This is a genomic window from Methylobacterium sp. ME121 (genome assembly GCF_000974725.1).
GTDB classification, from domain to species: Bacteria; Pseudomonadota; Alphaproteobacteria; order Rhizobiales; family Beijerinckiaceae; genus Methylobacterium; species Methylobacterium radiotolerans.
Window position 1 is genome coordinate 1 of record NZ_BBUX01000005.1, and the last position, 57,544, is coordinate 57,544.

The 57,544-nt window shown below is 71.5% G+C and carries 46 protein-coding genes and 2 pseudogenes (1 of these 48 cut by a window edge); 16 read left to right on the top strand and 32 right to left on the bottom strand.

Annotation, left to right across the window (positions count from 1 at the left end; genetic code table 11):
* On the bottom strand, positions 1–1,801 hold a 1,801-nt coding region (locus ME121_RS05920; RefSeq protein WP_059408494.1), incomplete at its 3' end, for a di-heme-cytochrome C peroxidase.
* 359 nt (positions 1,802–2,160) lie between these two features.
* Here ME121_RS05920 and ME121_RS05925 point away from each other — a divergent pair.
* A complete protein-coding gene (locus ME121_RS05925) occupies positions 2,161–4,968 on the top strand; it encodes a patatin-like phospholipase domain-containing protein (protein ID WP_059408495.1) in 2,808 nt (935 codons plus the stop codon).
* 849 nt (positions 4,969–5,817) lie between these two features.
* On the opposite strand, the gene ME121_RS33310 is transcribed toward ME121_RS05925, so the two are convergent.
* Positions 5,818–6,036, bottom strand: a complete 219-nt coding sequence (locus ME121_RS33310; protein ID WP_076730001.1) for a hypothetical protein — start codon at positions 6,034–6,036, stop codon at positions 5,818–5,820.
* A gap of 574 nt (positions 6,037–6,610) precedes the next feature.
* On the opposite strand from ME121_RS33310, the gene ME121_RS05930 reads away from it, so the two are divergent.
* Positions 6,611–7,066, top strand: coding sequence for a YeeE/YedE family protein (locus ME121_RS05930; protein WP_059408557.1), 456 nt, complete (start codon positions 6,611–6,613; stop codon positions 7,064–7,066).
* On the top strand, positions 7,063–7,488 hold the full coding sequence (locus ME121_RS05935; protein ID WP_024827291.1) for a YeeE/YedE family protein: 426 nt from the start codon (positions 7,063–7,065) through the stop codon (positions 7,486–7,488). The genes ME121_RS05930 and ME121_RS05935 overlap by 4 nt, the downstream gene beginning before the upstream one ends.
* Here the strand turns inward: ME121_RS05935 and ME121_RS05940 are convergent.
* The 3 genes from ME121_RS05940 to ME121_RS05950 all read right to left on the bottom strand — a co-directional run bounded on the left by ME121_RS05940 (position 7,466) and on the right by ME121_RS05950 (position 10,765).
* The gene (locus ME121_RS05940) at positions 7,466–8,584 is read right to left on the bottom strand and encodes a metallophosphoesterase (protein WP_059408496.1); all 1,119 of its coding nucleotides are present in this window, start codon (positions 8,582–8,584) and stop codon (positions 7,466–7,468) included. The two genes, ME121_RS05935 and ME121_RS05940, sit on opposite strands and share 23 nt — an antisense overlap.
* A gap of 172 nt (positions 8,585–8,756) precedes the next feature.
* The gene (locus tag ME121_RS05945) at positions 8,757–9,398 is read right to left on the bottom strand and encodes an HAD-IA family hydrolase (RefSeq protein WP_012329703.1); all 642 of its coding nucleotides are present in this window, start codon (positions 9,396–9,398) and stop codon (positions 8,757–8,759) included.
* A 185-nt stretch (positions 9,399–9,583) separates the two neighbouring features.
* Entirely contained in the window at positions 9,584–10,765 is a 1,182-nt protein-coding gene (locus ME121_RS05950) for an alanine racemase (RefSeq protein ID WP_059408497.1), read from the bottom strand.
* A gap of 95 nt (positions 10,766–10,860) precedes the next feature.
* Here ME121_RS05950 and ME121_RS05955 point away from each other — a divergent pair, with 95 nt between their 5' ends.
* Positions 10,861–11,814 (top strand): LysR family transcriptional regulator, encoded by a 954-nt coding sequence (locus ME121_RS05955; protein ID WP_059408498.1) that lies wholly within the window; start codon positions 10,861–10,863, stop codon positions 11,812–11,814.
* Between the two features lie 803 nt (positions 11,815–12,617).
* Positions 12,618–13,640: a crotonase/enoyl-CoA hydratase family protein gene (locus ME121_RS05960; RefSeq protein ID WP_089230939.1), complete on the top strand. Its 1,023-nt coding sequence runs from the start codon at positions 12,618–12,620 to the stop codon at positions 13,638–13,640.
* On the opposite strand, the gene ME121_RS05965 is transcribed toward ME121_RS05960, so the two are convergent.
* From ME121_RS05965 to ME121_RS05995, 7 genes are all read right to left on the bottom strand, one after another.
* Entirely contained in the window at positions 13,629–15,959 is a 2,331-nt protein-coding gene (locus ME121_RS05965) for a putative bifunctional diguanylate cyclase/phosphodiesterase (protein ID WP_059408499.1), read from the bottom strand. The genes ME121_RS05960 and ME121_RS05965 overlap by 12 nt on opposite strands.
* A 1,191-nt stretch (positions 15,960–17,150) precedes the next feature.
* Positions 17,151–17,975, bottom strand: coding sequence for a GntR family transcriptional regulator (locus ME121_RS05970; protein WP_012329708.1), 825 nt, complete (start codon positions 17,973–17,975; stop codon positions 17,151–17,153).
* Positions 17,976–18,050: 75 nt separating this feature from the next.
* Positions 18,051–19,040, bottom strand: a complete 990-nt coding sequence (locus ME121_RS05975; RefSeq protein ID WP_012329709.1) for an Ldh family oxidoreductase — start codon at positions 19,038–19,040, stop codon at positions 18,051–18,053.
* 4 nt (positions 19,041–19,044) lie between these two features.
* Entirely contained in the window at positions 19,045–19,986 is a 942-nt protein-coding gene (locus ME121_RS05980; RefSeq protein ID WP_012329710.1) for an NAD(P)-dependent oxidoreductase, read from the bottom strand.
* Between the two features lie 12 nt (positions 19,987–19,998).
* The gene (locus ME121_RS05985; protein ID WP_012329711.1) at positions 19,999–21,363 is read right to left on the bottom strand and encodes a C4-dicarboxylate transporter DctA; all 1,365 of its coding nucleotides are present in this window, start codon (positions 21,361–21,363) and stop codon (positions 19,999–20,001) included.
* A 152-nt stretch (positions 21,364–21,515) separates the two neighbouring features.
* Entirely contained in the window at positions 21,516–22,796 is a 1,281-nt protein-coding gene (locus tag ME121_RS05990; RefSeq protein ID WP_012329712.1) for a UxaA family hydrolase, read from the bottom strand.
* A gap of 7 nt (positions 22,797–22,803) precedes the next feature.
* Complete coding sequence (locus ME121_RS05995; protein ID WP_059408500.1) at positions 22,804–23,121, bottom strand: UxaA family hydrolase; 318 nt, start codon at positions 23,119–23,121, stop codon at positions 22,804–22,806.
* 549 nt (positions 23,122–23,670) lie between these two features.
* On the opposite strand from ME121_RS05995, the gene ME121_RS06000 reads away from it, so the two are divergent.
* On the top strand, positions 23,671–24,417 hold the full coding sequence (locus ME121_RS06000; protein ID WP_012329714.1) for a sulfite exporter TauE/SafE family protein: 747 nt from the start codon (positions 23,671–23,673) through the stop codon (positions 24,415–24,417).
* Positions 24,418–24,435: 18 nt separating this feature from the next.
* Here the strand turns inward: ME121_RS06000 and ME121_RS06005 are convergent, their stop codons facing one another.
* From ME121_RS06005 to ME121_RS06055, 11 genes are all read right to left on the bottom strand, one after another.
* The gene (locus ME121_RS06005) at positions 24,436–25,440 is read right to left on the bottom strand and encodes an ABC transporter substrate-binding protein (RefSeq protein WP_059408501.1); all 1,005 of its coding nucleotides are present in this window, start codon (positions 25,438–25,440) and stop codon (positions 24,436–24,438) included.
* 295 nt (positions 25,441–25,735) lie between these two features.
* On the bottom strand, positions 25,736–27,361 hold the full coding sequence (locus ME121_RS06010; protein ID WP_059408502.1) for a thiamine pyrophosphate-binding protein: 1,626 nt from the start codon (positions 27,359–27,361) through the stop codon (positions 25,736–25,738).
* Positions 27,362–27,373: 12 nt separating this feature from the next.
* The gene (locus tag ME121_RS06015) at positions 27,374–29,098 is read right to left on the bottom strand and encodes an L-aspartate oxidase (RefSeq protein WP_029359024.1); all 1,725 of its coding nucleotides are present in this window, start codon (positions 29,096–29,098) and stop codon (positions 27,374–27,376) included.
* Positions 29,095–29,706 (bottom strand): fumarate hydratase C-terminal domain-containing protein, encoded by a 612-nt coding sequence (locus ME121_RS06020; RefSeq protein ID WP_053621271.1) that lies wholly within the window; start codon positions 29,704–29,706, stop codon positions 29,095–29,097. The genes ME121_RS06015 and ME121_RS06020 overlap by 4 nt, the downstream gene beginning before the upstream one ends.
* 10 nt (positions 29,707–29,716) lie before the next feature.
* Positions 29,717–30,589, bottom strand: coding sequence for a fumarate hydratase (locus tag ME121_RS06025; protein ID WP_029359022.1), 873 nt, complete (start codon positions 30,587–30,589; stop codon positions 29,717–29,719).
* 35 nt (positions 30,590–30,624) lie between these two features.
* Positions 30,625–31,002, bottom strand: coding sequence for a succinate dehydrogenase, cytochrome b556 subunit (locus tag ME121_RS06030; RefSeq protein ID WP_043073812.1), 378 nt, complete (start codon positions 31,000–31,002; stop codon positions 30,625–30,627).
* On the bottom strand, positions 30,999–31,328 hold the full coding sequence (locus ME121_RS06035; protein WP_012329721.1) for a succinate dehydrogenase/fumarate reductase transmembrane subunit: 330 nt from the start codon (positions 31,326–31,328) through the stop codon (positions 30,999–31,001). The genes ME121_RS06030 and ME121_RS06035 overlap by 4 nt, the downstream gene beginning before the upstream one ends.
* A complete protein-coding gene (locus ME121_RS06040) occupies positions 31,325–32,077 on the bottom strand; it encodes a succinate dehydrogenase/fumarate reductase iron-sulfur subunit (protein ID WP_089231041.1) in 753 nt (250 codons plus the stop codon). Before ME121_RS06040 ends, ME121_RS06035 begins: the two co-directional genes overlap by 4 nt.
* Entirely contained in the window at positions 32,074–33,099 is a 1,026-nt protein-coding gene (locus tag ME121_RS06045) for an ABC transporter substrate-binding protein (RefSeq protein ID WP_043073811.1), read from the bottom strand. Before ME121_RS06045 ends, ME121_RS06040 begins: the two co-directional genes overlap by 4 nt.
* 602 nt (positions 33,100–33,701) lie before the next feature.
* A complete protein-coding gene (locus ME121_RS06050) occupies positions 33,702–34,031 on the bottom strand; it encodes a DUF3862 domain-containing protein (RefSeq protein WP_053621301.1) in 330 nt (109 codons plus the stop codon).
* 7 nt (positions 34,032–34,038) lie between these two features.
* Positions 34,039–35,256 carry an efflux RND transporter periplasmic adaptor subunit gene (locus tag ME121_RS06055; RefSeq protein ID WP_012329725.1) on the bottom strand — a complete coding sequence of 406 codons (1,218 nt, stop codon included), beginning with the start codon at positions 35,254–35,256 and terminating at the stop codon, positions 34,039–34,041.
* A gap of 115 nt (positions 35,257–35,371) precedes the next feature.
* Here ME121_RS06055 and ME121_RS06060 point away from each other — a divergent pair, with 115 nt between their 5' ends.
* The 3 genes and pseudogenes from ME121_RS06060 (at position 35,372) to ME121_RS06065 (ending at position 39,658) form a co-directional block, all read left to right on the top strand.
* Entirely contained in the window at positions 35,372–38,536 is a 3,165-nt protein-coding gene (locus ME121_RS06060; protein WP_059408503.1) for an efflux RND transporter permease subunit, read from the top strand.
* 92 nt (positions 38,537–38,628) lie between these two features.
* A pseudogene (locus ME121_RS33315) lies at positions 38,629–39,192 on the top strand (DUF2254 family protein); the annotation flags it as partial.
* Positions 39,193–39,316: 124 nt separating this feature from the next.
* Positions 39,317–39,658, top strand: coding sequence for a hypothetical protein (locus tag ME121_RS06065; protein WP_059408504.1), 342 nt, complete (start codon positions 39,317–39,319; stop codon positions 39,656–39,658).
* Positions 39,659–39,755: 97 nt separating this feature from the next.
* Here ME121_RS06065 and ME121_RS06070 read toward each other — a convergent pair whose 3' ends face one another.
* Positions 39,756–40,679 (bottom strand): CDP-diacylglycerol diphosphatase, encoded by a 924-nt coding sequence (locus tag ME121_RS06070; RefSeq protein ID WP_059408505.1) that lies wholly within the window; start codon positions 40,677–40,679, stop codon positions 39,756–39,758.
* Between the two features lie 443 nt (positions 40,680–41,122).
* Between ME121_RS06070 and ME121_RS06075 the strand changes: the two genes are divergently transcribed.
* Positions 41,123–42,820: a dihydroxy-acid dehydratase gene (locus ME121_RS06075; RefSeq protein WP_024827268.1), complete on the top strand. Its 1,698-nt coding sequence runs from the start codon at positions 41,123–41,125 to the stop codon at positions 42,818–42,820.
* Positions 42,821–42,967: 147 nt separating this feature from the next.
* Here the strand turns inward: ME121_RS06075 and ME121_RS06080 are convergent, their stop codons facing one another.
* The 5 genes from ME121_RS06080 to ME121_RS06100 form a co-directional block, all read right to left on the bottom strand.
* Positions 42,968–44,428: an MATE family efflux transporter gene (locus ME121_RS06080; RefSeq protein ID WP_059408506.1), complete on the bottom strand. Its 1,461-nt coding sequence runs from the start codon at positions 44,426–44,428 to the stop codon at positions 42,968–42,970.
* Positions 44,429–44,539: 111 nt separating this feature from the next.
* A complete protein-coding gene (locus ME121_RS06085) occupies positions 44,540–45,034 on the bottom strand; it encodes a PaaI family thioesterase (protein ID WP_245337763.1) in 495 nt (164 codons plus the stop codon).
* A gap of 347 nt (positions 45,035–45,381) precedes the next feature.
* On the bottom strand, positions 45,382–45,924 hold the full coding sequence (locus ME121_RS06090; protein ID WP_053621274.1) for a TetR/AcrR family transcriptional regulator: 543 nt from the start codon (positions 45,922–45,924) through the stop codon (positions 45,382–45,384).
* Positions 45,925–46,171: 247 nt separating this feature from the next.
* Positions 46,172–49,285 (bottom strand): efflux RND transporter permease subunit, encoded by a 3,114-nt coding sequence (locus tag ME121_RS06095; protein WP_029359010.1) that lies wholly within the window; start codon positions 49,283–49,285, stop codon positions 46,172–46,174.
* The gene (locus ME121_RS06100; protein ID WP_024827263.1) at positions 49,282–50,367 is read right to left on the bottom strand and encodes an efflux RND transporter periplasmic adaptor subunit; all 1,086 of its coding nucleotides are present in this window, start codon (positions 50,365–50,367) and stop codon (positions 49,282–49,284) included. Before ME121_RS06100 ends, ME121_RS06095 begins: the two co-directional genes overlap by 4 nt.
* 327 nt (positions 50,368–50,694) lie before the next feature.
* Here ME121_RS06100 and ME121_RS06105 point away from each other — a divergent pair, with 327 nt between their 5' ends.
* On the top strand, positions 50,695–51,105 hold the full coding sequence (locus ME121_RS06105; RefSeq protein ID WP_059408558.1) for a group III truncated hemoglobin: 411 nt from the start codon (positions 50,695–50,697) through the stop codon (positions 51,103–51,105).
* A 78-nt stretch (positions 51,106–51,183) separates the two neighbouring features.
* Here the strand turns inward: ME121_RS06105 and ME121_RS33320 are convergent.
* Positions 51,184–52,177 (bottom strand): annotated as a pseudogene (locus ME121_RS33320) (MFS transporter); the annotation flags it as partial.
* 459 nt (positions 52,178–52,636) lie between these two features.
* Between ME121_RS33320 and ME121_RS06110 the strand changes: the two are divergent.
* From ME121_RS06110 to ME121_RS33325, 3 genes are all read left to right on the top strand, one after another.
* Positions 52,637–53,299: a ribonuclease H family protein gene (locus ME121_RS06110; protein ID WP_024827260.1), complete on the top strand. Its 663-nt coding sequence runs from the start codon at positions 52,637–52,639 to the stop codon at positions 53,297–53,299.
* 438 nt (positions 53,300–53,737) lie between these two features.
* A complete protein-coding gene (locus tag ME121_RS06115) occupies positions 53,738–54,175 on the top strand; it encodes a cupin domain-containing protein (protein ID WP_059408507.1) in 438 nt (145 codons plus the stop codon).
* Positions 54,176–54,523: 348 nt separating this feature from the next.
* Positions 54,524–55,516 (top strand): phytanoyl-CoA dioxygenase family protein, encoded by a 993-nt coding sequence (locus ME121_RS33325; RefSeq protein ID WP_089231036.1) that lies wholly within the window; start codon positions 54,524–54,526, stop codon positions 55,514–55,516.
* A gap of 325 nt (positions 55,517–55,841) precedes the next feature.
* Here the strand turns inward: ME121_RS33325 and ME121_RS06120 are convergent, their stop codons facing one another.
* Together ME121_RS06120 and ME121_RS06125 are read right to left on the bottom strand one after the other, a co-directional pair.
* The gene (locus ME121_RS06120; RefSeq protein WP_179239935.1) at positions 55,842–56,075 is read right to left on the bottom strand and encodes a hypothetical protein; all 234 of its coding nucleotides are present in this window, start codon (positions 56,073–56,075) and stop codon (positions 55,842–55,844) included.
* 307 nt (positions 56,076–56,382) lie between these two features.
* Positions 56,383–56,676: a hypothetical protein gene (locus tag ME121_RS06125; RefSeq protein WP_012329739.1), complete on the bottom strand. Its 294-nt coding sequence runs from the start codon at positions 56,674–56,676 to the stop codon at positions 56,383–56,385.
* A gap of 412 nt (positions 56,677–57,088) precedes the next feature.
* On the opposite strand from ME121_RS06125, the gene ME121_RS06130 reads away from it, so the two are divergent.
* Positions 57,089–57,304, top strand: coding sequence for a hypothetical protein (locus ME121_RS06130; RefSeq protein WP_164891429.1), 216 nt, complete (start codon positions 57,089–57,091; stop codon positions 57,302–57,304).
* Between the two features lie 143 nt (positions 57,305–57,447).
* On the top strand, positions 57,448–57,544 hold the start of the coding sequence (locus ME121_RS06135; RefSeq protein WP_059408509.1) for a DUF2059 domain-containing protein. The gene runs 398 nt beyond the window's last position; 97 of the gene's 495 nt are visible here — the first part of the coding sequence; the start codon lies at positions 57,448–57,450; its stop codon lies off the right edge, out of view.

Below are 57,544 nucleotides of genomic sequence, written 5' to 3' on the forward strand. Positions count from 1 at the left end.
TTCGCAGGTACTCCAGGAGCTGCCGGCGCTGGGTCTCGTCGAGCTGCTCGGTCCCGTAGGCGGGCCCCTCGTGGCCGGTATTGGCATTGCCCGGCAACGCGGTGTCGAACAGGAACGGCCCGCTGTCGGACCGGAAGCCGATCCGGTCCTCGTCCAGCTCGCGGCTGCCGACCCGGAACGTCCTGGATCGCCGGCTGGACGGCAGCAGCAGTTCGTACAGGTTCGGCACCGAGCCGTTGTGCAGGTACGGGCCCGTCGCCCAGATCCCGTTGAGGGGCCGGGCCTTGTAGACCAGCAGATCGCGGTCCCTCCGCGCCCCGACAAACGCGGCGACGAGGCCCTTGCCGCCGGCGGTCGAGACATCGTCGAGCATCGCGTTGCGGGCTTCGAGGACGGCGGCGCCGCGCTTGTGCAGTCGCTCGAGGATGACGGCCTGGTCCGCCCCGACGCCCGACGGCTCCGGTCCGCGGTCGAGCGGCGCCAGGATCGCGCCGGCCACGAGCGCGGCCACGAGGTCGAGGCTGCTCGTCTCGGCGGCCAGCGGCGGCGTCGTCGCCAGGAACGGCATCCGGACCCCTTCGAGGATCCCGGTCCGCGCGCGCCGGGATACGGCGTTCGTCGCCATCTTCGGGTCGGTCCCGATCTCGGCCAGCGGCGTCAGGGTCACGGTCAGCGTGCGGTTCGCGCCGGTCGGGGCGATCGCGTGGCAGGACACGCAGTACCGGTCGTAATGGGCCTTGCCGGCCGCGGCGTCGCGGGTCTGCGCCTCGGTGCGCGGCGCGATCCGGTCGGGCCAGGCCGGCGCCGTGAGGGCGCCCAGCTGGTTCTCGATCCGCAGGAGATTGACCCGGTCCGCCGAGGTCTCGAACCACAGCGGCGGCAGGATCGGCTCACGGATGTCGGCACGGGCGAAGACGCCCAGGACCTCGCCGACGTTCCGGCCGAGGCGCTCGACGGCGAGCCCGTTCGCGGCCGAGCCGTTCCACTGCACCCGGTCGTGCCACGACGTATCCCACAGGAACGGGTAGCTGACGGGCGCGTCGGGCGGGGCGATGTTGTGCGGGTCGCGCAGATCGATGCCGGTCGCCCGGTTGAAGATCATGCCGAAGGCGTCCAGGCGGGCCGGCCCCCAGGGCACCGCGGTCCGGCTCGACGCGACGTAGCGGGAGAAATCCTCGGCCAACCGCGTCAGGCTGACCCGCAGCCGGCGGCGGTCGGCCTCGGACGGGCCCGCCCCCGGCGCCGACAGTTCCGCCGGGATGACGCGGCGGGCGAAGCGCTCGAAGCGCGCCCCGTCGTCGCGCGTTTGCGCGAGGGCGCGGCCCAGTTCCTCGATGAAGGCGAACATGTCGGCATCGGCCGGGCCGCCATCGATCAGGATCGACCGACCGCGCAGGTCGATCCGGTTCACGTGGCAGGCGGCGCAGGTCATGCCGATCCACTCGCCGCGATCGTCCACATCCTTCACGAAGCCGATGGGAAGCCCGCTGCGGTTCGATCCGCGCGTCCCGTCATACGGGTTCGGCAGGTAGCCGAAGCGCGCGAGCCCGTCCGCGACGAAGAGCCTGTCGTCGTCCGGGCGCTCCAGGGACATGAACCAGGCGTAGGGCATGATCTGCGAGCCCTGGCTCGCCCCGTAGAACCACGCGCGCTCCTGCGACGTCCAGGATTGATCGAGAAAGTGCGGGCCGCCGTCCGGCCTGTCCCCCGGCTCCCGGTCGGCGGCGCGCAACCCGGCCTGCGCCGGGACCAGGATCATCGCCGTGAGCGCGGCGGCGCGGGCGGCCCGGGAGCCGGTCACGATCGCACCTGGGACATGGCGGGAACCCTGCCTTCGCGAAGTGTCTGCCGATTCCAGTAAACGCCGATCGAAGCCCGCGCGTCCTTCAAATGGATGATGTTCGAATACAGTTTTTCTGTGAGGCTCGGAGCGACTGTAGTTTTCGCTTTCGGCAGTGCGGCGGTGGCGCGCCGCCATAATGCTGCATCGATAGAATCGTCTGTCGCATATAAATTATGAAATCGTTCATGACATCAATACTGATGGTGTAAAATTTTAGCATAAACTGTGCCGATGGCCGGCGGAGAGATGTTTGCGCGACCGCTGATCGGAACGGCTGAACCGCGAAGTCCGGCACCGCGCGGGCGATAGGAGGAGCGATGAGCGCCAGTCCCGCAGACATCCAGGCGGACGCCCCGTCCCATCACCTGCCCGCGGTGATGACGGGCCGGGACGCGTGGTTCCTCGATACCGAGCAGGCACTCGAAGAGGAGATGGATCACTTCTGCGGACCGCCGCAGCCCGGCGATCGCGCGCCCTGGCAGGCGCGGGCCGACCAGGCCCGGCTCGCCGCCCTGTGCCTGTCCGGGGGCGGGATCCGCAGCGCCACCTTCTGTCTCGGTGCCCTGCAGGCCCTGGCCAGCCGGCGGATGCTCGGCGAGTTCCACTACCTGTCGACGGTATCGGGAGGCGGCTTCGCGGGCGGCTGGCTGCAGACGTTCATACGCCAGTGCGGCAGCATCGCCGAGGCCGAGCGCCAGCTCGGCGGCTCGGGCAACGAGATCTTCGCCAAATTGCGGCGGTACACGAACTACCTGACGCCGGAAGTCGGGATCCTGTCGTCGGACACCTGGGCCGGCATCGTCCTCTACATCCGGAACACGATCCTCAACTGGTTGATCATCTTCCCGCTGCTGCTGTTCGTTCCCCTCGCGCTGCTCGCCTACAGGACGGCGCTCGAGGCTGCGCGCGGCAGCACGCTGTGGCTGCCCCTGGTGCTCGGCAGCGCGGCGCTGTTCGTCGCGACGTTCAGCGCCTGCATCCTCCTGCCGAGCCATCGGCCGCGGACCGGCGGCGTCACGGCGTACGCGTCCCCGGCGCGGGTCGCGGCCTGCATCGTCGCGCCGACCTGCGTCTGGGCCCTGGCGCTGCCGTTCACGCTCCGCGCGCTGTTCGAGCAGCCGCTGCCGGTCTCGGGCCTGTCCCTGTGCCGTCTGGGCCTCGCGTACTTCGCCGTGCAGGTCGCGGCCTATCTCAGCGGCCTGATCTGGCAGACCGCGAAGGGTCATCCCGGCCTCTGGCTGTACGAGCGGAACGTCGGTCCCTGGCTCGCCAGCAGCCTCGTCTCGGCCGCGCTGATCAGTCTCTGCACCGGCGCCTTCATCGACTGGCTGGTCGGCGGGGCTGCCAGCTTCGATGCCGAACGGGCAGAGGTCTCACAGACCCTGACCTACGCGGCCCCGCCGGCGCTGATCGTCATCCACCTGCTCCAGAGCGTCATCTTCATCGGGTTCCGGAAGAGCGCCGAGTGCGCCGACCTCGACCGCGAGTGGGTCGCGCGGGTCGACGGACAGCTTCTGCTGGCCGCGATGGGCTGGACGGGGCTGTGCCTGTGCTGCCTCGTCCTGTCCGCCGACGCCCTCGGCCGCCACGACGCGCAGATCCCCGCCCTGTTCAGCGCGCTTGCCGCCCTCGCCACCGGCCCGGCCGCCGCCTTCCTGGGCAAGCAGGTCTTCGTCCGCGCGCAGTCCCTGGCCGCCAAGGGGCGGATGGACGACCTCGTGATGATGGGCCTCAGCGCGATGGCCGCGGTCTTCGGGATCAGCCTGTTCGCCCTGATGGGCTGGTGGCTCGGCCGCCTCCTCGGCTCCGCGTACGACTGGTGGGGCGACTGCCTGCTGCCGGGTTGGGCGCTCGGCGGCGCGGAGGTCGGCTCCGGCTGCGGCATCAACCCCTACGGCATGATCGTGATCCTGGATGTCGCGGTGGCGGCGGTCCTGGCCGGGGCCGTCTGGCTGTTCGGCCGCGTCAACGTCAACCGCTTCTCCATGCACGGCGTCTACCGCAACCGCCTGACCCGGGGGTTCCTCGGCTCGGCGCGGGCGCGGCGCGACGCCGATCCCTTCACCGACTTCGACGAGGAGGACAGCCCGCGCATCGCCGAACTCGGGACGGAGAAGCGGCTGCTGCCCGTCGTCAACATGACGCTCAACCTGACCGATCTCCTCCACACCGAGTGGGCGGAGCGGAAGGCCGCCTCGTTCACCGCGACACCCTTCGCCTGCGGCTCGGCTGTCCTCGACCGCGCGGACAGGGCGCGCGACCTGCCCGCCACCGGCGGTCCGCGCGGGGCCTACATCCGCACATCGCAGTATGCCGGGATGGAGACGCGGGGCGATCGTGTCAGCGCGGGCAGAGGGCCGCTGCTGGGCGGGCTGCTGACGATCTCCGGGGCCGCGGTCAGCCCGAACTGGGGCTATCACTCGTCGCGCCCGATCGCGTTCCTGATGACCCTGTTCAACGTCCGGCTCGGCGCCTGGCTGCCCAACCCCGCGGTGGCGCGCCGGGACGACTTGAAGCTCGCCAAGCCGAGGAATTCCGTGCTCGCGCTCCTGAGCGAGCTCGGCGGCCGCAGCACCGATGTCCGGCAGGCGATCTACCTCTCGGACGGCGGCCATTTCGACAATCTCGGCGTCTACGAGATGCTGCGGCGGCGCTGCGCGCGGATCGTGGTGATCGACGCGGGCCAGGACGAACACTGCACCTTCTTCGACCTCGGCAGCGTGATCCGGAAGGCCGAGGTGGACGGGTTGGCGAAGGTCCAGATGGGCGAGATGCGCATTCTCGCCCGCTCGACGATCGAGCGCGAGGGCAAGCGCGCCGGCGCGCTGGGCTACGCGCGCGGTACGATCGCGTATCCGGGCGCCCGCGACGCGGCATCGCTGATCTACATCAAGCCGAGCTTCCTGGACGACATCCCCGCCGAAGTCCGCGCCTACGGCGCCACCAGCCCGGCCTTCCCGCACGAGAGCACGGCCAACCAGTGGTTCTCGGAGAGCCAGTTCGAGAGTTACCGCGCCCTGGGCTTCCATCAGGTCAGCAAGATGTTCGGCTCGAAGCTCACGACCTTGTCGGACTGGTCCGTGTATCTCGACAGCGAGATCGGGCGGCGCCCCCCGGACTGCTAGCGCCGGCGATCGTGCCGGACACGGCCGCCTTCCGATCGCAAGGGGGCGGCCGACCGCGGCAGCCGCGCGGACGCGGAGATCCGGGAAGACCCGCGCCGGGGCGCGGCCCGTCGCGCTGTCCGCACCTCGGCACCGGATTCGTGACGGAGGCGATGATCCGTCTCCCCTCGCGCGGCCAAGGCTCGGGACAGCCGGTGCCGATCTCGCCGCGCTCAGGACGTCGGCGCGTCATACCGGCATCGAGGCTCGGCGAACGCGACCCTGTTCACGGCGTCGCGACCGCCGCGGCGCGGGTGGTGCCGAGAAGGCCTTCGCGCCCACGCCGCGATCCCTGTTGAGCCGGCCAGCGTCCGCCAAGAGACGCTGCGATCGAAGCTGAGTGGGGCCGGGATTATTTCGCTGGGGCGGCGGTTCGGTGAAGCGGAGGGGTCGGAAACTCTATTGCGCAATCGGATCGGGGCCTGAATTGGGAGATCTACGTAAACTTGCTCGCCTCAGAAGCGCGGAATCGATCAAATGATGGATGCGTTAATTAGAAGTCGCTGCTAGGACACGTCATCATGTTGGCGGAGGAGCGGATGCGCTACCGGGCCGTAAGCGTCTTGGATGTGTTGGCCGTGCCTCCCGATGAGAGCCCGACCGACGAGACTCTCATGCTCCGCGAGCACATCCGCCGAATCCTGCGCAAACTCTCCCGGGCGAGGGCCGAGCTCCAGTACAGCTGAAGTGGGCGTGGCCTGTCGGCGGCGGTGCCGATCTCCGCCCCGACGGCCGTCAGGATCGACTGCGTCGCTCCGCGTTCCCATCGCCGCGATGGGCGGCGCGCTCCGTTCCGAGCCTCTGTGCCGTCTACGAGGTGACCTCGGTGTCGTGGCGGCTCGGCGCGGGTTCGACGTCGCGACCGGACGGGGTGTAGGCGCACCAGCCGCATTGCCCGAGGTCGGCAGCCCGCGGCGCGTTCCACTGCGAGCACAGCGGGCACACCTTCAGCACGAGCTTGGCGCCGTGCGCGAAGGCCAGACCGCGGCCGCGGAACGTGACTCTACCCTGGGGAAGATCAGTGGACATCGGCGCCCTGACTGTAACACAGGTTAGTGATTGGAACCTGTCCAATCTGCGCAACTCCGTCAACCCCGGACGGTGCCGGGCGTCGTGATCCGGTTGTCGTGCTCTGCCCCGGTGGCGAAGTCGACCGAGACCTCCCGGTTGATCGTCGAAGACTTCGAGCGGCGTTGGCAGCCCGGCATCCGTGCGGCGGCAGCCGGGTCGTGGCGCGATCGGATCAGGTCACGCGTCCGGCTCGCACAGGTCTCGCATCGCACCTTTCGATAGCGAGGACGGTTCCGGTCAGATCGCACCGAGGGCGACGTGTCGGCCGAGGATCGGGCGGCGCCTGCGCGTCCGGCAACCGACCCTGTCGGAGAAGCTCGGCGAGCGGCGCACCGTCGATATCGTCGCCAGCTGGCGCGAGCACAGGGTGGCCTTCTACAGCTTGACCGATCCGCGCCTCCGGGCGCTTCTCGACGCGGTCGAGGATATCCTCGCGATCAACCGCCGACCGCGGCGGCTCCTGGCGCGCGCCCGACGCGCCGGATCGGGCGCTCGGCCAGGCCGCGAAGTTCGGGCAGATCGGAGACGGACCGTGACCGCTTTCCTCGCTCCGCTCGCGGGGGGCGCCCTGATCGGCGCCTCGGCGGCGCTGCTGCTTCTGGCCAACGGCCGCATCGCCGGGATCAGCGGCATCCTCGGCGGCCTGCTCGGCCGCCTGTTCGACCGCCTGTTCGGCAGCCCCCTGGGGCCGGCGGCCCGCGACTGGGCCTGGCGCGCGGCCTTCCTCGTCGGGCTCCTCGCCGGTCCCGCCCTGTACCGGCTGGCGGCGGGTCACTGGCCGGATGTCCGCGCGGGCGCGTCGTGGCCGATGCTGATCGCCGCCGGTCTCCTCGTCGGCTACGGGACCCGCCTGGGCTCGGGCTGCACCAGCGGTCACGGGGTCTGCGGACTCGCCCGGCTCTCGCCGCGCTCCCTGGCGGCGGTCGCGACCTTCATGGCGGCGGCCATCGTCACCGTCTTCCTCGTCCGGCACGGCGTGGCGCGATGAGCGCGCCCCGCCTCCTCGCCGCCCTGGTGAGCGGCCTGCTGTTCGGCGTCGGCCTCGCCCTCTCGGGCATGATGGACCCCGAGCGGGTCCTGGGCTTCCTCGACGTCGCGGGCGCCTGGGATCCGAGCCTCGCCTTCGTGCTGGCCGGGGCCGTCGGGGTCTCGGCGCTGGGCTACGCGATCAAGGCGCGGATGGCGCAGCCCGCCCTGGCGCCGCGCTTCGAAGTGCCGACGAACCGGAGCGTGGATGCCCGGCTGCTCGCCGGAGCCGCGCTGTTCGGCGTCGGCTGGGGGCTCGCCGGCTTCTGTCCCGGCCCGGCCCTGGCCGGCCTGACCCTCGGCCTGCCGGAGGTCGCGCTGTTCGTGGCGGCGATGCTCGCCGGGATGCTGCTCCACCGCGTCAGGTGGCCCTCCGCAGGGTGACCCGCGTCAGCTCCGACGGACGCCCCAGCCGGAGGGCGAAGCCGGGCCAGAGCCCGGTGCCGTTGCTGACGTAGAGCCGCATCGTCCCGACCCGGTACGCGCCCGAGACGAACCCGGCATTGCCGCGCGCCACCAGCCGGTCCAGGCCGCGGATCATGCCGCCGTGGGTATGGCCGGAGAGCTGGAGCGCCACGCCGCGCGCCGCGGCCCGGGCGGCGTTCGCCGGCTGGTGGTCCAGCAGAACGATCGGCGCGCCCTCGGGCGCGTCCGCCAGGGCCGTGTCGAGGTCGGGGCCCGGATGCCCCGTGGCGGGCGCGGAGCGGTCGGTGACGCCGGCCAGCACCAGCGCGGCGCCGCCGCGCCTCAGGACCGTGTGGGCGTTGGCGAGGACGCGGATCCCCAACCCGGCGAGGTGGCGCATCCAGGCGTCGTGGTCGAAGAAGTACTCGTGGTTGCCGGGCACGGCCCAGACTCCGTCGCGCGCGCGCAGGTCCTGCAACGGCCTGACGTCGCTCCGCCGGGCCTCCAGCGACCCGTCGATGAAGTCGCCGGTCACCACGATCAGGTCGGCCCGGAGGGCGTTGGCGCGCGCGACGACGGCCCCCGCCCAGGCGGCCGGGAACAGGCGGCTGATATGCAGGTCGGTCAGGTGCAGGATCGTGTAGCCGTCGAGGCCGGGGGGCAGGTCCGCGATCGCGACCGGGACGTCCTTCAGCGGCGGCACGCGCGCGGCCCGCCACACGGCGACGGCCGAGAGGCACGCGGCCGCCGCGGCCAGCGCGGCGCGCCAAGCGGTCGGGATCGCCCAGCCGCCTCCGGGCAGCGCCAGGGAGATCAGGGCGACGAGGTCGAGGGCGAGCTGCATCACCGCCGCCAGCGCGATCGCGCCGAACGCCCAGTTGAACAGGATCACGACCGGGCGCGGGAATTCCGGCGCGAAGACCGACCCGGAGGAGAGGCGGCTCCACAGGTGGTACTGGGAGGCGACGAGGAGGAGCGCGGCGAGGCCGAGCCTGAGCGCGAGCGGCGCCGGCAGGGGCCACACCACCCGCGCGATGACGTAGGCCGCGGGCAGGCTGGGGATGAGGCGGATCATGGGCGGCTACATGGACCGGGCGGCGGCCGAAAGGCAAAGCTTGCGCCCGGTTCGACCCGGTCGCTCGGTGCGCGGCGACCGGAAGGACCGCCGTCGGCGGCTCTGAAGGCGCCCTCCGCCGACCCGTTGCCCGCCCCGGGACCGCACCCGCTGCGCCCGGCGAGCGCCGGCGTCAGCGCGCGCTCGGCTCGAACCAGCCGCGCAGCGGTTCCAGGGTGGTCTCGTGCGCCAGCGGGGGCGGCGCGCCGTCCGGGGCCGCCATGCCCGCGCGGTCGTGCCAGTACGTCGCCAGCCCCACCCGCGCCGTCCCCACCAGGTCGAAGGCCGAGCCGGCGACGAACAGGCAGCGCGCGGGCTCGACCCCGAGGGCCTGCAGTCCCAGCCGGTAGGGACGCGGATCGGGCTTGTAGAATCCGGCGCGCTCCGCCGTGACGACCGCGTCGAGCTCGACCCCCACGCAACCGGCGGCGATGCGCCCCAGACGTTCGGAGCAGTTGGTCACGACGCCGAGCCGCACGGAGCGCGCCGCGAGCGCCTGCAGGGTCTCCGTCACGCCGGGCCAGGGCCGGAGTTCGCCGTAGCGGTCCTCGAGGTCCGCGGCGAGGCGGCGCGGCATGCCCACCGCCTCGGCGGCCTCGGCCACGAGATCCTCGTACGGCCGGTACGCCCCCGTCCGGTAGGTGATCCGCAGGTACTCGGCCCGCCACCGGCGGCCGGCCTCCTCGCTGCCGGCGACCGAGTTCCACAGGGACCAGCTGTCGAGCAGGGCCGTCAGGAGATCGAACAGGACGGCGTCGAACCGGTGGGATGTCATGGTGGGGTCTCCTTCCGTGTCGCGCGCCGCAGCGGGCGGTGCCGTCCGTCGCGCGGCCGCGGGCCGCGCCGCAGCGTCCCGGCGCGTCAGTCCGCGCCTCACCGCATCCGGACCGGCTCCCGTCGCGTCCGGCGTCGCCGGGCGGTCGAGGTGCGCGCCATCCGTGCCGTCACGGTCGGCACCGCCTACCAGCCATTGATGCGCGGCCAGACGGCGGCGACCCGCCCGTCGGCGTCGAGGACGTGGTAGCGGTCGTACTGCGCGCCCGTCGCGCAGGCGTGGTTCGGCAGGACGCGCACGCGGTCGCCGATGGCCAGCTCGGGGAGGGCGGCGCGGGAGCCCGGGCGCAGGGCGAGGATGCCGTGCTCCTGGTTGGCGTCGGCGACGATCAGGTCCGGATAGGGGCGGCCGGCGCGGTCGCAGACCACGCCGTAGCCCTGATCGACCGCCTGCCGGGCCGTGCCCCGGTCGCGCGACAGCGCCATCCAGCCGGCATCGGTGATGATCCAGCCCTTGTCGCGGCGGTGCCCGATCACGGTGGCGAGCACGCTCACCGCGATGTCGTCGACCGCGACGGAGCCGACGCCGGCCTGGAACAGGTCGCCGAACATGAACACGCCGGCCCGAACCTCGGTGACCCCGGCGAGGTCCCGGGCGTAGCGCGCGGTCGGGGTCGAGCCGACGCTCACCACCGGGCACGGCAGACCCGCCCCGCGCAGCAGGGTGGCCGCCGTCACCGCCGCCGCGCGCTCGGCCTCCGCGGCCGCGGCGAGATCCTCGGGATCGCTGAGGCCGTAGCTGTCGCCGGCATGGAGCAGCACGCCGCGCAGGTCCGCCCCCGCGCCGAGCGCGCGCCCGATCGCCACCAGCAGCGCCGCGTCCGCGGGCTTCACGCCGGAGCGATGGCCGTCGGCGTCGACCTCGATCAGGACCGGCAGACGGTCGCCGGTCCGCGCGGCCCAGGCGGCGACCGCGTCCGCCTGCTCGATCGAGTCGAGCACCACGGCGAGGTCCGCGCCCCAGCGTCGCCGGATCGCGCCGACGCGGTCGAGCTTCTGCGGGGCGATGCCGACGCCGTAGATCATGTCCCGCACCCCGCCCTCGGCGAAGTACTCGGCCTCGCGCAGGGTCGAGACCATCGCCGGGCCGGCCGGACCGGCCATCGCCAGGCGGGCGACGTCGATCGACTTCGCCGTCTTCAGGTGCGGCCGGAGGGTGACGCCCAGCCGGTCCAGGTGCGCCCGCATCCCCGCGAGGTTCGCGCGCAGCCGCGCCTCGTCGAGGAGCAGGCACGGCGTCTGGAGGGGGCTCGAGGCTTCGTCGATCTCCGCTGACCGCAACGGCGCCTCGGCTCGATTGTCCGGCATGTCCGCGCCTCCCTGTCTCACTGCCGGGTTACAGACCATGCCGGGCCGGAAGACACCATTAATCTGTTCGGCATTCTGGATTAAGGTGCGCCTTAATGCTCGACACCGACGATCTCCGGTTCTTCGCGGCGGTGGCGGCCAGCCCGTCTCTGGCCGCCGCGGCGCGCAGCCTGAACGTGTCCCCGCCCGCCGTGACGCAGCGGCTGCGCAGTCTCGAGAAGCGGCTGCGGGTCCATCTGGTGGACCGGTCCGGCCGCGGCCTCACGCTGACCGACGAGGGGGAGCTGCTGGCCGAGCGCGGCCGCGACCTCCTCGGCGCCTTCGACGATCTCGCCGACGCCCTGGCCGAGCGCGTCGGCGCGGTGACCGGACATCTGCGCGTCGTCGCCCCGCTCGGCTTCGGGCGCCGGCACGTGGCCCCGGTCGTGACGGCGTTCCGGCTCCGGCATCCGGGCGTGCGGATCGACCTGCTGCTCTCGGACCGCCTGGGTCGCATCCCGTCCGAGACCTGGGACCTCGCGATCCATGTCGGTGAGATCAGGGAGGCGACCCCGAGCCTGACCGTGCGCGCCCTCGCGCCGAACGATCGGATCCTCTGCGCGGCGCCCGCCTACCTGGCCCGGCACCCGGCCCCGCGCGTGCCGGTCGACCTGCGGGATCACACCTGCATCGCGCTGCGCGAGAACGACGAGGACGTGACGCTCTGGCGCTTCCGGACGGCGGACGGCGCCGAGGCGCGCGTCAGGGTGGACGCGGGCCTGGTCAGCAATGACGGCGACGTGGTGCGCGGTTGGGCCCTCGCGGGCCTCGGCGTGATCGTCCGCTCGGAATGGGACGTCGCCGACGACCTGCGCGCCGGGCGGCTGACGCGCCTGCTCGAAGGCTACGCCCTGCCGTCGGCGCCGGTCGTCGCCCTGCTCGGCTCGCAACGGCGGTCGCGCGCGGCCCGGACGGAGCGGTTCCTCGAGGCGCTCCGACGCGCGTTCGACCCGCTGCCGTGGCGCACGGCCCGGGGGCCGGACGGGCCCGCCCAGGACCCCGTCCGCTGAGGCCTGCCCGGACGCCGAAGGACTGTCCCCCGGCCGGCACAGGCCTCCCGGCGTCCCGGCTGGGCTCCTTCCGAGGCGCGGGTCGCGCCCGCGCAGCCATCCGTCCAATCGGCCAGACGAGGCGGGCGTCCGACCCAGGAGAAGCCGTTCCTGAGGCCGTGGATCACGATGTCTCCGCCGGGCGGCGCGCCGGCCGCGGATGCCGCGGCGCGGCCGGCTGCGTCCGGATAGGGGATCCGCCGCGAGGCGGGCGATGCTGTTCGGGTTCTTGCCCGCGATGCGGTCGTGACCCTCGGTCTTCTGCCGTCGCGTTCCGCCGCCTTCCGTCGCTTTCGGGCCGATCGACGCGAAGCCCAGGGAGACGCGGCAGACCGCCAGCACGCGCCCGCCGCCGAGGAGCGTCAGCCGCCGTCGCGCCGCGCCGTGCGCCTCGGCCAACGGCGCGGCATTCGGCCCTGTTTCCGGGTGGGGCGGGTCGCGATGCGGCCGCCGCAGCGCGGTGGGGCAGGACGGTCATAGGGCTAGGGCGCGCGGCGGAGGTCTACGGGCCCGATGGGACGGCCCCCGCGCGTCGCTCGGGCAGGGCCGCCGGCGGCGAGAGCGACGTGGAGGCGACCCGCGCCGCACGATCACCTGGGCGTCGACGGGCCGCCACATCCCAATAGCCCCGGCTTGCAAGCAAAAGCGGCTAATCGGCCAGAAATTAACCAAAGCTTAATTATCTGAGGAGGGCCGCTCCGGCCGCCTAGCCCTGCGGTGCCGGCCGCGATACGGTTAAGGACCACTTAACGGATCCAAATGAAATGGCGTCTATTACAGGCCTCGCCAAAGATTTGGTGCCTTACACCGGTCCTGTGCCGCTGCGACGGCGGCCGACGCCCGCGCGGCGACCGAGCGAGACGCGGATCGCTCCGGCCGTATCGCCCGCCGATCCCGGCCTCTCCGAACTCGCTCAGATCGAAGTCGATTTCGAAGCCGGTAGCAACACCCTGTGGGCCTTCATGCGCCCGCACGGACGCCCCTGCCAGAATCCCGAGATGCTGGCCGATTTCAGCCGGCTGCAGGACGATATCGAGCGGGTCTTCGGCAACGGCGGTCCTGATCTGAACTATTTCGTCTTCGGGTCACGATTTCCCGGTGTGTTCAGTCTCGGCGGTGATCTGAACCTGTTCGCGAGCAAGATCCGCGCGGGCGACGAGGCCGCGCTGGTCGGCTACGGCAACGCGTGCGTCGATGTTCTTCACCGCAACATGAACGCGCTGAATCTGCCGATCATCACGATCGGCCTCGTTCAGGGCGACGCGCTGGGCGGGGGGTTCGAGGGCCTGCTCTCGTTCGACGTGATCATCGCCGAGAAGGGCACCAAGTTCGGCTTTCCGGAAATACTCTTCGGACTCTTCCCCGGTATGGGAGCGTACAGTTTCCTCGCCCGGCGACTGGGGACCATCAAGGCTCAGGAGATGATCCTCGATGGTAGAACCTACACCGCCGAAGAGATGCACGAACTGGGGATCGTTCACATCCTCGCCGAGCGCGGCCAGGGCGAGGCCGCCGTGCGCGCCTACATCGCCGGCAACCGTCGGCGGCGCAACGGGCAGCAGGCGATCTATCAAGCGGCCCGCGAGGTCGATCGCATATCCTTGGACGAGTTGAGAAAGATCGTCGCGGTCTGGGCGGCCGCCGCGATGAACCTCACCGACAGGGATCTGAGCATCATGGAGCGGCTCGTTCTGGCCCAGGACAAGCTCCGGGGAAAAGCCCAGGCCGCTCAGGCCGCTCAGGCCCGCACGGTGCCCGCCCGGGCGCTGTCGGCGTCAGCTCGCTAGCCTCGTCAGGGGCCCCGCGGCCGCGAGCATGGTCCGGATCTGCGGCGCGGCGACCGGACGGCTGAAGACGTAGCCCTGGATCAGATCACAGCCCTCCGTGCGGAGGATGGAGAGTTGCGTCTCGGTCTCGACGCCCTCGACGACGATGGCCATCCCGATGCTTCGTCCCATGCCGACGATCGCCCGGATGATCGCGGTCGACTCGGCCTTCCGGTCCAGATCCGACACGAACGACCGGTCGATCTTCAACTTGTCGAAGGCGAAATTTCTCAGGGAGCTCAGGGACGAGTAACCCGTCCCGAAGTCGTCGATCGACAGGCGGATCCCGAGCTGGCGGAGCTTGTTGATGGTCTCGACGATCTTGTGCGTCGCGCCCAGCGTCACGCTCTCCGTGATCTCGAGTTCCAGGCGATGCGCCGGGAGGCCGGAGCGATTCAGCGCGCCGATGACGTGGAAGGCCAGCTGCGGATCGCCGAACTGACGCGGCGACATGTTGACCGCGACGCTCACGGTCGACGGCCACTTCCGGGCCTCGCGGCAGGCCTCGTTCAGCACCCAGTTGCCGAGCTGGACGATGAGCCCCGTGTCCTCGGCCACCGGGATGAAGTCCGACGGCGGGATGTATCCCGAGACGGGGTGGTGCCACCGAAGCAAGGCCTCGCAGCTCACGATCGCCCCGGTGCTCGAGTCGACGATCGGCTGATAGTGCAGCTCCAGCTCCCCGTTGGTCAGAGCGGCCCGGAGATCCGACTCGAGGGCGTGCCGCGCGCGCGTGGCCGCTTCCATCTCATGCTGGAAGATCTTGAACCCGCTCCTGCCGGCCCCCTTGATGGCGTAGAGGGCGATATCGGCGCATTTCAGGAGTCTGTCCTCGTCGTTGGCGTGGAACGGGGCGATCGCGATGCCGATCGAGGCGCCGATGGTGACGTGAGTGCCGTCGATATCGAAAGGCCGCTCCAGTTCTTGCAGGACGCGCCGCGCGAGATCCTCCGCGACAGCCGGCGACGTGACGGATTGCTGGACGATGACGAACTCGTCGCCGCCGAGGCGGGCGACCGATCCGGATAGCGCCCCGATCCCGCGCAGCCGGTCCGCGACCATCTGCAACAATCGGTCGCCGGCCGGGTGCCCCAGCGTGTCGTTGATGACTTTGAAGTGATCGAGGTCGAGCAGATGGACCGCGAAATCTCCCTTCCTGCGGGCGCTGGCCTTCAGCGCCTCGGAGACCTTGGCCTTGAAGCTGCTTCGGTTCAGCAGGCCGGTCAGATCGTCGTAACTCGCCATCTGCTGGATGCGGGCCTCGTTTCGACGCCGCTCGGTGATGTCCTCGAAGATGATGACGTAGCCCTTCTCGGCGGTCCGCCGCTGCATCAACGAGACCACGCGATCGTCGGGGAGGATCAAGACCAGATTCCCCGATCGCAACGCATTCGACGCCGCCGCAAACGTCGACAGCGTCGAGCCGCGACCCGCAGACCTCTCATCGACGATGGCGCGGCTCAATTTGTACAGCGATCTGGCCGTGGAGTTGGTATGGATCCGGCTTGAGGGAATGCCTGATATCGAGAGGAACTGGTCGTTCCAGACCTGAAGGCGGCCGCGCGCGTCGAACATGCACAGCCCGTGCGACATGTTGCGCAACGCGATGTCGAAGAGATTGGCCTGGGCCTGGAATTTCGCGGCGAGCGCCTCCTTCTCGCGCGTCGTGACCAGGGCCGACACGATGATCTCGCGCGTGCTGAGCGTGATATCGATCATGCCGTAGGCGAACAGGAGCGAGAGGATGCCGAGCGAGGCCCGCTCGCCGTCGCCGGACACCAGCAGACCCGCCGACAGCGGCATCGCCGACAGGACAACCTGCGCGATGGCCAGCAGGGGGCGGCCCGCGTTGCGGCCCGAGATGCCCGCGGCGTAACCGATGGTGAACGTGGGGGTGATGACCTGGAGCGCGAGGTTGGACGACCGGGTCGTGATGAGAAACGACAGGATACCGAGCGACGCGGCGTAGGCGAACGCGCCGACGGAGAAGTATGTCTCCCAGATTTCGTGCCGATCGTACTTTTCCGGGCCCTTCGTCAGGTAAACCCGAGCGAGCAGGACGCGGGTGAGCCCGATCAGGCCGACCGCGAACGCGGTCAGGGTGATCGCCCGATCATCGGACCAGAACGCCGCGGCCGTGGCGACGATCGTGCCGGACGCGGCGCCGACCGCGAGAGAGGCGAAGGGTTGATACAGCCCGTCGACGAGCGACCGCTTCACGTCGCGCGAGAGCAGGGCGTCTTCAGCCAGTGCGGCCCGCAGTTTGGAGTACAGTCCCAAAGCGGCGTCTCGCTACTTCGCTCTCGTTGCGGCTGTCGTCACTGAGGCAGTCCAATCCGAAATTATCTCCGCAGATTAGCGGCCTCGAATTTCAAAGATATTGAAGGGCGTGGTTAACGGCGCTCGTCGGGCGTGTCTATGCATCTAACATTCATATAATGGCCGCGAATATTTTATAATTATGGCCATTCGCGGAGTCGAATAGCGATGCCGTCCCGGGCCATCCGGCACAGATACGGAGGGAGCGGACGCGGAGGGTTCACACATGTCCCGTCGGGCGTCGCGTCGGTGACGACCCGTATCCAGAGACGTCGTCTTGCGCGGCCGTATTCGATCGGAAGACGTCGGCCTGCTCGTCAGATGTCGGAACGATCGGGCGCTCTTGCCCCGGTCCCAGGGCGGCCCCGCCCGTCCCGTTTCTCACTCGACGTCTTCATGCCGTCCTGACGATGTCGTCGTGTCAGGGACTTTCACCTCCCGGGCGCAACGCGCGCGCTCGTGACATCGCTGCCGGGCGCGGTGGACCGCCGCGTTGCAGGCGAGCAGCCTCGCAGGGGCGGGCACGGGGCGACAGCCTCTGCGACGCGCGAGCCGGACCGGTCCGGTAGGGCGGTTCTGGCGGTCATCGCGCGGCCTCCTGCCCGGTCTCGGCGCTCAGTGGGCCGCACCGAGATGGGCCGCGTTGGCCCTGGCCTGCTCCCCCGCGACCGGCGCCCGGTAGACCTTCATCATCTTGGATTCCCTTGGAACAGCTTGGCGATTGGCGACCTCGGCGTCCCAGAACGCCTGCCCCTTCTGGGGCGGCTGCCTGGCGACGTAGTCGGCCGAGCGGCAGGTCAGGCAGTTCTCCCGCGCGGGCTGCGAGCCGGCCGCGAGCGCGGCATCCGGGGCCGGCCGGAACTGCGCCGTCGGTATCTGGCGCGGTGGCGAGCGCGAAGGCGGCGGCGACCGCCGGGCGAAGCGGGCGGGTGCTGGACATGCCGATCGCCCCTCTAGGCCGCCCGCACGCGGGTCGTCTCGACGACGTTGCGCCTGTAGCCGGCGGGGTTCCGGCGCGGCTCCCGCTCAGCCGCGTGAAATCCCGTCTCGCGCGATCGGTCATCGCGCGCTCCCGCTCGGGCTGCCGCGGCGGCGGTCCGGTTCGGCCCGCCCGCCTTCGGCCGCGGGGCGACGCTCCCGACGGGATCCCGATCAGCGAAGGACGGAGAGGTAGTGGATGTCCTGCGTCAGGCAGGTCGAGAGACGCCACTCGACCGGCCGCTCCTCGAGATCGATGGCGACGCGGTCGATCTCGAGGGCGGGGGTGCCGGCGGCCACCTGGAGCAGCTCCGCCTCGCGGGGCGCGATCGCCACGGCCTTCAGGCGCTCGTTGGCGGTGGCGATCGTGATGCCGTAGCGGGTGGCGTACAGGCTGTAGAGGGTGTTCGGCAGCTCGATCTGGGCGATGCCCGGGAACAGACCGGCGGGCACGCTGATCGTCTCGACCACGCAGAGCTTGGCGTCGACGGCGCGCACGCGCTCGATCCGGACCACGCGGGCGGACCGCACGAGGTCGAGGCGCCCGCGCTCGTCGGCGCTGGCGGCCGCCTCCGCGATCCCGGTCACCCGGCTCGACGGCATGCCGGCGCCGTCGCCGTCCGGCCGCAGCTTCAGGAAGCGGAAGACGCTCTGCTTGTCGTCGTGATCGGCCACGAAGGTCCCGCGGCCCTGGCGGCGCACCAGCAGGCTGTCGGCTGTGAGCGCGTCGAGGGCCTTGCGCACCGTCCCCTGGCTGACGCCCAGCTCGGCGGCGAGCTGCCCCTCGCTCGGCAGGACCTGGCCCGGCTGCCAGACCGCGTCGGCCAGGCGCTTCAGCAGCGTGTCGTAGACCTGCCGGTAGAGCGGGCGGAAGCCGACCGTGCGGGCGCCTCCCGAATCTGTGCGCCCCGAACCTGCCTGCCCTTCGCCTGACCGTTCCATCGCGTGACGACGCAGAGCCCCATCCGTGGGTAGAGCGTCGAAGGTTGTGTCCAGCACCTCTCCCTCCTCTCGCTTACGTCGGCCAGACGACGGGAGCAATCACCGCTTCCTCGTCCGCACAGGCGATCCGCGTCACAGCGCCCGGATCTCGGCGACGAGGGCTTCGGCCACGTCGAGGCCGGCCTCGGCGGCCCGGCGGCGCAGCCCGAGCCGGCGGCTGCCGGGGAGCCGGGCGCCGTCCTGCGCCGCGATCGTGCCGGCCAGCGCCGCGAAGCGCTCAGGCGCGTCCGGGCTGAGCGCGGCCGCGTCGAGGACGAGGATCAGCTGCCCGGTCCCCGGCGGGTCGCCCGCGGCGTCGAGGAACGAGGAGGCCTCGCCGGCGAAGCGCGCGCCGACGAGGCCGGCGGCGAGCAGTTCCACCATCAGGGCGAGCGCCGTGCCCTTGGCGTCGCCCAGCGGCACCATGGTGCCGTCGAGGGCGGCCCCCGCATCCGTGGTCGGGCGCCCGTCGGCGTCGAGGGCCCAGCCCTCGGGGATCGGCTCCCCGCGCCTGGCCGCCCCGACGATGTTGGCGCGGGCCACCTTCGACAGGGCGAGGTCGACCACGATCGGCGCGCCGCCCGGCAGCGGGCAGGCGAAGGCCAGCGGGTTGGTGCCGAACACCGCCTGGCGCCCACCCCACGGCGCCATCGCGGCGGGCGTGTTGGCGAAGAGCAGCGCGACGCAGCCCTGCTCGGCCAGGCGCTCCACCGGCCGCCCCGCGGCGCCGCAATGGTGCGAGCGGCGGATGCCCGCCGCCGCCACGCCCTGCTGGCGGGCGAGACCCGGCAGCGCCTCCAGGGCGAGATCGATCGCCGGGTAGGCGAAGCCGTGGGCGGCGTCGATCGCGAGCAGGCCCGGCCGCGGGCGCGACGCAAGCGGGACCGCGTCGCCCACGACCTTCCCGGCCCGGACCTGCGCGGCGTAGGGCGCGACCCGCGACAGGCCGTGGCCCTTGAGCCCGTCCGCCTCGGCGCCGACCAGGGCACGGGCGACGCTCCGGGCCGCGGCCTCGGCCGTGCCGCATCGGACGAGGGCGTCGGCGGCGAGGGCCCCGGCCTCCGACAGGGTGAGGTTCGGCATCGGCTCAGCGCTCCGTGAGGTGGCGGCGGACGGCCTGGGCCGTGACGGCGGAGACGCGCACGTTCGATTCCTGCGTCACCCCGGCGATGTGCGGCGTGAGGATCAGGTTCGGCACGTCCGCGAAGACGGCGCCCGCCGCCGCGTCGAGGGGCTCCCGGTCGAACACGTCCAGCGCCGCGCCGCCGAGATGGCCGGAGCGCAGGGCTCGCGCCACGGCGGCCTCGTCCACCACGCCGCCCCTCGCCGCGTTGATCAGGATCGCGCCCTTCGGCATCCGCGCCAGCGCCGCCGCGTCGATCAGGCCGCGGGTCCGATCGGTGAGCGGCACGTGCAGCGAGAGCACGTCGCTCTGGGCGATCAGCGCGTCGAGCGCCCGGCTCTGCACGGGACCGGTGGCCGGGTTCCAGGCCGGGTCGTCCGCGGCCACGAACGGGTCGTGGGCGGCGACCGCCATGCCGAGCGCCGCCGCCCGCCGGGCGGTCTCGCGGGCGATGGCGCCGAAGCCCACGAGGCCGAGGCGCTGGCCGGCGATCTCGCGGCCCATCAGGGCGTTGCGCGGCCACGCGCCGGCGGCGACGGCGGCGCTCGCCCCGTAGGCGCCGCGCAGGAGCAGCAGCGCGGAGGCGATGACGTACTCGGCGACCGCGCCGTCGTTGGCGCCGGTGGCCGGGTAGACCGCGATGCCGCGCGCCCGGCAGGCGGGGAGGTCGATGTTGTCGAGGCCGACGCCGAGGCGGCCGACGACCGTGAGGTCGCGGGCGGCGTCGAGCAGGGCGCCGCGGACCTGCGTCCGGTTGCGCACGATCAGGGCGTCGGCCCGGGCGGCGGCGGCGGCGAGGTCCTCCGGCCGGTCGACGAGGCCGGGATCGTACACCACGTCGAGGCCGGCGAGCTCGGCCGCGATCGCGGCCTCGTCCATGAACTCGCTGATGATGACCTTGGGCATGGTGAATCCTTCTCAGGTCGCCGGCACGGCAGCGGGGAGGGGGCGGCGGAAGGCCGCCGCCGGCTCGCGGGCGGGGATCGCGTCCGCGGCCTCGCCGTCGTCGTCGAGGAGGTCGAGGTTCGGGGTGATGCGGCCGTCGAGCACCGCCCGGGCGTGGGCGAGGTCGATCTTGCCCTCCCAGCGGGCGATCACGAGGGTCGCCACCATGTTGCCGACCGCGTTGGTCACGCAGCGCAGCTCGTTCAGGATGCGGTCCACCCCGATGATCAGCGCGATGCCCGCCACCGGCAGGAGCTGCGAGGCCTGGAGCGTCGCCGCGAGCACGAACAGGATGGCGCCGGCCACGCCCGCCACGCCCTTCGAGGTCACCAGCGCGATGGCGAGGATGCCGAGCTCCTGCTCCCAGGTCAGCGGCACGTTGAGGGCCTGGGCGATGAAGCCGATCGCCATGGTCAGGTAGATGCACGAGCCGTCCATGTTGAAGGACAGGCCGGCCGGCATCACGAGGCCGGTGACGCTCTTGTCGACCCCGAGCCCGTTGAGCTTGGCCATGATCCGCGGCAGCACCGATTCCGAGCTCGTGGTGCCGAGCAGGATGAACAGCTCCTCGCGGCTGTACCGGAACAGCTTCCACAGGCTCAGGCCGACGTAGAAGCGCATCACGCCGCCGAGGAAGACCGCGATGAACACGATGAAGGTCAGGTAGAGCGAGACGATCAGCATCCCGTACTGGGCGAGAATGCCGAGCCCGAACTTGCCGATGGTGAAGGCCATCGCGCCGAAGGCGCCGACGGGGGCGAAGTGCATGATCAGGCCGACGACCTTCATCAGCACGTCGCCGAAGGCGTGGACCACCTTGAGCGGGAACTCGCCGCGCCGGCCCAGCATCGCGAGCCCCATGCCGACGAGCACCGAGAAGAACATCACCTGGATCAGGTCGCCCTTGGCGAAGGCGTCGACCGCGCTGTGCGGGATGATGTTGGCGACGATCTCCATCGGCGACTGCGCGTGGGCCTTGCTGGCGATGCCGGCCACGAGCTTGGCGTCGAGGCTGTCGACCGTGGCGTTCACGCCATCGCCCGGCCGCAGCAGGTTGACGAACAGGAGGCCCGCGGCGAGCGCCACCGTCGTGGCGACCTCGAAGTACAGGATGGTCTTCAGGCCCATCCGGCCGACGCTCTTCATGTCGCCGACATGCGCGATGCCGACCACGACCGTGCAGAAGATGACGGGGGCGACGATCATCTTGATCAGGTTGATGAACATGTCGCCGAGGATCTTGCAGCCCACCGCGAAGTCGGGCGCGACCACGCCGACGCCGATGCCCAGCGCGATGCCGAGCAGAACCTGGCCGTAGATCGACCGGAGCAGCCTCATGCGTTCCTCCACTGTGACGGGACGGAGGCCGCCGCGGTTTCGCCCGCAGTCGTGCGCTCCCTCGTGGTCCTGAACCCCGTGGCGTCGGGGCGGCACCCGCGGACCGGTTCGCGGTCCGCGGGCGCGGGACGTGTGCGTCGGCGACTCGCGCGTCAGGCGCTGCGGTAGAGCTTCGTCATCACGAATTCCCGGTGGCCGAGGGACTCGGCCGCCGTGAGCCGGCCGTTGGCGGTGCGCACCACCATGTCGATGAGCGCGTCGCCGGCCTGCGGGATCGTCATCTCGCGGGTGAGCACGCCCGACACGTCGACGTCGATGTGCTCGCCCATGGTCCGCACGGTGCGGGGATTGCCGGTGATCTTGATCACCGGGACGATCGGGTTGCCGATCACGTTGCCCTGGCCGGTCGGGAAGGTGTGGACCACGTAGCCGGCCGCCGCCATCAGGGTCACGCACTCGGCCGCCGCCGAGGACGTGTCCATGAAGTAGAGGCCGGGCCCCTTGGTGGGCGCCTCCGCGGGCTGCAGCGCGTCGATGAACCGGCATTCGTGGCCGATCTTCTCCAGGTTTCCGAGCGCCTTCTCCTCGATCGTCGTCAGGCCGCCCGCGATGTTGCCCTTGGTCGGCTGCGAGTCGGACAGGTCGTCGGTCTTGTGGGCTTCGATCACGTCGTCCTGGTAGGCCTTCCACATGGCGTACCACTTGTCGGAGACTTCGGGACTGATCGCCCGCTCGCGGCACAGGTGCTCGGCGCCGGTGATCTCGGAGGTCTCGCCGAACACCCCGTAGATCCCGTGCGGGATCAGCTTGTCGTACATGTTGCCGACGGTGGGGCAGGAGGCGAGGCCGGTGGTGGTGTCGGACTCGCCGCACTTGGTCGAGACCCAGAGGTCGGCGATCGGGCATTCCTCGCGCTGGAGCTCGGTGGCCCACTGCACGAAGCGCTTGGCCTGGTAGCTCGCCTTGGCGACGATCGCGATGTCGCCGTGGCCCTCGATGCCGAAGCCGACGACCGGCTTGCCGGTCCTGGCGATGCCCTCGACCACGCGGTTGGTCCACTGGTCCTCGATGCCGATCACCACGACGGCGGCGACGTTCGGGTTCGAGCCGATCCCGATCAGGGTGCGGAAGTGGAGATCCAGATCCTCGCCGAACTGGAGCCGGCCGTAGGCGTGGGGCAGCGCCATCGTGCCCTTCACGTTGTTGGCGACCGCCTCGCAGGCGGCGTTGGACAGATCGTCCAGCGGCAGGAGCACGACGTGGTTGCGCACGCCGACCCGGCCGTTCTCCCGGCGCCAGCCCATGAAGGTGGCGGCCGTGTAGTTCTCCGAGGCCCGCTCGGTCGCGAGCGCCTTCGTGGCGAACTGATCGGGGGCACCGCCGACGAAGGGGGTGGCGATCTCGTGTTCGAGCTGAGCGGCTTCCTTGAACATCGTCACCTCACCAGCGCTTCGTCTTGACGTTGTGGACGTGGACGTGCTCGCCCTTGGCGACGTCCTTGATGACCTTGCCGATGTCCTGACCGTACTTGATGGCCGTGTCGCCCGCCTTCAGGTCGGTGAGCGCCACCTTGTGGCCGATCGGGATGTCGTGGCGGACGGCGACCTCGAAGGTGCTGTCGTTCTCGGTGACCACCCCGAAAGCGTCGGTGTCCGCGCTCAGGCCCTCGATCACCGCGACGGCGACGTTGTCCTGGGGGGAGTGGGCGAGAAGATGCGGCTTGCGGTGCCCCGCGCCGGACGCGGCGTGGCTGCTCATGCGGTCCTCCTGACGGTGGTCGTCGGCTTCTCGGCGGCGACTAGTCTTATATAAGACCTATGATATTGCCGTCGTCAACGGCCGATTGAGGGGCGGAGGTGATTTCGCGGGCTCGGGGGACGGCACCGCAGGTCGCCCGCCTCGCTCAGGCTTCCGGGCCCGCACGCGTCTGCCGGACATCAGGCGCCCGCGAGACAGGCGTAAGTCCGTCTTCCCTTGCTGGGCGAAGCGAGGGAGAAGGGGGGCTGGATCGCGCGCGAGGGTGCCTCCTGTCCCGCCCCACCTCCGGCTCCTCCCCAGTAAGGGGGAGGAGAGCGCGTGGCGGCCGGGTGGGGTGACGAACGAAGGAAAGGCCGCGCAGGAGGGGGGCGCGCGCGATATATCCGGGTGGCCCGTCCGATCCGGCGCGCGAGTCGCGCGCCTTGCCCCAGGCGGCAACTCTTATATAAGATATATGCAGATGAAACCCGCCTCCGGCGGGAGACGGGCCGGGAGGACGAGGATGGCGGGTGCGCGCGCGGATGGCCTCGGCCCGGCCGGGCACGCCCGATGAACGAGACGCTCCTGCTCATCCTGTGCGTCGGCTGCGCCGGCGTGATCTCGGGCCTGACGGGCTTCGCCTTCGCGCTGATCGCCTCGGGCACCCTGCTGTCGATCCGCACACCCGTCGAGGCGACCGCCCTGGTGCTCGTCTGCAGCATCCTCTCGCAGGTGATCTCGATCCTGCGCCTGCGGACCTGGCCGCCGCGGGGCACCGCCTTCGCGATGATCCTGCCGGGCCTCGTCGGCGCGCCGATCGGCATCCACCTGCTGCACGACCTCGATCCGCGCTGCATCAAGGTCGCGATCGGCGCCTTCCTGGTCCTGTACAGCGGCGGGGTCGCCCTGCTGCGCGCCGATTACCGGGTCGGCTTCGGCAATCGCTGGAGCGACGGCGCGATCGGCTTCCTGGGCGGCGTGCTGGGCGGCATCGCCGGCCTGTCCGGGGCGCTGCCGACGGCCTGGAGCCTCGTGCGCGGCTGGGATCCGCGCACCCAGCGGGCGGTCTACCAGTCCTTCACCCTGGTGATGCAGGTCTGGGCCCTGACGATCCTGGTCACTCTCGACCCGATCCCGCCCGAGCTCGTCGGCGACCTCGCCCTGGCGCTGCCGGTGGTGCTGGTGAGCGTGCTGGCCGGGCTCGCGCTGTTCGCGCGGATCGACCAGCGGCGCTTCCGCACCCTGGTCCTGGCGCTGCTCGCGGCGATCGGGCTGACCACCACGGCGCTGGCGCTCCCCGGCCTGCTGCAAGGCTGAGGCGGCCGCCGCGACGGGTCAGCTCCCGTCCCGGGCGTGGACGCCCGCGAGAAACAGGTCCTTCCAGCTCTCCGGCCGGCGGCGGATCGTGCCGGTGCGGGCCATGAAGGCGGCGACCTTGCCGACCGCCCGGGGCGTCGCCGTGAAGGAGACCTGCGGGTCGTTCAGGATCTCGGTGATCAACCCGGCATCGCTCCCGTCGCGGGCGAGCCGCACGTAGGCGCGCGCCGCCTCCGACGGGTCGGCCGCGATCGCGGCGAGCGCCTCGTCCAGGGCGGCGCCGAAGGCCGCGACGACCCGGGGGCTGGCGCTCGCGAAGGAGCCGGAGGTCCAGACAACGTTGAAGGTCGAGGGCTCGCCCAGCACGTCGAAGCTGTTCAGCACCGTGCGGATGCCGGGCTGGCGCAGTTCCAGCTCCTGGATCGGGGCGGCGGTGAAATGCGCCGTCACCTCGGTTCCTCCGAGGAGCGCCGCCATCCCGTCGGGATGCGACAGGGTGACGGTGAGCCGGTCGAGGTCGTTGCGGCGGGCCGCGCCGAGTTCCTTCTCGGCCGCCATCTGCAGGAACATCGCCTGGACCGAGACCTTCACGGCGGGGAGCGCGATCTTGTCCCGATCGGTGAAGTCTGCGAGCGTGCGCACCTTCGGGTTGCTGGTGTTCATCAGGAGCGGCATGCTGTTCATCGCCGCCACGCCCTTCACGGCCATGGCGGTGCCCTCCGTCTTCGACCAGAGCAGCACGAGGGGCGGCACGCCGCCGGCCGCGAACTGGATCTGCCCGGAGAGCAGCGCGTCGTTCATGGCGGCCCCGCCCGCGAGGGTGAGGTAGCGGGCCTGGAGCCCCGCCACGCCGCGGGCCATCGCCGCCTTCTGGAGCAGGCCCTGCTCCTCCATCAGCATCAGCGGCAGGTGGCCGAGGCTCGGCTGACGGGCGATCGCCACGGCGCCGGCCTCCTCGGCCCGCCCCGGGACGGGGCTCGCCAGGAGCGCCGCGGCCCCGGCCAGAACGTCGCGTCTGCGCATGATCCCCTCCCGAGCCGGCTACCACGCTCGAACACGTTCCTCGGGGACGAGCGCGACGCCCCCTCTCCCCGCGCGCGCCCCGCCGTCCGTGAGGGACGCGAAGGCGTAGCCCGAGCGGCGGGGAGGGGGCGATCCCGGGGGAGCCTCGTCCTGAATCGCCCCCTTCCCCTCGGCTGCTGCCTCGATGCGCCGACGACAGGGTCGTCACATCCCTCGCCCCGCAAGCGGGGCGCGGGGAATCTCAGCGGCCGTCGCCGGTGCAGCGGACGCGGTGTGAGTTCAAGGACCGACTCCCTCAGCCGGGGCGGCGGATCACCGGCGCCGGCACGCTCTCGATCATCACGTTGACGCAGGCCGGCAGGCCGCTGGCCTGGGCCGCCTCCAGCGCCGCCGGGAAGGCGGCCGCCTCGGTCACCAGCGCCCCGAAGCCGCCGAGCGCCTGGACCACCGTATCGTAGCGGGTCGGGAGCAGGTCGCAGTGGCGCGTCCGCTCGGGGCCGTAGCTGCGCAGCTGGATCTGGTGCTCGGCGTTCCAGCGCGCGTCGTTGCCCACCACGGCGATGAACGGGATCCGATAGCGCACGGCCGTGTCGAACTCGGCCATGTGGAAGCCGAAGGTGCCGTCGCCCAGGACCGCGACCACCGGGGCGCCGGGGCGCTCCAGGGCGGCGGCGAGCGCGAAGGGGATCGACGCGCCGATCGTGCCCGATACGCCGTTGATCAGCCGGCGCCCGGCGCGGACCAGGGCCTGGGGCCACTGCCCGATCTCGCCGCCGTCGCAGATCAGCGTGCCGTCGGGGTGGTCCTCCAGGAAAGCCGCGACCGCCCGGCACAGCTCCACCGGGTGCAGGCGCCCTTCGATCCCGCGCAGATCCGCCCAGGCGGGCGGCCGGTAGGCGAGGGCGGCCCGCGCGTCCCGATGCCAGGCCTCCCGGCGGGGGAGGGCGGTGGCGCGCGCGGTCATCGCCGCCACCACCGGCCGCGGATCGGCGAGGCCCGAGACGGCGAGGCGGTCGGCCGGGGCGCGGGCGAGGAGCGCCGGATCGGGATCGACGATGGCGAAGCGGCAATCGGGCGCGAGGGCGGGCGCCGCGCCGAAGCGCAGGGTGAAATCCAGCGGCTTGCCGAGGAGCACGAGGAGGTCGGCCCGCGCCAGCACCTCCGCGAAGGCGCCGAGCGCCGGGTCGTTGATCCCGCGCGGGCTCTCCATGCCGACGACCGGCAGACCGAGAGATTCCTCCAGCGCTGCCATCGCGGCCCGGCCGGAGCCGTCGCACAGGGCCGGACCGCAGGCGATCAGCGGCCGCTCCGCTCCGGCCAGCGCGGCGAGCAGGTCGGCCACGAGATCCGGTGCCGGCTCGGCGACCCGCAGGGCGGCCACCGCCCGGTCCGGGATCCGCACCGCGGCGGCGGGGACGGCCGTCTCCAGCAGGTCGACCGGCAGGCTCAGATGGACCGGACCGGGCCGCCCCTCCCGGGCGATCCGGAAGGCCCGGGCGAGGTCCGGCCCGAGGGAAGCCACCGAGCCGGCGGTCCAGGCGGCCTTGGTCATCGGCCGGGCGATGTCGGCCTGGGCGAGCTCCTGGAAGGCGCCGCGCCCGAGCTCGGAGAGCCCCGCATGGCCGGAGAGCAGCAGCACGGGGGAGTCCGCCGCGAGCGCCGTGGTGAGCGCCGCCGCGCCGTTGGTGTGGCCCTGCCCGCCGGTCACCAGGGCGACGCCGACCTCGCCGGTCAGCCGGCCCCAGGCATCGGCCATGTGGACGCAGGCCGCCTCGTGGCGGACGTGGACGAGGCTGATCCCGGTCTCGAGCAGCGCGTCGAAGACCGGCATGATGTGGTTGCCCGACAGGGTGAAGATCCGGGTGACGCCGAGCGCCTCCAGGGTCCGGGCCACGATGTCGGCGCCGCGCAGGGTCTGCATGGCGGGTTCTCCTCAGGCGGCGGCGTCGAGGAGCGAGCCGCCGGGCCGCACATGCGTGAAGTGCACCGGCTCCATCGCGAGGTCGAGCGCCCCGCCGCGCTGGCGGACCACGGTGTAGTGCGAGGTCGCGAGATCCGAGGCTTCCGGAAAGTCCTCGCGGAAATGGGCGCCGCGGCTGTCGGTGCGGGCGAGCGCCGCCCGGGCGATAGCCTGCGAGACCAGGACGAGGTTCTCGAGGTTCAGCCGGTCCATCCAGGTCAGCGCGTAGCGACGGTCGCCGTCCGGCGCGCCGGCCCGGGCGACCGCGTCGGAGAGCCCGTCGAGGGTGGCGAGCGCCCGGGTCAGGCCGGCCGCGTCCCGCAGGATGCCGACATCGGCCCACATCGTCTCGTAGAGCGCCTCGCGGATCTCCGGCAGCGACTCCGCCGGCCGGCCGAGCGGCCCGTAGGCGCGGGCCAGGCCCGCCTCGACGGCGGCGGGGTCTGGGTCGGCGAAAGAACCCTCGCGCCGCACGGCCCGCGCCATGGACTGGCCGGCCAGCCCCCCGAACACCGTGGAATTCGCAACGCCGTTGCCGCCCAGCCGGTTCGCCCCGTGGACGCCGCCGGTATCCTCGCCGGCCGCGAAGAGGCGCGGCAGCGCGGTGGTGCAGTCGACCGCGAACCGGACGCCGCCCATCATGTAGTGGGCCGTGGGGATGACCTCGACGAGGCCGCCCGCGAGGTCGAAGCCGCAATCGGCGCAGCGCTCGACCATGCCCTTGAACCGGCGGCGCACGTCCTCGGGCCCGAGATGGCTCATCTGGATGTGGACGCCCCCGCTCGGCGTGGAAAAACCCTCGCGGAGCCGCCGCATGATCGAGCGGCTGACCACGTCCCGGGTCGCGCGCTCGGCCCGCGGGTCGTAGGCCTCCATGAAGCGCTGGCCGGTGGAATCGAGGAGCCAGCCGCCGGCCCCGCGCAGGCCCTCCTCCAGCACCGTCCCGGTCATGCGGGTGCCGGCGCCGGCGAGCAGCCCGGTCGGGTGGAACTGCACCATCTCCATGTCGCGCAAGGGCAGCCCGGCGCGCAGCGCCATGGCGAGCCCGTCGCAGGACTTGTCGCCCGACGGCGTGTGGTACTTGTACATGGTCGGCCCGCCGCCGGTGGCGAGCAGCACGGCCTTCGCCCGCACCAGCTTCGGTTCGCCGGTGCGCATGTCGAGCATCAGCACGCCCGCCAGCCCCGATCCGTCCCGGGCCGGAATCAGTTCCAGGGCGCGGTGATCCTCCAGGCGGCGCACGTCCCGGCGCCAGACCTGCTCGGACAGGCGGTTGATGATCTCGATCCCGGTGAGGTCGCCCTTGTGCACCGTCCGGTCGAAGGTCTGGCCCGCGAAGGCCTTCTGGTGGACGCTGCCGTCCGGGTTGCGGTCGAAGAAGCAGCCGAGCTCGGTCTCCAGCTCGCGGATCCGCACCTGCGCCTCGGTGACGAGCGTCCAGGCGAGCGCCTGATCGTTCAGCCACTTGCCGCCCTCGATCGTGTCCATGAAGTGCCGCTCGACCGAGTCGCCCGGCGCCAGCGCCACGTTGTAGCCGCCCTGGACCATGCGGGTGCAGCCGCACTTGCCGAGCAGCCCCTTCACCGCGACGGTGACGTCGAGCTCGGGCGCGACCTTCTTGGCGTGGAGCGCGGCGAACAGTCCGGCCCCGCCGGAGCCGAGGATCAGGATGTCGGTCTCGACCTGCGCGGGGCTCATCGTGCGTCCTCGAGGGAGGCGATGACGGCGTCGCGCCGGGCGGCCACGTCGCGCTGCACGTCGGCGAAGAGCGAGCCGCCGTGGGAATCCATCCCGACCAGCAGCGGCCCGAAATCGCGGATCGCGAACTGCCACAGGCTCTCGGGGTGGAGGTCGTCGAGGTCGACGTCCACGATGGTCTCGATCCAGGTGGTCTCCAGCGCCGCCGCGCCGCCGACGATCGCCAGGTAGGCGCCGCCGCGCCGCGCGAAGGCGTCGAGGGTCGCCGGACCCATGCCGCCCTTGCCGACGATGAGGCGCACGCCCTCGCGCGCCATCAGGGCGTCGGTGAAGCGCTCCATGCGCATCGACGTGGTGGTGCCGATGCAGAACGGCGCGAAGCCGACCGGCGCCGCGTTGGAGACCGGGACGCGGTGGACGTTCGGCGCGGTGTGGATCACCGCGTGACCGTTCAGGTCGAGCCGGGTGCGGCGGTCCCGGTCGAACATGTGGATCAGGGTGGCGTCGCGGATGCCGAACAGCCAGCGCCGCAGGGTGACGGTGTCGCCGATCCGGAGCGCCCGGATCTCGGCCTCGCCGGCCGGCATGTCGAGGACGTGGTGGGCCACGGTCTGCTCCTCAATCGAACGCGATGCCGCCGGGCGTGAGCGTCGCGCGGGCGCGGCGGGCCGAGTGGCACTGGATGTTCACCGCGACCGGGTTCTGGGTGATGTGGGTCGCGGCGAGCTCGACATGGACGGCGAAGCTCGTCGACCGGCCGCCGAGCCCCTGCGGGCCGATGCCGAGCTCGTTCACCGCCCGCGACAGCTCGGCCTCGATCCGGGCGCCGTCCGGGTCGGCGCAGACCGAGCGCAGCGGCCGGGTCGCCGCCACCTTGGCGAGGTGCATGCACAGGTCCGAGGTGCCGCCGAGCCCGACGCCCACGATGGTCGGCGGGCAGACCCGGCCCCCGAGCTCGATCACCCGGTCGATGACGAAGCGCTTGGCCGCGCCGATCCCGTCCGAGGGCAGCAGCATCTGCAGGAACGAGCCGTTCTCGGAGCCGGAGCCCTTCGGGATCATCTCCACCGCGACGGTCTCGGGCCGGTCGTCGAAATCGACGTGGATGATCGGCACGCGGATGCCGCAGGAGGTCTGCGCGTTCCTGCGGGTGATCGGGTGGACCACCGAGGAGCGCAAGGAGAACTCCGTCGTGGCCCGCTCGCAGCCGCGCCGGATCGCGGCCTTCAGGGCGGCGCCGTCGACGCGCACGCCGGCGCCGATCACGACGTTGTAGATCGGGATGCCGGTATCCTGGCAGAGGATATTCTTCGTGCGCTCCGCGACCGCGACGTTCTCCACCATCGTGTCGAGGATGGCGCGGCCGGTGGCGCTGGTCTCGGCCCGCTGCAGGTCGGCGAAGCCCGCCTTGATGTCGGGCGGCAGGATCTTCAGGGCGCGGACGTAGAGGTCGCGGCAGACCTCCTCGAATTCGCGGATGTCGAGATCCATGGCGGGTCTCCGCTGACGAGGGCGATGGGCGACGGTCAGGCCCCGCTGAGGAGGAACAGGAGGCCGATCGCGAAGGCGGTCGCGAGACAGCCCGACACGACGAGGGCGTTGCGCTCGCGGAAGCGCAGCCACTCGATGGCGAGTACGCGCAGTCCCAGCGCCATGTGGACGGCGAGCGCGCAGACGAGGCCCCATTCGGCCGTGCGGACGAAGCCGTTATGGGTGAGGCCGAGGAAGCGCTCCAGCCGGTCGGCGCCCTGGAGCGCGGTGCCGAGCGCGATGAAGTGCATCGGCAGGAACAGCGCCAGGGCGATCCCCGACAGCCGGTGGATCAGCGCGGCGGCGAAGCCGGGCCTGCGCAGGGACGCGCGGGTGATGCCGGTCCGCCCGGCCGTGCTCGCGGCGGTCCTCATGCCACGTACACCGCGAGTGCCGCCCGCAGGCCCAGCCCGGCGAGCAGGGCCGAAAGGGCGATCATGGCGACGTCGAGGGAGCGGCCGCGCCAGCCGGCCCACTCGCGCAGGACGCTGCGCAGGCCGATCGGGGCGTGGATCGCGGCGGCCAGAACGAAGACCGCGTAGAACAGCAGGAAGGCGAGATTGCCCTGAGTCCGGCCCAGGATCTCGCCGGCCGTGAGCCCGCCGCGCACCGCGTAGACGATCGTGCCGAGGTGGACCGCGATCGTGACCGCGAGGATCGCCGCCGTGCCGCGCTGGGCGAGGTACAGGAGCGGACTCATCCGCGCCTCCAGAACCGGCGCAGCGCCGCCTTGCCGGTCTCGCGCTTCAGGCCGGCGATCGAGAAGGTCGGGCTCAGGCCCTTCGGGCAGTGCTCGGTGCAGCTCATGTGGCTGTGGCAGGAATGGCAGCCGGCATCGCCCGCCACCGCGGCGAGCCGATCCTGGTCGCGGTCGCGCACGTCGTTGACCAGCGTCCAGGCCCGGTTGAGGGCCGCCGGACCGAGATAGTCGGGATTCCAGGTGACGAGGTCGCACGCCGCGTAGCAGACGCCGCAATTGATGCACTCGATGCCGGCATCGACCTCCTGGCGCGCGGGCGACTCGGGCTCGACCGTCGCGAAGTCGTCGGGCGGGTTCTCGCCCGGCTCGAAATAGCCGTGGGCGCGGCGCCACTTCTCGAAGAAGGGCTCCATGTCGACCGCGAGGTCCTTCACCACCGGCAGGTTGCGCAGGGGTTCGAGCGTCAGCACCCCGTCCGGCGCCACGGCGGCGACCCGGGTGCGGCAGGTCCAGCGCGGGCGCCCGTTCACCGTCATGCCGCAGGAGCCGCACATGCCGACCCGGCAGGCGAACCGGTAGGCGAGGGTGGGGTCCTGGTCGCGCTGGATCTCGGTGACGACGTCGAGCACGGTCTGGTTGGCCCGGCGCGGCACCGTGAAGGCCGCGACCGCCGCGCCCCGCCGGATGTGGACCCGCAGCGCCGCGCTCGCCTCCGGCGTGACGGCGGCGCGATCCGCGGCCGCCGTCACCGCGTGGCCTCTTTCGGCGCGCCGCTGCCGGCGGCCGGCGCGGGGAAGAACAGCTCACCCTCGCTGGCCGCGGTGGCGGAGACCAGCCCGGCCCGGTTCATGTAGGCGAGGTAGTCGAGCATGCGCTGCGGCTTGGTCGTCCAGGCGTTCTGTGGCGCGCGGATGAGGGCGACGGCCTCGTCCTGCGAGAGCTTCGACCCCTCCGCCTTGATCCAGAGCGCCGCGGCCCGGGCGGGGTCTTCGCGGATCAGCGTCAGGCTCTCCTCCAGCGCCGCCCGGAAGGCCGCCGTGACCTTGGGATTGTCGGTGACGAACCGGCTGGTGGCCCAGACGAGGTTGAAGGTGTGGGGGCCGCCCATCACGTCGTAGCTGTCGAGCACCTTGCGGGCGCGCGGATCCTTCAGCTCCATCTCCTGGAACGGCGGCGAGCCGAAATGGGCGGTGATCTCGGAGCGGCCGCCCATCAGGGCGGTCTGAGCGTCCGGGTGACCCATCGAGACGGTGAGCGGGTCGAGCTTGCCCTGCTGGCCGGGCCCGAACGCCTTCTCGGCGGCCATCTGCAGGGTGATCGCCTGGATCGAGGTCTTGGCGGTCGGCAGCGCGATCTTGTCCTGCGGCCCGAAATCCGCGATCGACTTCACCGCGGGGTTGGTCGTCACCAGCCAGAGCGGCATCGCGTTCAGCGCCGCCACGCCCCTGACCTTGATGTTGGCGAGCGTGCGGCCCCAGATCGTCAGGAACGGGCCGACGCCGCCGGAGGCGAGGTCGAGGTTGCCGGAGAGCAGGGCCTCGTTCATCCCCGAGCCGCCGGTGAAGCGCAGCCACTCGGCCTTGACGTCGAGGCCGCGCGCCTTGGCCTGCTTCTCGAGCAGGCCCTGCTCCTCCATCACGGTCAGGGGCAGGTAGGAGATCCCGAACTGCTTGGCGAGCCGAACGGTCGAGACCTCTGCCCGGGCGGCGCCGAGGGCCCCCCACAGGGCCGCGACCGTCCCGACGAGCCGGATCATGCTCCGTGCCGTCATGGCGCTCCTCACCTGTCTGCGCGCCGATCTTGCGAGTTGTGCGACTTCGTCGGCGTCGGGTCGAGGATACGCTCCGGACGAGGCCTGTCAATAATCATGTATCATATATATGACCTGTTCGCTGGCCGTCCGCGGCCGCACCGAAGCGCGCCGTCGGTTACGCCCGGCACGACGGGACCGCGGGCCAGAGTGGCAGAGGCTGACCCGTGCGCGCGCTGGCGCCGGCGGGTTGACCGACGTGACCGGCGGAAGGTCCCGCCCGCGTCCCGGTGACACCCGCCGAGTCGGTCGCCGGTTCGCCTCGGAGACTTCGCGACCAGCCCGTGGGATTCCGCATCGCTGAGAGCCGGGCGCGGCGTCGGGGTCTGCGCCCGCCCGCTCCCGATGGAGCGTCGCACGGCGCCGATGCGCCACCACATGCGTCCCTCGACCGGGATCGCGCGCGAGAGTGTTGGGTCATTTACAAGACTGGGGGCGGCGCATCAGGATCGTGCGCTCGGTCTCCAGGACGCGGCCCCGGGGCGTGCCGGAGCGCGGTCCGCGGGCGGCACCGCGCACCCCGCGCCGGGAAGGGACGGTCATCGTCCGGCGCGGCGCACCGCTCAGGGCGCCCGCAGGCCGAGTTGCGACTTGTCGGTGAGGCGGTCGTTGCGGAACGTGAGCGTGATGTTGGCGCCGTACGTCCCGCGTCCGGGCCAGGAATAGGTCGCGCGCCGGACCCGCCCGACGATCAGGTGCGAGACGCGGCGGCCGTCGCAACCCAGACGGGCGCGCACCTGGCGGTAGGTCATCCCCTTCCCGAGGGCGGCATAGTGCGCATGGTCGACGCGGCAGTGCGGCGCCGCGGCCCCGGCGGCCGGCGCCGGGAGCAGTGTCGGAAGCAGTATCAGAACGAGCGCCGGCACGAGCGCGATCGGGAGCGCGGACCGCATCGCCCGCTCAGCCCGGCGCGCCCGGGGCGGGCCCGTCGGCCTCCGGCGCCCGCGGTTCGGCCGCGGCACCCGCGTCCGCCGACCGGATCTCGACCTTGAGGTCCTGCCGCATGTCCTGGAGATGGTCGGTCACTACCCGCTCGCCGGCCTTGAGCCCGGCCAGAATCGCGGTGTCCTCGCCGAAGCTGTCGCCCGTGGTCACGGGCTGCTGGCGGACCACGCCCTGATCGTCCACCACGTAGACGATCCGCTGGGCGAGCCGGGCCGACAGCGCGACCGTGGGGACGAGGAGCTTCTCCTCGGTGCCGGTCTTGACCCGCGCGCGGACGAACTGACCGGGCAGGAAGCGCTCGTCGGTGTTCGGCAGCAGCGCGCGCACGAGGCGCCGGGCGGTGCGGGGGTCGAACCGGTTGTCGAGCTGGTAGACCCTGGCGTCGCGCACGGGCTTGCCGGCCTCGTCCAGCACCTCCACGGTCACCGGGCCGGTCTGCATCGCCTCGCGCAAGGCCTCGGAATCCTCGGAAGAGAGCGCCATCTGCACGTCGATCGGGTCGAGCTGCACCACCGTGACCAGCTCCGTCTGGTTCTCGATGACGAGGTCGCCGGGGTTCACGATCGACAGGCTCGCCCGCCCGTCGAAGGGCGCGCTGACCACCGCGTAGTCGAGGTTGAGGTTCTGCCGCGCGATCGCGGCCTCGGCCCCCTGGACCTGGGCGGCGGCCGCGGCGGCGTTCGACTGGAGCTGCTGGAGCCGCTGCTCCGACGCGTAGCCCTTGTCGGCCAGCGTGTCGGTCCGGCTCACCTCGGCCTGCGCGAACTGGAGCTGCGCCTTGGCCTGCGCCTCCTGGGCCTGGGCCTGGGCGAGCGCCACCTGGAACGGGCGCGGATCGATCCGGAACAGAACCTGCCCCTTCTTCACGTGGCTCCCGGGCTCGAAGGGGCGCTCGGTGACGTCGCCGGTCACCCGGGCCTGCAGGGCCGCGTCCTGCTGCGCGATGATGGTGCCCGTGTAGGTGAAGCTGATCGGCACCGTCCGGGTCCGCGCCGCCGTCACCGTGACGGCGATCGGCGGCTCGGTCTCGGCGGTCTCGGCCGGCCGGTCCGACCAAGGCAGCGCGCTCATCAGGGCCGCGGGCTCCGGCCGGCCCATCGCGAACCAGCCGCCCGCCGCCAGGACCAGCGCGGCGCCACATCCGAGTAGTCCGGTCCGAAGCCCCGCCCGCACGCTGACTGCTCCTCCCGCTGCGGCGCGCCCGCGCCGAGCCCGACGGGGAACACGCCAAACGCGTTCGCGTTGCACGCCCGCGGTCCTCGCGGCCACCGATCACCGTCGAGGTCCGATGTTCGCCCGCTTCGTCGACCGGCCGGTCCTGGCGGCCGTCATCTCGGTTCTGATCACCCTGATCGGCGCCGTGGCCGGCCTCACCCTGCCGATCGCCCAGTTTCCCGAGATCGCGCCGCCGATCATCAACATCCAGGCGACCTATCCCGGCGCCAGCGCGCAGCAGGCCTACGACGCGGTCACGACGCCCCTCGAGCAGGAGATCAACGGCGCCCAGCACCTGCTCTACATCGCCTCGACCAGCAACACGGACGGCAGCGTCAACCTCGACGCGACCTTCGAGATCGGCTCCGACCTCGACGCCGCCGCCGCCGAGGTGCTGACCCGCGCCAACCGGGCCGAGGCGAAGCTGCCGGCCTCGGTGCGCGCGCAGGGGCTGGAGATCCAGAAGAGCTCCCGCCAGCGGCTCGGCAACATCGTGCTCTACGCCGATCCGGGTGCGCCCTACGACGAGCTGTTCCTGGCCAACTGGGCCGAGACCCAGGTGATCAAACCGCTCCGCCGGGTCGACGGCATGGGCCGGATCCAGAACTTCTCCCAGAAGCGCTACGCCATGCGCCTGTGGCTCGACCCGGTGAAGATGGAGGCGCTGGCGATCAGCCCCGACGCGGTGATCCGCGCGGTGAGCCAGCAGAACGAGCAGATCACCACCGGCTCCCTCGGCAAGCCGCCGACCGACGGCGCGCCCACCGCCTTCGAGCTGCAGGTCGTCACGCAGGGACGGCTCAGCCAACCCCAGGAATTCGCCAACATCCTGCTGCGGGCCAACCCCGACGGCTCCGTGGTGCGGGTGCGCGACGTGGCGCGGGTGGAACTCGGCTCGGAGCAGTACGGCGTGCGCTCCAGCTTCGACGGCGAGCCGTCGGCGACCCTCGGCCTCTACCAGACGCCGGGCGCCAACGCCGTCCACGTCATGGACGGGGTGAAGGCCACGATGGCGGAGCTCGCGCGGCGGTTCCCGCCGGGGCTCAAGTACAAGATCGCCCTCGACCGCACCGAGTTCGTCCGCGAGGCGATCCGCGAGGTGGTGCACACCCTGTTCGAGGCGCTGATCCTCGTCGTGGTGGTCACCTACCTGTTCCTGCAGAACTGGCGGGCGACGCTGATCCCCTCGATCGCCGTGCCGGTGGCGCTGGTCGGGACCTTCGGGCCGATGGCGCTGCTCGGCTTCTCGTTCAACACCCTGAGCCTGCTCGGCCTGGTGCTGGCGGTCGGCCTCGTGGTCGACGACGCCATCATCGTGGTCGAGAACACCGAGCGGCTGATGGACGAGGGGATGGAGCCGCGCCCGGCCGCCCGGGAGGCGGTGAACGAGGTCGCCGGCCCGGTGATCGCCACCACCCTGGTGCTGGCCGCCCTGTTCGTGCCCGTGGCCTTCATCCCGGGCCTGACCGGCCAACTCTACAACCAGTTCGCCCTGACCATCGCGATCTCGGTGATGATCTCGGCCGTGGTCTCGCTGACCCTGACGCCGGCGCTCTGCGGCCTGATCCTGAAGCACCGCCCGGAGGGCGCCGGGGCGCACCGGAGCCGGTGGAGGGCGCCGCTGCGCTGGTTCAACCGGACGCTGGAGCGCGCCGCGGGCCTCCTCACCGCGATGATCGGCCGGCTCACCCGCCACCTCGTGCTCGTCGGCCTCGCCTTCGCGGCCTTCGCGGCGCTCACCGCGCTCCTCGTGATGCAGCGCCCGACCGGCTTCGTCCCGAACGAGGACCAGGGCTACTTCTTCGCCGATGTCGCCCTGCCGAAGGGCGCCTCGGTGGCGCGCACCGACCGGATGGTCGAGCGGCTCGGCAGGAGCCTGCGGGACATGCCGGAGGTCGATCACACGATCGGCGTCGTGGGGCGCAGCATCCTCGCCGACGCGGTGGCACCGTTCTACGGGTTCCAGATCCCGGTCCTGAAGCCGTGGGGCGAGCGGGCGGCCTCGGCCGACGCCATCATCGCCCGCGTGCAGAAGGAATTCCGGCACGATCCGGACGGGAAGGTGCGGGTGGTCAACCCGTCGCCGCTGCCGGGGCTCGGCACCCGCAGCGGCCTGACGCTCGAGATCCAGGACCGCAGCGGTGCCGGCGGCATCAAGCTCGCCGAGGCGGCCCAGCGCTTCATCGACGAGATGGGGAAGAGCCCCAACGTCGCCCAGGCGCTGCCGACGACGAGCTACGGCGTGCCGCAGATCCGCCTGGAGATCGACCGGGCCAAGGCCGAGCAGCTCGGTGTGCCCCTCCAGAACCTGTTCGACGCGCTCGGGACCTATGTCGGGTCGAGCTTCGTCAACCTCTTCAACCGCTTCGGCTTCGTCTATCAGGTCTACGTGCAGAGCGAGGCCACGGGCCGGCGCACGATCCAGGATCTGCAGGCGCTGCCGGTCCTCAACAGCCGGGGCGAGCCCGTGCGGATCGGCTCCCTGGTGCGGGCGGAATTCACCACCGGCCCCACCGCGGTCCTGTCCTACAACACCTACCCGGCCATCGAGGTGGCGATCGAGGTGGCCTCCAGCGCGAGTTCCGGCACGGTGCTCAAGGAGGTCGAGGCGCTGGCCAAGCGCCGGCTGCCCTCGGACTACGCGGTGGAGTGGACCGACGTCGCCTTCCAGGAGAAGGTCGCGGGCGGCTACGCGCCGCTGATCTTCGGCCTCGGCGTGCTGATGATCTTTTTGCTGCTCGCCGGGCAGTACGAGTCGCTGCGCCTCCCCTTCGTGATCCTGCTGGCGACGCCGATCGCGATCTTCGGCGCGGTCGGATTCCTGGCCGTGCGCGGGCTCGAACTCGACATCTTCGGCCAGATCGGTCTGCTGCTGCTCGTCGGGCTCGCCGCCAAGAACTCGATCCTGCTCGTGTCCTTCGCGGAGGACCTGCGCCGGCAGGGCGAGGACGTCCTGAAGGCGGCCCAGGACGCGGCGCGCCTGCGGATGCGCCCGATCCTGATGACGTCGTTCGCCTTCATCACCGGCTCGATCCCGCTCGCCATCGCGAGCGGCGCCGGGGCGCATGCCCGCGTCTCCATGGGGACGGTGGTGATCGGCGGCTTGGTCGTCGCGACCTTCATCACCCTGTTCATCACGCCGACGTTCTACGTCGCCTTCGAGCGGCTGCTCGGGCGGGGCGACGCGGCCGCCAGGGCGCAGTCCGGGCCGGCCGGCGCGGCGCAGCCGGCCGAGTAGCCACTCTGGTCCGTCGCCGAGACGGTCGCGCCGCCGATCCCGGGCTCGGCGGCGAACGGGAGCCTGCGAGAGCGTGAGGACCGTCCCGCCGCGTGGCGGCTGATCCTGTCCCGAACCCTCCGTCAGGCCGAGTCCGCGCGGCGCTCGACTGCGTCGGCCGCGTCCCGACGGCCCTGCTCGCGTGGCGCTTCCAGTTCCGCGCGGAGGAGGATCTCGCCCTGAGCGCCGACGCCGACGCCTTCGGCCCTGTCCTGAGCATCCTCGCCTCCGCGATGCTGACGGTGACGGCCTTCTCGCTGACCGTTCCGGTCAACGCCCGCGGTGCCGCGTCGTCGGGCGTGACGCGGCGCGCCACGACCCCGTGGACCGGAGACCGGCCGGCGCACGACGCGCTCGCCACGATCCTCGGCGCGTTCATGTTCTCGGTGGTCGAGATCATCGCCCTGTCGACCCCCCTCTACGGGCCGGGCGGGCGCCCCGTGCTGCTGGGGGCGATGGTGGTGGTCATCGACCTGGCCGTCGTCGTCTTCCTGGGCTGGATGCGGCAGCTCACCCGCTTCGGCCGGGTCGGCGAGACGATCCGGCCGGTCGAGCAGGCGGCGTCCCGGGCCCGGCCGCGGCGGCACACGGCTCCCGCGTTCCATACCGCGGGGCGCGGCCGCCGCGGCGCCACGCGGAGGCCGCGTCGCCGCACCGATCGACGAGGAGCGGAACTGCCCGCGCGCCGATCCATTGGGTCACCGGACGACGGCCGGCCGACTCTCAGGGATGGATGGATCGATGGTTTCGATAGGCACGCGCTCCGGCGGCACCGCCCGGGTTTCCGCGGTTCGCGCGGCCGCGGGCGCCTGCGCGCTGATCCTGTCGTCCGGACCGGTGCTCGCCCAATCGGCGGCGAGCCGGATCGATCAGCCGACTGCGGCCACGCTGCCCCCGGGCGTCAGCACGACCAAGGGCGGCGCTGCCCCCGCCGACCGGTCGACCGGACCCGTCTCACCGCCGAGCGCCATCTCGTCGTCGACGGACGTCATGGCGGGCGGGAGCGCCGGTACCGACACGAGCCGCAAGAAGGACGCGCGCACCAACCCGCTCGATCATCTCTCCCCGGAGTACAAGCGGTAGAGCGGGCTCGATCGCCGCGCGAGCCCGGAGCGGGCCCTCCGCGTGACGACCGGGCGCCGGCCGGGCTCCGCGCAACCGTGAGCCGGATCGGCCCGCGTCAGAATTCCAGGGGCCGAAGCCCGGTCGACGGGGATTCGACCGTCAGACCGCAGGTGTGGTCCTGCAGGATCTCGCCGTTGGCCGCCCTGCCGAAACGGCTGGTCACCAGGCCGTCGAGGAGCACGAAGCCCGGCTTCCCGCCCGGGAACTCGGCCCCCACGACGGCCAGCGAGTGCTCGCCCATGGCGGCGCGCGCGTCGCCGTCGCGCGCCAGCAGGTCGAACGGGTCCGCGGCGTCGAGGTCGTCCCCGAGCACGCGCATCGCCCTGAACGGGCGTCCGACCAGCGGTTCGGGCAGAGGCGCCCAGCGATCGCCGATCGTGGGCGCGAGGCGGCGAAGGGCGTCGCGAACGTCGAGGCGGACGCAATCGATGTGGATGTGCAGCTGCCCCTGACTCCGCCGCAGCCGCGCGTTCACCGCGAGGCTGACGTCGCGCCGGTCGAGCGGATGGCCGAGGCGGTCCTCGACGAAGGTCCGCGCGCGCCACGCCTTGGCGAAGTAGTTCGTCGTCCCGGGTCGAAGGAGCACGGGGCTCTCGATGCCGGTGATGCGCGCCGTCGGGATCAGGAGAAACTGCGCCCGCCCGCGGAGGTCCTTGAGGATGGCGTAGCCCTTCTCGACCCCGCCCGCCAGGTCGACCAGGCTGCAAGGTGCGGGTCCCTGTCCGCGCCTCTCGTGGGGGACGCACGCGCCGTGCACGATCGCCCACAGGGCTCCGCCGTTTCCGAGGAGGTTGGGCCCGACGGCGACAGCCAGCCAGACCGAGGCCGCCGCGAGGATGATCAGGGTGCCGAGCGATCTCCGCGACAGCCCGCTCCTCGCGCGGCCGGTGGAGCCGCGCGGTGACGCGGTGTCCGGCCGGCGACGGACGGCGTCACGCGCCTGACGGGCGAGCCTGACCGCGGCGCTGCGCAAATCCATGACGTGACCCGGTGTCCGGTTGCCGCGCGAGGCGTCGGGTCCGCCGACGCCAGGACCGTCATACAGGCCGCCAGCGGCCTGCGCGATCGCCGCCGTGCTACGGATGCAGCGCCGGACGGATCGCGCGGGACGCGGTGACGCCGCGGCGTCTTTCGTGCCCCGGATCCCGCGCGCCCCCTTCTCGGACGGCTATCCGATGGGCCATGCCTTGCGCGGACCTCGTCAGCGCCGCCGAACTGGGTCATGCCTCTGCCCATCCCGGTGCCGCCGGCGGTCGCAACCTATCAGGCGGCGCGCCGCCGGAATCGCGGCGAGAAGGACAGGGGTGGGACGGACCGCGCACGAGGACCGACCCGACGCGCGTCAGGAGCCGGGAGCCCGGCGACCGCTGAGACAGACCGGACGGCCGGGGTGACCCGGGCCGCCCTCGCGAGGAGACGACCATGACCGACGAACCGCACGGCTTCGACCGCGGCCTGACCAATTACGGCGACCGCGACTTCGCCCGCTACCTGCGCCGCTCCTTCGCGCGCTCCATGGGCATCTCGGTCGGCCTGCTGAACAAGCCGGTGGTCGGCATCGCCATGACCCCGTCGGGCTTCAACAACTGCCACCGGGGCATGCCCGAGCTGGTCGAGGCGGTCTCCCGCGGCGTGCTGGCGGCCGGCGCCCTGCCGCGGCCGTTCCCGACCGTGTCGCTCGGCGAGGTTTTCCTCAACCCGACCAGCATGATGTACCGCAACCTCATGGCCATGGACACCGAGGAGATGATCGCGGCCCAGCCGATGGACGCGGTCGTGCTGATCGGCGGTTGCGACAAGACCGTGCCGGCCCAGCTCATGGGCGCGGCCTCCGCCGACCTGCCGGCGATCCAGCTCGTCACCGGCCCGATGTCGACCGGCCGCCACAGGGGCCAGCGGCTCGGCGCCTGCACGGATTGCCGGGGCTTCTGGGCCAGATACCGGGCCGGCACCGTCGACGCCGAGGAGATCGCCGAGGTCGAGGGCCGGCTCTCCGTCACGGCCGGCACCTGCGCGGTGATGGGCACGGCCTCGACCATGGCGTGCATCGCCGAGGCGCTCGGCATGTCGCTGCCGGGCACCGCGGCGATCCCGGCGGTGCATTCCGACCGGCTGGTGGCCGCCGAGGAGACCGGCCGCGCGGCGGTGCGGCTGATCCAGTCGAAGATCCGGCCCTCGCAGGTGATCACCGAGAAGTCGGTCGAGAACGCGATCCGCGTGCTGATGGCGGTGTCGGGCTCGACCAACGCCATCGTGCACCTCACCGCCATCGCCGGGCGGCTCGGCATCCGGATCTCGCCCGAGCGGTTCAATCAGATCTCCGACGCGACGCCGGTGCTGGTCGACCTGAAGCCCGTGGGCCAGGGCTATATGGAGGATTTCCACGCCGCCGGGGGCATGGGCGCGCTCCTGCGCGAGCTGCGCCCGCTCCTCCACCTCGACACGGTGGACGTGGAGGGCCGGACGCTCGCCGAGCGCCTGGACGAGCCGGAGGCTTGGGTCGACCGCGCGATCATCCGCACCGCGGAGGATCCCGTGTCGCCGGTCGGCGGCCTCGTGGCCCTGTCCGGCAGCCTCGCGCCCGACGGGGCGATCTTCAAGCGCGCGGCGGCGACGCCTGAGCTGTTCGAGTCGGAAGGGCGGGCGGTGGTGTTCACCGGCCTGGAAGACCTGTCGGCGCGGATCGACGATCCCGCGCTCGACGTGGCGCCCGGCGACATCCTCGTCCTGCAGAATGCCGGCCCGCACGCGGCCGGCATGCCGGAGGCGGGCTACCTGCCGATCCCCAAGAAGCTGGCGCAGGCGGGGGTGAAGGACATAGTGCGCATCTCCGACGCGCGGATGTCGGGCACGGCCTTCGGGTCGATCGTCCTGCACGTGGCGCCCGAGGCCGCGGTCGGCGGCCCGCTGGCGGCGGTGCGCGACGGCGACCGCATCCGCCTGTCGATCCAGGACAAGCGCGTCGATCTCTTGGTCGCGGAGGACGAGATCGCCCGCCGGCTCGCCGACCACCGGCCGCCGCCGGCCCCGGCTCGGGGCTACAAGGCGCTCTACCGGCGCAGCGTCACGCAGGCCCCGGAGGGCTGCGACTTCGACTTCCTCGCCAAGGCCGAGGGCTGACGGCCCCGGTCGTCCCGGCCGGGCGCGTCAGAGGCCGGCTCCCCCATCCGGGGCGCACCCGTCGCCGAACTCGGCAAGCCTCGCCTGCCGGCCCCGTAACCCGGCAGGCCGGCCGCGCTCATCACCGCCCTGACGGTGCCGGGGTCGTCACGACGCCGCGCGCCGCGTGCGGCCCATCGCCTCCGGTCCGGGCGTCGCGGCCCGGAGGGCGGGACCGTCGCCCGCCGCGACGGCGCCCGGTGCCGCGGTGGTCCCGGGCGCGGCCCTGGTTCGGATCATCCGCCCCGTGGCGAAGGCGGCGGCATTGACGAGGCCCATGGTGACGAAGCCGGCCGAGAGGGCGGCGAACATCCCGGCCAGGCCCAGTCCGAGCACGGCCGCGATCCAGGCGCCGCCCAGCGCCACCCACAGCCGGAGAAGGCTGGCGGTGAGCGGCCAGCCGACGCGGCCGGCGCCCTGGGCGGCGAAGTAGAGGGCGAGGCCGGCCCCGAAGAACCCGTAGAAGGGCCCGACGATGCGGAGATAGGATGAGCCGGTGGCCATCATGGCCGGGTCGCCTCCGAACAGGCCCAGCCAGGTCTCAGGGGACCCGGCCGCCACCAGGCCGATGGTCTCCGTCAGGCCGCCGGCCACGAGGGCGCCGGTCAGCGCGGCCCGACGGGCGCGGACCTCCATCCCGGCGCCGAGGGCCGTCCCGACGAGGGCCGCGATGGGCGAGCCGAGCCCGAACACGAGCGGGACCAGCAGGTACTCCAGCCGCGCACCGGTGCCGTATCCGGCCACCGCCGCCGGCCCCGCCGTCCCGACGAAGCCGGTCGCCGCGATGACCGTGACGTTCGAGGTCACACTGGCGATGCCGGACAGAAGGCCGATGCGCAGGATCTCGCGGGACGGCGCCCAGGTCAGCCTCGGGGGACGCCGGCCCGGTCGCAGGACGCCGCGGCCGGACCAGATGTAGGCGGCGAAGACGGCGGAGCCCGCGGCGTAGTAGCCCGCGAAGGCGACGCCGCCGCCCACGACCCCGAGCCTGGGCAGCGGGCCCCAGCCGAAGATCAGCGCGGGCGAGAGCGGGATCAGCACGACGGCCCCCGCGCAGGTGACGCCGGCCGGGAGCGCCATGTTGCCGGTCCCGCGGATCACCGCCGCCAGCGCGTTGAACAGCCAGATCAGGGTCGCCGCGCCGAACACGACGCCCGCGTAGGCGGTCGCGGCCCTGAGCGAGCCCCCGGTGCCGCCCATCGCGGCGTAGAGCCTCGGCCCCAGCGGCAGGGCGAGGAGGCTGGTGACGACACCCAGTGCGAGGCCGATCGCGGCGGCATGCCAGGCGAGAAGATCTGCCTCCGCCCGCCGGCCCGCGCCCAGGGTGCGGGAGACCGCCGACTGGATGCCGCCGCCCATGCCGCCGGCGGACAGCATCTGGACGAGCATCACCACCGGGAAGACGAGAGCCAGGCCGGCCAAGGCATCGGTTCCGAGTTCCGCGACGAAGTACGTCTCGATCAGGCCGATGGAGGTCTGGACGACCATGACCACGACATTCGGCACGGCCATTCGCGCCAGGGTCGGCACGAGGGGCGCTTCGAGCAGGCGGCGCGTGCGGATGTCCATGGCGGGGGCCTCACAGTCTCGGGGATCGCGGCCGAGCGCCCGCGATGTCGACGGGGCGCGGGACCGACCTTCGGCGCGGTGCAGTCACGCGGGCGTCGACGGCGGGCGCGGTCAGCCGGCGGGCGGCGTCCTCGCCCCGGGCAGATCGAACAGGAGGCAGGTCGTGCTCGCGGTCGCGACGAGGCGGTCGGACGCGTCGCTGAGGCGGCCCTCGGCCACGGCCTGCTGCCGACCGGCGTGAACGACCTGCCCGACCGCAGTCAGCAGCCCGGACCGTTCGGTGGCGGCGCGCAGGAAATTCAGTTTGAACTCCAGCGTCGTGTAGCCGCGTCCCAGCGGCAGGGTCGCGTGCACGGCACAGCCCATGACGCTGTCGAGCAGCGTGGCGAGGGAGCCGCCGTGGACGGAGCCCAGCGGGTTGAAGAGGTACTCCGCGGCCGGCATGCACATCCGGGCCGTGCCGGGATCGACCGACACGAGCTCGATGCCCAGCAGCTGGATCGCGGGCGGCGGCGGGATCTTCCCCGCCATGAGCGCGCGCAGGAAGTCGATCCCCGCGAGGGCTTGTCCCGCCGCGGCGATGGAGCGGGGATCCGCCCATTCCACGATCCTCCGCCGCGAAGGCTCGGGCGATCTCGAAGCCGCGTCGCCGGTCATCGGTGAGCCTTCTCGGAGAGGGGGCGAGCGACGGACCCGCGGCCTCGCGGACGACCCGATCGGGCGATGTCGGTCCAGAGGCCTGGACGTCGATGTCGAGCGTAATCTATATAAATGCAGATCACAATCTAAAAACACGGGGCGCGGCCCAGCGGGCCCCGACCGAATGCGGTCCTCCCCACGGGGGTATCGGCTGCGGCGACGATGCGGCCCGATTGGCCCCCGGCGACCCGATCCCGTCCCAGGCTCCGTCCCGGCCATGACGCGGCCCGAGCGAGGCGCCGCCTCGAACCGGCTCAGCCCGGGATCGTGGAGCGCGCCGCCTCGAGCAGTTCGCCGGCCAGGGCCTCGTCGTCGACACCCCGTGCCAGCACCACCGCCCCCACCATGGTCGACAGCGCGATCAGGGCGCGCTGCCTGCGGCGCTCCCTGGACGCTCTGGGCAGCCTGTCCGCGATGAGGCCGGCGAGCCCCTTGACCCCCTGGGTGAACCGCGATCGCAGGGCGCTCCCGGGCGGCTCGCGCCCGACGTCGTTCACCAGCGCCGCGACGGGGCAGCCTCTCCCCGGCGTCCGGACGTGCGCCAGGGAGAGATAGTTCTCGATAAAGGCGTCGAGGTTCGCCCGGTACTCGGCGCTGATCGCGGCGTCGAACGCCTCCGCGGCGAGGGCCTCCTTGCTGGCGAACTGACCGTAGAAGCCGCCATGGGTCAGGCCGGCGGCCGCCATGATGTCGACGACGCCGATACCGTGCAGGCCGCGCTCCCGGAACAGGGCCGATGCGACCTCGACCACGCGCTGGCGGTTCAGCTTGGCTTGCTCCTGTGAGACCCTCGGCATCGTACCGTCCTCCGCTCCCCCTCTCACATAGATGCGCGATATCATTTATTGAAGGGACGGCGGCCCGCGCATGCTCGAGGTCCGGCGGATGGCGGCGTCGCGGTCGCGCCGCGGCCGCCGGTCAGGCTGTCGACCGGCCTGCGCGAGGGGGCGAAGCGCGGGCCGGTCGATGCACCGCGCGCCCGAGACCCGAACGCGCGATCGCGGGATGCCCCGGATGGCGGGGCATCGGTGGGGTGAGGCCGGGTCAGGGCTCGGCCGGCACGGGCACCGATGCGGGGCCGGATGCGCTCGGCGTCGCGCGCGCGTCCCGCGCCACCCGGAACCAGAGGGCGTAGAGCGCCGGCAGGAACAGCAGCGTCAGCAGGGTCCCGACCCCGACGCCGCCGATCAGCACGTAGGCCAGCGCCCCCCAGAACACCGAGTGCGTGAGCGGGATGAAGGCCAGCATCGCGGCGGCGGCCGTCAGGATCACCGGTCGGGCCCGCCGCACCGTCGATTCGACGATGGCCTCGTAATCCGACAGCCCCGCCGCGCGGTCGTGGTGGATCTGATCCACCAGGATCAGCGTGTTGCGCATCAGGATGCCCGACAGCGCGATCAGGCCGAGGATCGCGTTGAAGCCGAAGGGCTGGTGGAAGACGAGCAGCGTCGGGACGGCACCGACGAGGCCGAGCGGCGCGGTCGCGAACACCATGACCATGGTGGTGAACGAGCGGACCTGCAGCATGATGACCGTCAGGGTCACGATCAGCATCAGCGGGAAGACCGTCACCAGCGCCGTCATCGCCTTCTCGCTCTCCTCCACCGAGCCGGCCGTGTCGATCCGGTAGCCGGGCGGCAGCTTCGCCTTCACGGCGGCGAGTTCGGGGACGATCTGCGCGTGAATGTCCGGCGGCTGCTTGCCGTCGATCACGTCGCCCTGCACGCGGATATAGGTCTCGCGGTTGTAGCGCTTGAGCACCGCGTCCTCGTTGCGGCTCTCCAAGTGCGCAACCTGCGAGAGGGGCACCTGCCGCCCGTCCCTCGTGGTCAGCGTCAGGTCGCCGATGTCGCCCAGCGAGCGGCGCTCGGGACCGGGGCTGCGGAGGACGACGTCGACGGAGCGCAGGTTCTCGCGGACCTGGGTCGCCGGCGTCCCGTTGAGGTAGCTCTGCAGCTGCTGGCCGGCCTCCTTCGGCGTCAGGCCGATCAGGCGCAGGCGCTCCTGGTCGAGGGCGAGGTGCAGACTCGGCGTCCTGTCGCCCCAGTCGAGGTGGACGAGGCGCATGTTGGGATTGGCCATCATGACGTCGCGCACCTGCGCGGCAACGCGGCGGATGACGTCGAGGTCGGGTCCGACCACCCGGAAGGCGACGGGGAAGCGCACCGGCGGCCCGAACACGATCTGCAGCACCCGCACCCGCGCCTCGGGGAAGCCGCCCGCGTCGACGAGCTGGCGCACCTTGCCGCGCAGCACGTCGCGGGCGTGGGCGTCGGCGGTCTGGACGACGACCTGCGCGAAGGCGGGGTCCGGCAGCTCCGGATCGAAGGAGAGCACGAAGCGCGGCATGCCCTGGCCGATATAGCTCGTGATCTCGCCCGCCTCGGGGATCGCGCGCACGGCCGCCTCGACCTTCCGCACGCTCGCCTCGGTGGTGGCGAAGGCGGAGCCGGTCGGGAGGGTCACCTCGACGATGAGCTCGGAGCGCTCCGAGTTCGGGAAGAACTGCTTCTCGACCTTGCCCATGCCGGCCGCGGCCGCGGCGAACAGCGCCACGGTGATGCCGGCCGCCAGCCACTTGTGATCGACCGAGAGCCGCACGACCCGGCGCAGGCGCTGATAGTTCCGCGTGGCGTAGATCGCCGCGTGCCCGCCTTCCACCTGTCTGATGTCCGGCAGGAGCTTGACGCCGAGATAGGGCGTGAAGGTCACGGCCACGATCCACGAGACGATCAGCGAGAAGGCCACGACCCAGAAGATGTTGCCGGCGTACTCGCCCGCCGTGGAGGCGGCGAAGCCCACCGGCAGGAAGCCCGCGACGGTGACGAGCGTGCCGGTCAGCATGGGCGCGGCGGTGGCGCTCCAGGCATGAGTCGCCGCCGAGACCCGGTCGGCGCCTTCCTCCATGCGCACCACCATCATCTCGATGGCGATGATCGCGTCGTCGACGAGGAGGCCGAGCGAGATGATCAGGGCACCGAGCGTGATGCGGTCGAAGTCGCGGCCGGTGACCATCATGACCACGAACACCGCCGAGAGGGTCAGCGGCACGGCCAGCGCCACCACGACGCCGACCCGGAAGCCTAGGGCCACGAGGCTGACGAAGATCACCACCGAGAGCGCGGTGAAGAACTTCACCATGAACTCGTGGACGGCGTCGTCGATCACCTTCGCCTGGTCGGTGATCTTCGTGAAGGTGATGCCGGTCGGGAGTTCGTGATGGATCGCGACCTCCTCGGCATTGAGCGCCTGGCCCAGGCTGAGGCCGTTGAAGCCCGGCTTCATCACGAGGCCCAGCACCAGGGCCGGCGCGCCGTCGTTGCGGATCGCGAAGACCTTCGGGTCCTCGTAGCCGCGCCTCACCACGGCGATGTCGCCGAGCTTGAGGCTGCGGTCGCCGGCCGCCACCGGGAGATTGCGGAGCGCGTCGAGGCCGTCGATGGCGCCGTCGAGCCGCAGGTACACGCGCGGGCCGTCGGCCTCGACGAAGCCGGCCGGCGTCACGTCGTTCTGGTTGGCGAGCGCCGCCAGGAGCTGCTGGCCGGTGATGCCCAGGGTCGCGAGGCGCTGGTAGGAGACCTCGACGAAGATCTTCTGCGCCTGCTCGCCGAGGATGTTGATCTTCTCGACGCCGGGCACGCGCAGCAGGCGCTGGCGCAGGTCCTCGGCGCGCAGCACGAGATGCCGGTGCGGCAGTCCCTCGGCCTGGAGCGCGTAGAGGGCGAAGTAGACGTCCGAGAACTCGTCGTTGAACAGCGGCCCGAGCACGCCGCGCGGCAGGCTGGAGGCCTGATCGGAGAGCTTCTTGCGCGCCTGGTAGAACTCCGACTGGAGCTTGGCCGGTGGCATCGAGTCCCTGAAGAAGACCTTCATCAGCATCAGGCCGGGGCGAACGGTCGTCTCGACCCGGTCGTAGTAGACGAGTTCCTGGAGACGCTTCTCTAGCGGGTCGGCGACCTGCCGCTGCATCTCGTCGGTGGTCGCGCCGGGCCAGGCGGCCGAGACCGCCATGGTCTTGACCGTGAAGGTCGGGTCCTCGGCGCGCCCGAGCTTCTGGAAGGCGAAGATCCCGGCCGCCGTGACCGCGAGCAGGAGGAACAGCGTGACGGCGCGCTCGCGCACCGCCAGGGCCGAGAGGTTGAAGCCGGAGGCGTTCATCGGCCAGCCTCCGCCATGCTCGCGCTCGCCGGCCGGACCTTCTGCCCGGCCTTGAGCAGATGGGCGCCGAGCGCGACGATCCGGTCGCCGGGGTTCAGACCGGAGGCGATCTCGGCGCTCTCCTCCGACAGGCGCGCGACGGTGACGGGCTGCGCCGCGACGGTCTGGGTCTCGGCGTCGTAGCGCCAGACGGCGGAGCCGCCGCCCTGGTCGAACAGGGCCCCGAGCGGCACGGACACCCAAGTCCTCGCCTGTGCCTGGGCAGGGGTCAGCTGGAGCGTCACGGTCGCCCCGAGGGGCGCGGTCTCGCCGCCGCCCGAGAGGATGTAGCGGGCGCGGTAGGTGCGGGTCGCCGGGTCGGCCGTGGCCGACAGTTCCCGGAGCTTGGCTGGATAGGTGCTCTCCCCCTCGGCGTAGAGGGTCGCCGACGCCGTGCCTCTCGCGCGCTGCCGGCTCCCCTCCGGCACGAACACCTCCGCCTCGCGGGCGCCGTCGCGGGCGAGCTTCACCACCGTCTGCCCCGCGGCGACGACTTGGCCCGGCTCGCTCGGCACCTCCATCACGACGCCGTCGGCATCGGCCTGGAGTTCGGAATAGCCCGCCTGGTTGGCGATCTGGCTCGCCTGCGCCTCGGCGTTGGCGAACTGGGCGATGGCGGCGTCCGCCGCGGCCCTGTTCTGGTCGTAGGTCTGCTTCGAGGTCCAACCGTCGCCGACGAGCTTGCGGCTGCGCTCCTCGTCGGCCCTCGCCTTGATCATCTGCGCGCGGGCCGCCTCGACCGAGGCGCGGGCCGCGTTGAGCGCCAGGGTGAAGTCGGTCCGGTCGAGCCGCATCAGGGGCTGCCCGAGGCGCACGTGGTCGCCCGGGTCGACGAGGCGCTCGAAGATCTTGCCCCCGACCCGGAAGCCGAGATTGCTCTCGGTCCGGGCCCGGATCACGCCGGTGTAGCGCGCGGCGGCCGCCGTGGCGGGCGCGACCGCGACGGTCTGGACCAGCGGCGGCTCCGGCGTGACGGCGGTCTCGGCGGGCGAGCATGCCGCGAGCGCCAAGCCGGCGAACCCGATCACCCATCGCCCATCCATCGCCATAACCCCGTCGCCAGCCGGTCGCCTAAAAATTATATTCATCATTTATTATGGCGGCGCGGGGCGGTCAATGGCTCCGGAGGCGTTCGACCCGCTGGCTCGCTTCGGTGACGGCCGAGCGCCTCACGTGACCGGGCGGACGCGCCGCTCTCGGCCGGATGCGTGCGGCAGCCAGATGCCTATGCCGGGCGCTCGAGACATCCTCGGTCGTGGTCCAGGGCCAGCACCGTCCGAAGGCGAGGCCCGAGCTCTCCCCTCCGGCCGCCGGCCCGGCGGGCGTCCTGCACCCTTGAAGAGATCGGCCCCCGCCGGCATCTCATGATCATGCCCGATGTCGCGCTCGACGAAGCCAGCCTCACCCGCTTTCTCGACGCCTTTTACGGCCGCGTGCGCGGCGACGCGCTGATCGGGCCCGTCTTCGCGGCCGCGATCGCCGAAGCGGACTGGCCCCGGCACATGGAGACCGTCCAGGCGTTCTGGTCGTCGGTCCTCTTCAAGTCGGGCCGGTACAAGGGCAATCCGTTCGGGAAGCATCTCGCGCTGGGCCGTCTCCGGCCCGAGCACTTCGCGCGATGGCTCGGCCTGTTCGAGGACACAGCCTCCGCCCACTTCGCGTCCGAACCTGCCGCCCTCCTGATCGCGCGCGCCCACCGCATCGGCGACAGTCTGAAGGCCGGCCTGTTCTTCCGGCCGGACGTGTCGCCCGTGCGCGATGCAGGATCGGCCGCGCCGTGACCCTCGGAACGGCTCAGGCGTAGGACGCGCAGGGAGCCCTGGACTGGCAGGCGGCCCGGGATTCCGGAGCTCTCGATGCGCGGCCAGCCTCGTGCGCGCGCGACGGCAGCGGATCAGCCACAGCACGATCGCCACGTTGACGGCGTTCCAGGCCGACCCGTTGACGAACGCCGCACGGTAGGAGCCGGTGGCGTCGAAGATCACCCCCGTGAGCCAGCCGCCCAGCGCCATGGCGGCGAGCGTCGCCATCAGTACCGCACCGATCCGCGCCCCGGCCTCCTCGGCCGGGAGGTCCTCGCGCACGATGATCGCGTAGGCCGGCACGATGCCGCCCTGGAACAGACCGAACAGGGCCGAGATCACGTAGAGCGAGGTCAGGCCGTCGAACGCGGGATAGAGCGCGAGTGCCGCCGCCTGCAGCAGCGCACCGGCCAGCAGCGTCGCGAGGCCGCCGATCCGGTCGGCGACGAAGCCCGACCCGGCTGACGATGCCGAAGCCGAGCATCAGCGACAGCATCGGCGCGCCACGGGCGATGCCGTACCCGAGACCGCTGCAGCGCGCCACGATGTGGACCTGCGGCATCGCCATCGCCACGCAGCACGCGAGACCGGCCACGACCAAGAGGGCCTGCATCGCCGCGGGCGACAGCGTCGTCACGGCCGGCGGGCCGGCCGCGCAAGAGCAGCGCGAGCGGCAGCATGGCGACGCGGCAGAACAGGCCGATGCCGGCCCGCGTCGCGCGCCGGCCGAACGCGTCGACTCCGCGCTCCACCGCCGGCGCCAGAACCAGCGCGACACGTCGGCCATCAGCGGCCCGCAGGCGACCGAGCGGCCGAGTGCCCCGACGAGCACGCCGTGCGCGAGGGCGAACTGCCACGGGGTCGTCGAGAGGCCGCCGACCGCGAAGCCGAGCATCGTGAGGGTAGAGGGCAGTGCGGCCGCCCGATCAACCCCGAACTCGGCCTGCACCGCGGACAGCACGACGACGACCGACCACATGCCGACGCACCCGACCGTGCCGAGCGCCGTCGCCGCGGCGAGCCGACGCCAGGCGCGGCCAGAGTCGGCGATCCGTCCTCAGCCATTCCGGCGCAGATCTGACTCCGCCCGTGCCGCGTCTTTCACACGAGAGCGCCGTCGCCGGCACCGCGCCCGATCGTCGGGACGGTCCTCAGACAATCCTGTCGCCCGGCGGCCGATGCGGCCCGCCGGTGGATTGCGCCGTCGCCTGCGGGGCGGACGCCGGCAACGGGTCGCGAGCAACGCCGCGCCCTGCCGGACTGATCAGGTCCCGACCTGAATGCCGCGGGGCGGCCGCTCCGCTCGGAGGAGCAGGCCCGCGACAGTCTCGATCCCGCCGGTAAGCGCTCGACCGGCCCTGCCGCGGCGCGGGATCGGTGATAGACGGGCAGCCCGGCGCGCCGCCCGCCAGCGGCACGGGCCCGGGTTGGGGCTACCATCTGTCAGCCAATTTCGGGCATCGATGGCGGCCACCCACCGATCACTGCGTACGAGAGGGCTGACGCCACGATGCGAACGATCGTTTATGCCGATGGCGGATGCGACCCGAACCCCGGGCCGGGGGGGTGGGGCGTCGTCATCGCGGCCCCGGACGGCACAGTGGAGCTGTGCGGTGGAGAGCCCGGCACCACGACCAACAACCGGATGGAGCTGACCGCCGCGATCAAGGGCCTCGAGCATTTTCCCGCCGGGGCCGCGATCGAGATGCGGTGCGACAGCCAGTACGTCGTCAAATCCGTGACCGAGTGGATGCGCGGCTGGAAGGCGAGGGGCTGGCGCTCGACCACGGGTGACGTGAAGAACGTCGATCTCATGAAGCGCCTCGACGAATTGAACGCGGCGCGCGACGTGAAGTGGACCTGGGTCCGGGGACATGCCGGCGACCGTCTCAACGAGCGCGCCGACGCGCTCGTCCACCGGGGCCGCCGCGAAGCGAAGCTCGGCAAGCTCGAGTCGCGGACCAGTGCCGCCCCCGTAACGGCCCCGACCGCCGCACCGGCCCCGGCGAGCCGTGGCGCCGACCTGCGCGTCGATCTCGCGCTCGGTCTCCAGGTCGCTCGGGCCGCGAAGGCGGCGGGCGTCACCCCCGACGCCCTGGTCGACGATGCGATCCGCTTCTACCTCGAGATCGGTCCGAGCGAGGTCGCACGCCTGCGATCGGGCCGGACGTAGCGGTCGGGGCCGGACGGGGCGACGCCCAGTCGCCGCTTCGATCCGAACTGCGCTGCCTGCGCCCGCCGCTCGAACAGCAGCCGGCCAGCTCACGGGACAGCCACGGGGGGCGACGTGGTCTCCCCGAAGGCCTGCCCCAATTTGATCGTTGCCTGCCCGTCTCGGGCGGCCGTTCGTGGAAGCGGGCACCGTCTCCGCGCCCGCTTCCGGCCCGCGAATCTTGAGCCGCAAAATTATATACAATAGACGGCCGCGTTCCCATCTCGCCCATCGAACGGCGAGTTGCGCGCGCGGGCCGCGGATGCAACCGCTCTTCTCGATAGACAGTCTTCATCTTCGGAACGCGTTCCGTCGATGGCGGGAGATGGTCTGCGAGCGGCCGGTGCCGGCCGAGTTGCGGACCTTCCCCGACGCTCCGTTCCAGGGTCGTCTGGGGATGTGTCGCGCATCGGCCAACTGCCGATCTCGCACTTCTCCCACACGGCGGTGCGAACCGAGGCGACGGCCGACGCGGTCCGGCGCAAGGGCCCGCACGGCCGCGTCTACGCGGTCATGAAGCTCTCCGGCCGAGACACTGTCCAGCAAGGCGACCGGGAGGCGGTGAGCCGGACGGGCGCCTTCGTGGTCCTCGATGCGCGCCCGAGCGTCATCCAGACGGAGACGGGCGGCGCCCTGGTCCTCGACCTGCCGCGCGAGCGTTTCGAGGCCGTGCTGGGTCCGTCCCGGCTGTCCGGTGTCCTCACGGTCGGAGCGGTCCTCGCTTCCACGATCCTGGCGAACACACACCTCCGGGACCTGATCCGGGTGAGCGATCGACTCAGCCCCGACGCGGCCACGCGCACGGCGTCGATCGGGATTGACGGGATCGCCGCGTAACGGCGGCCGGCGTCCGGCTGTTCGTTCGACCCGCACCGCCGGCCCGCCTCCGGCAGGCGTGCTGGGACGGGGACGCGGCCTTGGCGCCCTCTCACGGCTCCGGAGACGGACCTTCGATCGGACGCCGATCGATATGTCTTTGCTAGATCTGGCGGCAGCCAGATATTGACCGCGGCATGAGTGTCGATAATTAATGAAATGTCTCGGATCTGAAACTGCTTACGCCATAGCGACCACCTTGTTGGATCGGAGCGCTCCGGTGCCTCGGATTGTAGATGTTTGCATCGGCAGGACGTCCTCGAAGAAGACTTATAGACAGCTGTCCATCCTTTCAGGAACCGGTGCTCTATGAAAATCGTTCGCGCGATCGCGGTCTTCATCCAGAAAGTCGTTCACAGGATCCTGCAGTGGCCATCTAAGGCGATTCACCAAATCTATTCCATTAGACTTATTAAGACGAGAAGAGAAGAGGGCAGGGCTAGCCTCGTGCGAGCCCACGCTTCCAACCTCTCGGAATTGCGAGACGACGTGAGATTGCTTGGGCAGGCTCTTGTGGAGGACGGCTTCTGCGTGGCGGATGCCGGGATTTTCGAGTCGTTCGGAAGCGTGAAGTTTCAGGCTGCCGCGAATGAGATTTACGATTGCATGGAGGAGCATTACCTCAGGACCGGTCGGAACATCGACACCATAAAATTGCTCGACCTGTATCCTTCTCTCTTGGATCAGTTCAAGATCGTCTTTCGAGCCGGGCTCGACATCGGGGTTCTGGAAATTGTCGAGCAGTATCTGAGGCTTCCCGCTGCCTACGGGGGCGTTGATATATTCTTTACTGTAGCCGACGGGTCGGAGAGAGGTGCGAGAACTTGGCACAGGGATAGTGAGGACAATCCCATGGTGAAAGTTGCTGTCTATCTCAATGACGTCGATGACAGTGGCGGGCCACTGGAAATCCTTCATCTGCAGCATCTTGCCCCTATGTCGCGGACATTTCGCGGGTTCAGGCATCAAAAACTTGTAAATCTCCAGAAAGAAGGCAAAATTGATTTCGATGTCACATCATTTACCGGACCGAAAGGGACCGTAGTACTTTGCGATACCTTCAGATATTTTCACAGGGGCAAGCCCGCGACAGGGAGGAATCGAAGGGCGCTCTTCTTTAATTATTACGCCAACAAGCCCCTGACCCCTTATTTCTGCCCAAACCCACCCTTCTCATCCGATAAAATGGAAGCTCTGGTTTCGGATCTGTCCGCGAAGCAGAGGGACGCGGCTCTGTGGCGCGAGAGGCTGACAGGTATCGACAAACTGGTCACGAAAAGACGACCGTATCTGAATGTGTAGATTGTCGCGCAGGCAGCAAGGCGTCCGTAGCTATCGCGCGGAGCTTCGAAGAACTGCGGTCCCGCTCGTGATTTGCCGGATGTGCGAGGAAGGACCGTGATCCAAGAATCCTCGATGGCCGCCTGCGTGACCGGGATGGGCCGGGCGCCGAATGGCCGCTCCGAGTCGTGTTTCCTCCGACCGCTGCCGCCGCGCAACGCGGCAGAAGCGGTCATCGGGGTGGCGCCGTAGCGTTCGAGCCGCGATGCTGTGCCAGGCGACGGCGGGCTCTGCACGCCGGAGTCCGGTCCGCGTAGCAACCTCGATGACGTAGCCGCCCCGCCCCCTATCGTAGAACGTCCAGGCCCCCTGAGACGCTCGGCTCGGGCACCGCCCAGCCATCGGCCCAGCCATCGACTCTGAGGCGGGCGTTCAGCGCGTCGACCTGCTCCCGGCTGTCCTGGATGCAGCCGATGTGGTGCACGTCGGAGTCCTCGGGATAGGCGAACGCGCCGCGTTTCCGGGTAAAGTCATTGAGAATCAGGACCATGTCGTGATCGTCGTGCAGGACGGCGAGCACCGTCCCGCGCATGACGGAGAAGGCCGAAATAGGTCTCGCACATCGCCCGATCGGCGGGCCCGTTGAGGCCGGTCAGAGCGATGTGATCGAGCGTCACGGAACGTACCTTTCCTGTCGACCGGAAAGGACGCGCTGGTAGTCGGCCGCTGACGGCGGCCGCCATGCACGAGCGATAGGCCCCCCGGACTACCGACCGGGCTGCGGCTTCTACACGTCCGCGTCCGAGCTCGGCAGCACGCCGCAGCCCGTCAAAGGGGCACGCCCGGACGGCGCGTGAGCGTTCGGCGACCTCCGGGGCGCGGCCGGCCTACTCGCAGACCTCGACCTGCCGGACGTGCTCGTACCCGTACGGGTCGATGTACGCGCGTCGCTCGACGTGGCAGGCGCCATAGGGGTCGGGCGCGGCGTAGACGGGGCGACCCGGGTAGGGCCCGTTGCTGGCCGACGCGATGGCGCTGCCGGCCACGACGCCGCCGAGGATGCCCAGCGCCACGGCCCCGCCGACGCCGAGGCCGCGCGCCTGAGCGGCCGGCGGGGTGGCACAGAGTGCCAGAGCGACCAGGGCAGCCGCACCGCCGGTTCGCAGAAACGATTGACGCATGGTGTCCTCCCATCTCCTCGTTGAGGCCACCGTGAGCCCGTAACCGCCGGTTCTCGGTGCTGATCGGCACGCCGCGTTCAGCGCACACCCTACTCGATGCGGGCCGGCGCCCGACAACTCCCCGAGCGCCTTCCGGAGCGGCGGGCGCCAGCACCGCCGCCGCTGATCCGGATCAGCGGCGCTTCTCGGCGCCGCCGGCAGCTCCCGCGTCCGGGGCGCTTCTCCGTGTCGGGGCCGGGCGCCGCGGCGATCGACCGATCGACAGACCGACGGGGGCGCGCCAGCTACAGCGCGGTCGGGCGCAGCCGCAACGGTCCCTGTCGGCCCGGGGCGCGCCGTTCAGTCAACGTCGAGAGGGACATCCGGGATGGGAAGCGAAGCGCGACACCCGCAATCGCGAGCCGCGTTGGCCGTGTTCGTCGCCGCCGGCATCGCCTTGGCGGGCGCCGGTACGATCGGCTGGCGCTGGTACAGCTACGTCACGGCCGGCGCCTCGCCCTACGACGAGGTCGGCATCGAGGTGAACCGCCGCCTGCCGGAGCCGCTCCGTGCGTGGGGCTGCCAGCGCATCAAGGAGCGCTTCCCCCGCGCCGTGCCACCCTACGGTTGCCAGCCTGGACAGGTCTGAGGGCTGCCGGGGCGCCGGGCGATTCTGTTCAGGGCTGTGGAGCAACCCGGACCAGACGCACGGCCTTCGGAAGCGCGCCGCGCTCGTGAACAAGGCCGCCATGCGCGGTCTCAGCACTCGTCGTCGGTTTGTGCCTGGCCTCCATGCCGCTCGGCGCGGCACGGGCACAACCAGCTCCGAAGCCTGCGCCCGCGGCGGCGCCGGATCCGACCCTGCTGAAGGTTGCCCGGGAGACAGTCG

What these genes read in the sequence shown, in the direction of transcription:
- ME121_RS05925 (WP_059408495.1), top strand. Translation starts at nt 2,161, where the DNA reads ATGAGCGCCAGTCCCGCAGACATCCAGGCGGACGCCCCGTCCCATCAC.
- ME121_RS33310 (WP_076730001.1), bottom strand. Translation starts at nt 6,036, where the DNA reads ATGTCCACTGATCTTCCCCAGGGTAGAGTCACGTTCCGCGGCCGCGGT.
- ME121_RS05935 (WP_024827291.1), top strand. Translation starts at nt 7,063, where the DNA reads ATGAGCGCGCCCCGCCTCCTCGCCGCCCTGGTGAGCGGCCTGCTGTTC.
- ME121_RS05940 (WP_059408496.1), bottom strand. Translation starts at nt 8,584, where the DNA reads ATGATCCGCCTCATCCCCAGCCTGCCCGCGGCCTACGTCATCGCGCGG.
- ME121_RS05945 (WP_012329703.1), bottom strand. Translation starts at nt 9,398, where the DNA reads ATGACATCCCACCGGTTCGACGCCGTCCTGTTCGATCTCCTGACGGCC.
- ME121_RS05950 (WP_059408497.1), bottom strand. Translation starts at nt 10,765, where the DNA reads ATGCCGGACAATCGAGCCGAGGCGCCGTTGCGGTCAGCGGAGATCGAC.
- ME121_RS05955 (WP_059408498.1), top strand. Translation starts at nt 10,861, where the DNA reads ATGCTCGACACCGACGATCTCCGGTTCTTCGCGGCGGTGGCGGCCAGC.
- ME121_RS05960 (WP_089230939.1), top strand. Translation starts at nt 12,618, where the DNA reads ATGGCGTCTATTACAGGCCTCGCCAAAGATTTGGTGCCTTACACCGGT.
- ME121_RS05975 (WP_012329709.1), bottom strand. Translation starts at nt 19,040, where the DNA reads ATGCCGAACCTCACCCTGTCGGAGGCCGGGGCCCTCGCCGCCGACGCC.
- ME121_RS05980 (WP_012329710.1), bottom strand. Translation starts at nt 19,986, where the DNA reads ATGCCCAAGGTCATCATCAGCGAGTTCATGGACGAGGCCGCGATCGCG.
- ME121_RS05985 (WP_012329711.1), bottom strand. Translation starts at nt 21,363, where the DNA reads ATGAGGCTGCTCCGGTCGATCTACGGCCAGGTTCTGCTCGGCATCGCG.
- ME121_RS05990 (WP_012329712.1), bottom strand. Translation starts at nt 22,796, where the DNA reads ATGTTCAAGGAAGCCGCTCAGCTCGAACACGAGATCGCCACCCCCTTC.
- ME121_RS05995 (WP_059408500.1), bottom strand. Translation starts at nt 23,121, where the DNA reads ATGAGCAGCCACGCCGCGTCCGGCGCGGGGCACCGCAAGCCGCATCTT.
- ME121_RS06000 (WP_012329714.1), top strand. Translation starts at nt 23,671, where the DNA reads ATGAACGAGACGCTCCTGCTCATCCTGTGCGTCGGCTGCGCCGGCGTG.
- ME121_RS06005 (WP_059408501.1), bottom strand. Translation starts at nt 25,440, where the DNA reads ATGCGCAGACGCGACGTTCTGGCCGGGGCCGCGGCGCTCCTGGCGAGC.
- ME121_RS06010 (WP_059408502.1), bottom strand. Translation starts at nt 27,361, where the DNA reads ATGCAGACCCTGCGCGGCGCCGACATCGTGGCCCGGACCCTGGAGGCG.
- ME121_RS06015 (WP_029359024.1), bottom strand. Translation starts at nt 29,098, where the DNA reads ATGAGCCCCGCGCAGGTCGAGACCGACATCCTGATCCTCGGCTCCGGC.
- ME121_RS06025 (WP_029359022.1), bottom strand. Translation starts at nt 30,589, where the DNA reads ATGGATCTCGACATCCGCGAATTCGAGGAGGTCTGCCGCGACCTCTAC.
- ME121_RS06030 (WP_043073812.1), bottom strand. Translation starts at nt 31,002, where the DNA reads ATGAGGACCGCCGCGAGCACGGCCGGGCGGACCGGCATCACCCGCGCG.
- ME121_RS06035 (WP_012329721.1), bottom strand. Translation starts at nt 31,328, where the DNA reads ATGAGTCCGCTCCTGTACCTCGCCCAGCGCGGCACGGCGGCGATCCTC.
- ME121_RS06045 (WP_043073811.1), bottom strand. Translation starts at nt 33,099, where the DNA reads ATGACGGCACGGAGCATGATCCGGCTCGTCGGGACGGTCGCGGCCCTG.
- ME121_RS06050 (WP_053621301.1), bottom strand. Translation starts at nt 34,031, where the DNA reads ATGCGGTCCGCGCTCCCGATCGCGCTCGTGCCGGCGCTCGTTCTGATA.
- ME121_RS06060 (WP_059408503.1), top strand. Translation starts at nt 35,372, where the DNA reads ATGTTCGCCCGCTTCGTCGACCGGCCGGTCCTGGCGGCCGTCATCTCG.
- ME121_RS06065 (WP_059408504.1), top strand. Translation starts at nt 39,317, where the DNA reads ATGGTTTCGATAGGCACGCGCTCCGGCGGCACCGCCCGGGTTTCCGCG.
- ME121_RS06070 (WP_059408505.1), bottom strand. Translation starts at nt 40,679, where the DNA reads ATGGATTTGCGCAGCGCCGCGGTCAGGCTCGCCCGTCAGGCGCGTGAC.
- ME121_RS06075 (WP_024827268.1), top strand. Translation starts at nt 41,123, where the DNA reads ATGACCGACGAACCGCACGGCTTCGACCGCGGCCTGACCAATTACGGC.
- ME121_RS06080 (WP_059408506.1), bottom strand. Translation starts at nt 44,428, where the DNA reads ATGGACATCCGCACGCGCCGCCTGCTCGAAGCGCCCCTCGTGCCGACC.
- ME121_RS06090 (WP_053621274.1), bottom strand. Translation starts at nt 45,924, where the DNA reads ATGCCGAGGGTCTCACAGGAGCAAGCCAAGCTGAACCGCCAGCGCGTG.
- ME121_RS06095 (WP_029359010.1), bottom strand. Translation starts at nt 49,285, where the DNA reads ATGAACGCCTCCGGCTTCAACCTCTCGGCCCTGGCGGTGCGCGAGCGC.
- ME121_RS06100 (WP_024827263.1), bottom strand. Translation starts at nt 50,367, where the DNA reads ATGGATGGGCGATGGGTGATCGGGTTCGCCGGCTTGGCGCTCGCGGCA.
- ME121_RS06105 (WP_059408558.1), top strand. Translation starts at nt 50,695, where the DNA reads ATGCCCGATGTCGCGCTCGACGAAGCCAGCCTCACCCGCTTTCTCGAC.
- ME121_RS06110 (WP_024827260.1), top strand. Translation starts at nt 52,637, where the DNA reads ATGCGAACGATCGTTTATGCCGATGGCGGATGCGACCCGAACCCCGGG.
- ME121_RS33325 (WP_089231036.1), top strand. Translation starts at nt 54,524, where the DNA reads ATGAAAATCGTTCGCGCGATCGCGGTCTTCATCCAGAAAGTCGTTCAC.
- ME121_RS06125 (WP_012329739.1), bottom strand. Translation starts at nt 56,676, where the DNA reads ATGCGTCAATCGTTTCTGCGAACCGGCGGTGCGGCTGCCCTGGTCGCT.